This window comes from Streptomyces sp. NPDC030995, assembly GCF_055571215.1.
Genome location: NZ_JBVIFS010000009.1, coordinates 55,434 through 105,485, shown reverse-complemented (window position 1 = coordinate 105,485; position 50,052 = coordinate 55,434). Strand labels below are relative to the sequence as shown.

The following is a 50,052-nucleotide window of genomic DNA, read 5'->3' as shown; positions in this document are numbered from 1 at the left end:
TGGGGTGGGCAGAGGGGGGAGGGAGGGAGGGGAAAAAGAAAGAAAAAAAAAAAAAAAAAAAAAAAAAAAAAAAAAACCCCCCCCCCCCCCCCCCCCCCCCCAACCCCCCCCCCCCCGGGGCCGTTCGGCCGCCAAAGTCAGGGCGAAGGTCCCGCCAGGGCGGGCCTAGAAGACCGACTCGGCCTCGTACATGCGGTTCTCGGGGACCGTCTTCAGCTCGGTGACGGCGTGCGCGAGGGGGGCCATCACGATGTCGGTGCCGCGCAGGGCGGTCATGTTGCCGAATTCGCCGCGGTGGACGGCCTCGACGGCGTGCCAGCCGAAGCGGGTCGCGAGGACGCGGTCGTAGGCGGTGGGGGTGCCGCCGCGCTGGACGTGGCCGAGGATGACGGGGCGGGCCTCCTTGCCGAGGCGGTGCTCCAGCTCCACGGCGAGGCGGTTGCCGATTCCGGCGAAGCGCTCGTGACCGTACTGGTCGATCGCGCCCTTCTCGTACGGCATGGAGCCCTCGGCCGGGTGCGCGCCCTCGGCGACGCAGATGACGGCGAACTTCTTGCCGCGCGCGAATCGCTCCTCCACCATCTTCACCAGGGCGTCCACCTCGAAGGGGCGTTCCGGCAGGCAGATCCCGTGGGCGCCGCCGGCCATGCCGGACTCCAGGGCGATCCAGCCCGCGTGACGGCCCATGACCTCGACGACCATCACGCGCTGGTGCGACTCGGCGGTGGTCTTGAGGCGGTCGATGGCTTCGGTGGCGACCATGACGGCGGTGTCGAAGCCGAAGGTGCGGTCGGTGGAGGAGATGTCGTTGTCGATGGTCTTCGGCACGCCCACGACCGGCATCCCGGCGTCCGACAGCATCCGGGCGGCGGTCAGGGTGCCTTCGCCGCCGATCGGGATGAGTGCGTCGATGCCGTAGCGAGTCGCCAGTTCCTGCGCGTTCTCGGCGGCTTCGTGGAGGCGGGCGCGCTCCATGCGCGCCGAGCCGAGGATCGTGCCGCCACGGGCGAGAATGCCGCTGACGGCATTGATGTCGAGGGGGCGGAAGTGGCCGTCGAGCAGACCCTTGAAGCCGTCTTCAAAACCGATGACCTCGTCCCCGTGCCCCACCAGGGCCCGGTGTACGACCGACCGGATGACAGCGTTGAGGCCTGGGCAGTCGCCTCCTGCGGTGAGAACTCCGATGCGCATCGTGCTGTGTCTCCTGCCGTACATATGAAGGGCGTAATGGTGAAGCCTGTCCGATTGTTCCACGGGCCCGGGGGGCCGCACGTTTTCGGCTGCTCCGCCCTCAGGGCCTTTCGGCCCTCCCGGCCAGGCCTTTTCCCGGGCGGCGCTCTAACCATTGACAGAGGTATTGTCAAGGGGTCAAGCCAGACCAAACAGACATTCACAGCATGGGACGGAGAGCGGGCGTGACGCGCAGCGTGTACGTGACCGGTATCGAGCGGGGGGACGGCCGGCAGGTCGTCGAACTGGGAATCATGGAGCTCCTGACGCGCCAGACGGGCCGGGTCGGCGTCTACCGTCCCTTGCTCCACGACGCGCCCGACCGGCTCTTCGACCTCCTCAAGGCCCGCTACCGGATCGACCAGGACGCCGCGACGGCCTACGGGATGTCGTACCAGGAGGCCTCGGCGATCCTGGCCGAGAAGGGCACCGACGAACTCGTCTCCCGGCTCGTCGACGGCTATCACCGGGTGGCCCGCGACTACGAGGTCATGCTGGTCCTCGGCACCGACTACGCGCACACCAACCTCCCCGACGAGCTGGCGCTCAACGCCCGCCTCGCCAACGAGCTGGGCGCGGTCGTCGTCCCCGTCGTGGGCGCCACCAAGCAGCCGGCCGAGGCCGTGCGCGCCGAGACCAGCAACGCCTACCGGGCCTACGAGAGCCTGGGCTGCCACGTCGTCGCGATGGTCGTGAACCGGGTGGCCGCGGAGGACCGGGAGCACATAGCCGAGCGGCTGGCCGCCCGGCTGCCCGTGCCCTGCTACGTGCTGCCGGACGACAAGTCGCTGTCCGCCCCGACCGTCGCCGAGATCACCCGGGCGCTCGGCGGCGAGGTGCTCCTCGGCGACGAGGCCGGGCTGGCCCGGGACGCCCTGGACTTCGTCTTCGGCGGCGCCATGCTGCCGAACTTCCTGAACGCCCTGACCCCCGGCTGCCTGGTCGTCACCCCCGGGGACCGCTCCGACCTGGTCGTCGGCGCGCTGGCCGCGCACGCCTCGGGCACCCCGCCGATCGCCGGTGTGCTGCTCACCCTGAACGAGCGCCCGACCAAGGACGTCCTGACGCTGGCCTCGAAGCTGGCGCCGGGCACACCCGTGGTGTCGGTCGCCGGGAACAGCTTCCCGACCGCCGCCGAACTCTTCGCGCTGCAGAGCCGGTTGAACTCCGCGACCCCGCGCAAGCTGGAGACCGCGCTCGGCCTGTTCGAGCGGCACGTGGACACCGGCGAGCTGCGCGACCTGCTGTCGGTGGCCCGCTCGGAGCGCGTCACCCCGATGATGTTCGAGCACGAGCTGCTGGAGCGGGCCCGAGCCGAACGCCGCCGGGTCGTCCTGCCCGAGGGCACCGAGGAGCGCGTGCTGCGCGCCGCGGACGTGGTGCTGCGGCGTGGGGTCTGCGACCTGACGCTGCTGGGCGAGGAGCAGGCGATCCTGAAGAAGGCCGGCGACCTCGGCATCGACATCTCGGGCGCGCAGCTCATCGACCCGGCGACCTCCTCCCTGCGGGAAGGTTTCGCCGAGTACTACGCCCAGGTCCGATCCCACAAGGGCATGACCGTGGAGCTGGCCAACGACGTGGTCACCGACGCCAATTACTTCGGCACGCTGATGGTCCAGCAGGGCCTGGCCGACGGCATGGTCTCCGGCTCGGTGCACTCCACCGCGGCGACCATCCGCCCCGCCTTCGAGATCATCAAGACCAAGCCGGAGGCGTCCATCGTCTCCTCGGTCTTCTTCATGTGCCTCGCCGACCAGGTCCTCGTCTACGGCGACTGCGCGGTCAACCCGGACCCGGGCGCCGAGCAGCTCGCCGACATCGCCGTCCAGTCGGCGGCGACCGCGGCCGCCTTCGGCGTCGAGCCGCGGATCGCGATGCTCTCGTACTCGACCGGCACCTCTGGCAGCGGCGCGGACGTGGACAAGGTCCGCAAGGCCACCGAGATCGTCCGCGAGCAGCGCCCGGACCTGGCGGTCGAGGGTCCGATCCAGTACGACGCGGCCGTGGAGCCCTCGGTCGCCGCGACCAAGCTGCCCGGGTCCGAGGTGGCGGGGCGCGCGACGGTGCTGATCTTCCCCGACCTCAACACCGGCAACAACACGTACAAGGCCGTGCAGCGTTCGGCGGGCGCGGTCGCGGTCGGCCCGGTGCTCCAGGGTCTGCGCAAGCCGGTCAACGACCTCTCGCGCGGTGCGCTCGTCCAGGACATCGTCACCACCGTGGCCATCACCGCGATCCAGGCGCAGGGCGCGCCGGCGCCCACCGCCTGACCTCCCCCCCTCCCCCGTCTGCGAAAGGGAAAGACCCCACCGTGACCGCATCGCGCGTACTCGTCCTCAACTCCGGCTCCTCGTCGGTCAAATACCAGCTCCTCGACATGGCGGACCACTCCCGCCTCGCCGTCGGCCTGGTGGAACGCATCGGCGAGGAGACCGGCCGGCTGGTGCACGAGCCGCTGACCGGGCCGGGCGCCGCGGGCGGCAAGCGGGAGACGCGCGGCCCGATCGCGGACCACGAGGCCGCGCTCCAGGCCGTGGCGGCGGAGCTCGCGGCCGACGGGATGGGCCTGGACTCCCCCGAACTGGCCGCGGTGGGGCACCGGGTGGTGCACGGCGGGACGCGGTTCACCCAGCCGACGGTGATCGACGACGAGGTGCTGGCGGAGATCCGGAACCTGATCCCCCTGGCTCCGCTGCACAACCCGGCGAACGTGACGGGCATCGAGGTGGCGCGCTCGCTGCGCGCGGACATCCCGCAGGTCGCCGTCTTCGACACCGCCTTCCACTCGACGATGCCGGAGTACGTGGCGCGGTACGCGATCGACGTCGCGACCGCCGACAAGTACGCCATCCGGCGGTACGGCTTCCACGGCACCTCCCACGCCTACGTCTCCCGGGCGACGGCCGCGCTGCTCGGCAGGCCGGTCCAGGACGTGAACGTGATCGTGCTGCACCTGGGCAACGGCGCCTCCGCCTCGGCCGTCCGGGGCGGCGTGTGCGTGGAGACGTCGATGGGCCTGACCCCGCTGGAGGGGCTGGTCATGGGGACCCGTTCGGGCGATCTCGATCCGGCGGTCGTCTTCCACCTGGCGCGGGTGGGCGGCCTCTCAGTGGATGAGATCGATTCGCTCCTGAACAAGAAGAGCGGTCTGCTGGGCATGTGCGGCGACAACGACATGCGCGAGGTGATGCGGCGGGCGGGCGAGGGCGACGAGGCGGCGAGCCTCGCCTTCGCGGCGTACGTCCACCGGCTGAAGAAGTACATCGGGGCGTACTCGGCGGTGCTCGGGCGGGTGGACGCGGTGGCGTTCACGGCCGGGGTCGGCGAGAACGCCCACCAGGTCCGCGAAGCGGCACTGGCCGGACTGGCCGAGCTGGGCCTGGCGCTGGATCTGGAGGCCAATGCGGTGCGCTCCGCCGAGCCGCGGCTGGTCTCGGCGAAGGATGCCCGGGTGGCGGTGGCGGTGGTCCCGACCGATGAGGAGCTGGAGATCGCCACCCAGACGTACGCGCTGGTTACCGGCTAGTCACTTGGACTTTCCACCAGACGGAATATTCCGCTACGAAACAAACCGGATAGGATCCGCTCCATGCGCCGTTCCAAAATCGTCTGCACGCTGGGCCCCGCCGTCGACTCGTATGAGCAGCTGAAAGCGCTCATCGAGGCAGGTATGAACGTGGCCCGATTCAACTTCAGCCACGGATCCCAGGCAGAACACCAGGAGCGGTACGACCGCGTCCGGAAGGTCTCCGAGGACACCGGGCGCGCCGTCGGCGTCCTCGCCGACCTCCAGGGCCCGAAGATCCGTCTGGAGACCTTCGCCGAGGGTCCCGTCGAGCTGGTGCGCGGTGACGAGTTCACCATCACCACCGAGGACGTCCCGGGTGACAAGTCCATCTGCGGAACCACCTACAAGGGCCTGCCGGGCGATGTCGCCAAGGGTGACCAGGTCCTGATCAACGACGGCAACGTCGAGCTCCGGGTGACCGAGGTCGAGGGCCCCCGGGTCAAGACCATCGTCATCGAGGGCGGTGTCATCTCGGACCACAAGGGCATCAACCTGCCGGGTGCCGCCGTGAACGTCCCCGCCCTGTCGGAGAAGGACGTCGACGACCTCCGCTTCGCCCTGCGGATGGGCTGCGACATGGTCGCCCTGTCCTTCGTCCGCGACGCCAACGACGTCAAGGACGTCCACAAGGTCATGGACGAGGAGGGCCGCCGGGTCCCCGTCATCGCCAAGGTGGAGAAGCCGCAGGCCGTCGAGAACATGGAGGCCGTGGTCGCCGCCTTCGACGCGGTCATGGTGGCCCGTGGTGACCTGGCCGTCGAGTACCCGCTCGAGAAGGTCCCGATGGTCCAGAAGCGGCTCATCGAGATGTGCCGCCGCAACGCCAAGCCGGTGATCGTCGCGACCCAGATGATGGAGTCGATGATCACCAACTCCCGCCCGACGCGCGCGGAGGCCTCCGACGTCGCCAACGCGATCCTCGACGGCGCGGACGCGGTCATGCTGTCGGCCGAGTCCTCGGTCGGCGCGTACCCGATCGAGACCGTGAAGACGATGTCGAAGATCGTCACGGCGGCCGAGGAGGAGCTCCTGTCCAAGGGCCTCCAGCCGCTGGTCCCGGGCAAGAAGCCCCGTACCCAGGGCGGCTCCGTCGCCCGCGCGGCCTGCGAGATCGCGGACTTCCTCGACGGCAAGGCGCTCATCGCCTTCACCCAGTCCGGTGACACGGCCCGCCGCCTGTCGCGCTACCGCGCCACGCAGCAGATCCTGGCCTTCACCACGGACGTCAACACCCGCAACCAGCTCACGCTGAGCTGGGGCGTCGAGTCCTACGTGGTCCCCCACGTGGACAACACCGACGCGATGGTCGACCTGGTGGACGGCGAGCTGCTCAAGCTGGGCCGCTACGACCAGGGCGACACCATGGTCATCACGGCCGGTTCGCCCCCCGGCGTCCCGGGCACCACCAACATGGTCCGGGTCCACCACCTGGGCGGCGACGCCCCCCAGGCCTGACCGACACTCTGCCGCACAGAGACCGAGGGCGGCACCCCGCAGTGATGCGGGGTGCCGCCCTCGGTGTTTCGCGGGTGCGGTGCGCCGTACGGGACTACTCCGGCGGGCCGATGTAGTTCTTCAGGCCCGGGACCGTCAGGGTGCCGCCGAACTGGCCGGCCTGGACGACCTTGACGTCCGTGAAGAACGCGAACGGCACGTTCAGCGGCGGCGGGCTGTTCGGGGTGAACTCGATCGGGATCAGACCGAAGAGGTTGCCCTTGAGGCTCTCGGTGTACATCGTCACCGTGCCGCCGCGGATCTTGGACGTGGAGCCCGGACGGGACTTCAGGTGGGCGACCTGCCCCTGCTTGCCGACCGTCTGGTAGAGGTCCTTGATGTCCAGCGAGTCCGCGGTGAACTTCAGGACCTTCTTGATCTTGCCGCTGCCCGTCTTCACCTCGACGATGCCGTGGTAGTCCAGGCCGTAGAGGGTCAGCCTGGAGCTGTCGAGGTACCAGGGCTCGTCCGGGAGCAGCGGGACGCCCTGCTCCAGTTCGGCGTCGGCGAGCGCCTGGGCGTCGTAGGTCGGACAGGGGAAGGGTTCCTTCCCGTCCGGGTCCTTCTTCGCCTCGTCCTCGTCCTCGTCCGCCTTGCCCGTCTCGTCCTTCGGGGTCTTCTCGGTGTCCTTGACCTCGTCGGTCAGGTCCGAGACGTCGACACCCGCCTTCTTCGCCGCGTCACGGATCGCGTCCGCGGTCGGGTCGGGGGTCGGCGTGGCGGTCTTGGAGGGAGTGGGCGTCGGTGTGGGCGTGGGCGTCGCGGTGGGCTTCGCGTCCTTGATGGGCCGGCCGAGATCGTCGACCAGGTCCTTGAGCGCGTCACCGAGGCCCAGCGGGTCCAGCGGGTTGGTGGTCTTGGTCGGCGACGGCGTGGCGGCCGGGGCCGTCTGGTTCGCCGTCGCGGGCTTGGTCGCCGACGGGGAAGCGCTCGGCTGCGGCTTCGCGGACGCGGACGGCGAGGGTGTCGCGCTGGGCGACGCACTCGGCGAGGCCGTCGTCGAAGGCGTCGGGGACGGCGACTTCGACTCGGTCTCCGCGGGTTCGTCGGACCGCGTCACACACGGCCCGGGCGCGAAGGGTATCTCCGTCTCGTCGGCCACCGCCAGCTTCGGCGCGATGCCCATCCCGACGAACACCGCGGTCGGCATCGCCGCCAGCGCCATCGTCTTGCCGACGGGTATCTGGAACTTGGTCAGCAGCGACTTCCTGGGCGCCGCGTGCCGCGGCCCCTTGATCTCACGGGACTCTGCGCCTGGGGCCACGCCCCGCTGCGTCTCGTCACCCCGCACTGTTCCTCCCGCCATCGGCGTGGGCAGTCGTCTCGCTCGTGTGTGCAGGCGTTTCCGTCTCGCGCTGTCCCGGGATGCCCTGGGGGCCCGCCATCCCCGCCATCGCCTCGGTCTTGCCCAGGCTGACCGCGGCCTGCTGCTGGCCCGTCGGCTCCTCCTCCGCCGGCGGCGCCGGGACCCACGACAGTGCGAGGGCACCGCCGATCAGGGCGGGCACGAAGCCGAGGCCGAAGCCACCGAGGTTGGACACCGGCAGGGACACCAGGGCCAGCAGGATCGAGGCGACTCCGGCGAAGACGCGGATGCTCTGCTGGAACCAGAGGGCCAGGCCCAGCGTGATCAGCAGGACCCCGATGATCAGGGCTCCGGCGCCGCCGGTGGTGGCCATGGCAAGACTGAGGTTGCCCAGGCGGAGGTCCGCGTACGGGAAGTACGCGATCGGGAAGCCGCTGACGAACGTGAACAGCCCGGCCCAGAAGGGGCGGCGTCCGCGCCAGGCATGGAAGTGGTAGTACACCACGGTGAGCCAGGCGTCGTCTTCTGCGCGAACGTAAACCGGGGCCTGGGGGTTCATGGACAACAGCTCCCTGGAAACGGTGGTACTTGAGAACTCTGTGGAGCCCGGACGGGCGGGCGGCGACGACTGTCGGCGTCGCCCGCCCGGCCGGTCACGCATCAGGACGGACGGATCAGTCCTTGATGTCCTGGTAGCACGGCTGGTCGCCGCCGAGCAGGCGCAGCTTCAGGTCGGGAAGCTTGAACGTGCCCGCCGTGGTCGCCCACGCCTTCTGGCGCACGTTCGTCAGGATCGCCTTGTCGGCGCGCTGCGAGAACGCGTACGGGCTGGCGACCGTGCCGGCCTGCGGCTTGGTCTTGTGGCTCGGGTCGCCGACCGCGACACCGATGTCCAGGTTCTTGAACTCGGCGTCGGTGTCGAGCTCCGCAACATCCAGGTAGATGTTGTCGGCGACGGCCGGCTTGCCCTTGTGACCGGTGCGCAGCTGCAGCGTGATGTTGCCGAGCGGCGTCGGGGTCACCAGGGACTGGCACATGTTGGTGATTTCCGCGTGGCTGAACCCGGAGATGGTGACCGGGTGCTTCTGCGGGTTGCCCTTGAGGTCGTGACCCTCGGCGATACCGCCGTACTGAATGAGGTTGTCACCGTCGAGCTTGTCGGCCGAGACCTTGAAGTCCTGGCCGGAGACGCTGAAGGACGCCGCGAGGGCACCCTGCGCCAGACCCACACCGACCGCGGCCGTGGCCGCGATGCTCGGGACCATGACGAGCGCGAAGCGCTTCCATCTGGTCCCACCACGAACCTGAGAACTCATTTCGTTCCTCCTTCTCGGACGTACATCTCCGGTCCGGGCCGTACCCGTCCTGGGATGGGAGAAGTGCTACGTCCTCGGGAAGGAGCGCAGGCGGCCGAGCCGCGGCTGTGCCACGTCCGATACACCGGCGATCACCCCCGAGCGACAACCACTGGGCCACGCGTTCGCGCAACCTGAAGGACAGGCCCTGCCGGTGTGGCAGAGACCCCCCTGTCCCACGGCCGGTGGCACTGCCACAGGCCGGCTCGGTGGGGACCCTCCACCGCGGCTCCGAGTGAGCGGCTCTGCGGGAAGGACCGAGCGTGGCCGATCGTGGTCCATTCCCGGCCAGGGCACAAGGGGGTTCGTTACTGGCGGGTAACGGCCAGATAACCGGGGAACGACCCACTGCCGTCGGGCAGCAACACAGGGTGTCACCAAGGGCCACGACAGACCGGTGGAAGAGTGAACACACCGGACAGTTCACGGGGTTCGATTTACTGCGAGTAACAGCGGCCGCGATTGCCAAGTTTTGGCAAAGTGCGGCCGCTGTTTATCTCTGTGTCAACACATCGACGGCCTCCCGGAACCTTCCCCGGGCCGATTCCAGAGGGTCTAGAAGAGCACCCGCGCCAGCGCCGTACGCGCCGCGGACACCCTCGGGTCGTCCGCGCCGATCACCTCGAACATCTCCAGCAGCCGCAGCCGTACTGCGTCCCGGTCGTCACCGAACGTCACGCGCACGGTGTCCACCAGACGCCCGAAGGCGTCCTCCACGTGACCGCCGACCAGATCGAGGTCGGCCGCGGCGATCTGAGCCGCCGGGTCGCGCGGGTTCTCGGCGGCCGCGGCACGCACCGCCTGCGGGTTCATGTGCTGGACGCGGGCGAGGAGCTCGGCCTGGGCCAGGCCCAGCGCGGCCTCGCTGTTGCCCGGGTCGTCCGCCAGTACGTTCTTGTACGCCTGCACGGCGCCGCCCAGGTCACCGGCGTCCAGCGCGACGACGGCCGCCTCCAGCAGCGCGTCGTACGGGCCGGCCGGGATCTCGGCCTCGGCCTCGGCGGAAGCCGGAGCGGCTCCCTCGGCGTTCGGGTCCACCTCGATGCCGATGATCCCGAAGCGCTCCTCGGCGACCTGGACCAGCTGGGCGAGGGTCTCGCGGATCTGCTGCTCGGGGGCCACGCCCTGGAACAGCGGCAGCACCTGGCCGGCGACCACGGCGAAGACGGCCGGGATGCCCTGGATGCCGAACTGCTGCATCAGCATCTGGTTGGCGTCGACGTCGATCTTGGCCAGCACGAGGCGGCCGTTCGCCTCGACGGTCAGGCGCTCCAGCAGCGGGCCCAGCTGCTTGCACGGCTGGCACCACTCGGCCCAGAAGTCCAGGACGACCGGGACCTCGGCGGAGAGCTGGAGCACATCGCGTTCAAAGCCGGCCTCGTCTACGTCGATGACGAGGGCGGAAGGCGGCACGGCGCCGGCGGACGGACCCGCCCCGCCACCCTGGCCGGCCTGGCGTGTCGCTTCGGCGCGGGCCTGCTCGGCCTTGGCCTTGGCCTCGCCGGCCGCCTTCACGGCGGCGAGGTCGACGACGCCGCTCATGGACATGTTTCTGGGCTGCATGCGTACATCCTCCCCCGTGTGCGCGCGCCGACGAAAAAGATCGCGTGAATTGGCCGTACTGTCGCGTTGGCCTGATCGCGATGTTGGACTGCGGCGCCGGGTCCCCACCTGACGCCTGTAGCTCTTCGCGTGGTTGTCGCTCTTACGCTACGACCCGTAGCGTAACTCTCCACGGCCTTCCGCGCTCCCCTCCTCGTCCATACGCGCCGCGTGATCTGAACCACAGCCGCTCGCCGGGCTACCGGCGGGTATGGTCTCGGCCATGCACAACCCCAGCCCCGGCCGCACCGGTCGCCCCCGCAGCGCCGCCGCGGACGCCGCCATCCTCGCCGCGACCCGGGACGCGCTGGTCGAGCTGGGCTGGTCGAAGCTGACGATGGGTGATGTCTCGGCCCGCGCGGGTGTCGCCAAAACCACCCTGTACCGGCGCTGGGCGGGCAAGAACGAGCTGGTCGTGGACGCGGTGGCGGAGCTCTTCGACGCGCTCGAACTGCCGGACCGGGGCTCGCTCGAAGCCGATGTCGAGTACGTGGTCCTGCAGTTCGCGGAACTGCTGCGGCGCCCGGAGGCCCGTACCGCCCTGATGGCGGTCGTCGCCGAGTCCACCCGGGACGAGGCCCTGCGTGACCGGATCCGGTCGGCGATCGTGGACCGGCAGAAACGTCTCGTCGTACTGGGCCGCGCGCGGGCCCAGGCCCGCGGCGAACTCCCGTACGAGGCGGACGAGTCCCTCGCGGGCCGCACCACGGACCTGATCTTCGACGTGATCGCGGGCACGGTGGTGCACCGCGCCCTGGTGAGCTCCGAGCCGGTGGACGAGCTCTGGGTGGCCACCTTCACCGCCCTGCTGATGCACGGACTGCGCGGCCCGGCCCCGGCCTGAGCCCCCCTCGTGAAGCCCGAGAAGCGGAAGGCCGGTCACGGCGCCGCCTCGGGGCGCCGTGACCGGCCGTTGAGTCCGTGGTCGAACAGGGACTAGAAGCCCGGGGGCTCCGTGTACGTGCCCCACTCGTCGCGCAGGACGTTGCAGATCTCGCCCAGCGTGGCCTCGGCCCGCACCGCGTCCAGCATGGCCGGGATCATGTTCGATCCGTCCCGGGCGGCGTCGAGCATGGCCTGCAGGGACTCCGTCACCTTGGCGTCGTCGCGGCGGCCCTTGCGCTCGGCCAGCTCCCGCACCTGGACGGTCTCCACCTCGTGGCTGACCCGGAGGATCTCCAGGTCACCGGTGACCGAGCCGTGGTGGACGTTGACGCCGACGACCCGCTTGTCGCCCTTCTCCAGCGACCGCTGGTACTGGAAGGCCGACTCGGCGATCTCGCCGGTGAACCAGCCGTCCTCGATGCCGCGCAGGATGCCCGAGGTGATCGGCCCGATGGGGTGCTGCCCGTCCGGGTGGGCGCGCAGCCCGCGCTCCTTGATCTGGTCGAAGATCTTCTCGGCGTCGGCCTCGATGCGGTCGGTGAGCTGCTCGACGAACCAGGAACCGCCCAGCGGGTCCGCCACATTGGCGACGCCGGTCTCCTCCATCAGCACCTGCTGGGTGCGCAGGGCGATCTCGGCCGCCTGCTCGCTCGGCAGCGCGAGGGTCTCGTCGAGGGCGTTGGTGTGAAGGGAGTTCGTGCCGCCGAGGACGGCCGCGAGCGCCTCCACGGCGGTCCGTACGACGTTGTTGTACGGCTGCTGCGCGGTCAGGGAGACCCCGGCGGTCTGGGTGTGGAAGCGCAGCCACATGGACTTGTCGCTCTTCGCCCCGTAGACCTCCTTCATCCAGCGCGCCCAGATCCGGCGGGCGGCGCGGAACTTGGCGATCTCCTCGAAGAAGTCGAGGTGCGCGTCGAAGAAGAAGGAGAGCCCGGGTGCGAAGTCGTCCACGTCCATGCCGCGCGAGAGCCCGAGCTCCACGTAGCCGAAGCCGTCGGCCAGGGTGTAGGCGAGCTCCTGCGCGGCCGTCGCCCCGGCCTCGCGGATGTGGTAACCGGAGACGGACAGCGGCTTGTAGGCCGGGATGCCCTTCGTGCAGTACTCCATGAGGTCGCCGATGAGGCGAAGGTGCGGCTCGGGCTCGAAGAGCCACTCCTTCTGGGCGATGTACTCCTTGAAGATGTCGGTCTGGAGCGTGCCGTTGAGCACGGCCGGGTCCACGCCCTGCCGCTCGGCGGCGACCAGGTACATGCAGAAGGCGGGGACCGCGGGGCCCGAGATCGTCATGGAGGTCGTGACGTCGCCGAGCGGGATGTCCTTGAACAGGACCTCCATGTCGGCGGCGGAGTCTATGGCGACCCCGCAGTGGCCGACCTCGCCCAGGGAGCGGGGGTCGTCCGAGTCGCGCCCCATGAGGGTCGGCATGTCGAAGGCGACGGAGAGCCCGCCGCCGCCGGCCGCCAGGATCATCTTGTAGCGCTCGTTGGTCTGCTCGGCGTTCCCGAACCCGGCGAACTGCCGGATGGTCCAGGTCCGCCCGCGGTACCCGGTGGCGTGCAGCCCGCGGGTGTACGGGTACTCGCCGGGCCACCCGATGCGCTCGAATCCCTCGTACGTGTCGCCGGGCCGGGGTCCGTAGATGGGATCGACGTCATCCCCGGAGAGCGTGGTGAAGTCTGCCTCGCGCTTGCGGGACTTGTCATAACGGGCCTGCCAGCGACGGCGGCCCTCCTCGATGGCGTCAGCGTCCATACCGATGAATTTACTAGGACGTCCTAGTAAATGTCGATGGGCAACCCCCGGGGAGTCGCCCCGGGGGTGGGTGACGCGCGCCTCGTTCTAGACGTCGGCGGTGGCGAAAGAGCGCCTGACCAGCGGTTCGACCTCGGCGCGGACCTTGCGCTCGACGAAGAAAGCGGCCAGCGGGATCGTGCCCGACACGAGGACCCAGAGGAGCTTGCCGAAGGACCACTTGGCCTTGGAGCCCAGGTCGAAGGCGAAGACCAGGTAGATCATGAAGAGGACGCCGTGGGCCTGCGAGACCGCGAAGGTCAGGTCGGCGCCGGTGTCGAAGCCGTACTTCGCCACCATGCAGGCACAGAGGATCAGGAGCATGACCGCGGTCACGTAGGCCATGACGCGGTAGCGGGTCAGCACGCTTGGTTTCATGCGGACGAGCCTAACCGTCCGTTTTGCGAGATCTTGACGCGGCCCCGGGCTGGACGCGGACCGCGGCGACGCCTACGACTCCTCGAAATCGGCGGCGGCCACGCGCAGCGGGCGCAGCAGCGCGAAGATCTCCGCGCACTCCTCCGCGTCGTACGCGCCGAGGCCGAAGTCGATCTCCATCAGGTCCTTCGTGGCGGCCTCGACGACCTCGCGGCCCTTGTCCGTGATGGAGGCGAGGGTGCCGCGGCCGTCGTTCGGGTTGGGCCGCTTGTCGACCAGCCCGGACCTCACCAGCCGGTCCACGGTGTTGGTCACCGAGGTCGGGTGGACCATCAGCCGCTCGCCGATCTTCGACATCGGCAGTTCGCCGGCCTTGGAGAAGGTGAGCAGCACCAGCGCCTCGTACCGCGCGAAGGTCAGTCCGTACGGCTTGACCACCGCGTCGACCTCGCCGAGCAGGATCTGGTGCGCGCGCATGATCGAGGTGATCGCGGCCATCGAGGGCACCGGTCCCCAGCGCTGCTGCCAGAGCTCGTCGGCGCGGGCGATGGGGTCGAAGGGAAGACTGAGCGGCTTGGACACGCACCCGACCCTACCGGGAGGTCACTTCACGGCGAGGCCCGTCTCATTCCTCAGTCCTCCCTCCTCTCGGGCGGCTGCGCGGAGTTCGGCCAGGAGCAGCAGGACGACGGCCGTGCCGAGGAACCCCGAGCCGGTGACGACCGCGTGCACCGGGAGGAACTCGGCGGCGAGGCCGGCCAGGGCCATGCCGACGCCCTGGAGGGTCATCAGACCGGTGCTGAGCAGGGTCATCGCACTGCCGCGCAGCTCTTCGGGGACGGCGTCGACGTACCACTGGTCCAGCCCGAGGGTGTAGGCGTGGGCCAGGCCGGCGAGCAGGAGCGCGGCGAGGACGAGCGGCGCGCCCGGGCGGACGGCGTAGAGCAGGAGCGGCAGCAGACCGGTGGCGGCGAGCGGGGCCACGATCCGCGATCGCGTTCGGGCTGTGAGTGCGGAGCCGGCCCAGAGTTCACCCGCGATGGTGCCGACGGGCATCGCGCACATCAGCAGTCCGAGGGTGACGGTGCCGGCGCCGAGGCCGGCGGTGTACGGGGCGAGCAGCGCCTCGGGTACGACGAGGAACACGGGCGGCAGCCAGAACAGGAGGATGAGTGCGCGCAGCCGGCGCCGGCCGAGGACGGCGCGCGCTCCGGCGAGCGGCGAGGTACGGACGCTCGTACGGGCGGGGCGGCGGCGCGTGCCCAGGCGGAGCAGGAGCGCGGAGCCGAGGAATCCGGCGGCGGTGAGCGCGATGGCCCCGCGCGGCGCGAGGACGGTGAGCAGCAGCCCGCCGAGGCCGAATCCGACGAGCTGGGCGCTCTGGGCCACCATGCGCAGCAGCGAGCGGCCCAGGACGAAGGCGTCGCCGGTGCCGACGATGTCGGCGAGGGAGGCGTTGCGCGTGCCCTGGAAGAGCGGTGCCACGAAGGCCAGCGCGCAGCGCAGGACGAGGAGCAGGGCCACGGACATGCCCGGCAGGACCATGGCGGCCGCGCAGGCCGCGCAGATGAGGTCGCAGGTGACGAGCACCCGCCGGGCGGGGTGCCGGTCGGCGATCCCGGCGAGCAGGGTGCCGCCGAGGGCGTACGGGAGGAAGCCGAGGGCGAAGGTGAGCGCGCTCATCAGCGGCGAGCCGGTGGCGCGGTAGACGAGGACGGTGAGGGAGATCTCGGCGACGACGAGGCCGAGTACGGACATCAGGTGCGCGGCGAAGACGGGCCGGAACTCCCGGATCCCGAACACCGAGCGATAGCCGCCGGGGGCGGGGGTGACGGTTGCCATGCCGGGAGCTTCGCGGGCCTAGGCTGGCGGGCGTAGAGATTCGGCCTGCGCCGAATGTTCCGGCGAGCGAGGCGGCGCGGCATGGGGTTGCACCATCGTTTCGGGCACGGGGATCTGCTGCGGTGCCGGTTCGCGCTGTCGCCCGCGTGGGAGACGCAGGAGGCGATCCGCACCCTGAGCCGCCCGGACCGGCAGGGCTATCACCTGCCCTGGCTGCAGCGGATCCGCGCTGCCGCCGCCGGGCTGGACCTGCGGCCGCTGTGGCTGCTGATGCCGCGGCGGGGGCACAGTACGGACTTCATCAGCCCGCCGCCGAGCGGACCCGGTGTCTCCTTCGAGGAAGAGCTCGCACTGATCCGCGCGTCGGATCCGGCCGTGGCGCGCGAGGACATGCGCAGGTCACTGGCCTGTACGCCGGGCGCGCTCGACAGCGACCTGGGCCGGGCCCTGCTCGCCGATCCGGCGCGGGCGGTGCGCGAGCTGGCCGATCTGATGGAGCAGGCCTGGAGCGTACTGATCGAGCCGCACTGGCCTCGGCTGCGGACCCTGCTGGAGGCGGACGTCCTCTTCCACTCGCGCCGCCTCGCCGACGGCGGGCTGGAGTCGCTCTTCGACGGTCTGCACCCGGACCTCTCCTGGGACTCCGCCTCCCTCACCCTGACGATCGAACGGCCCAGTCACCACGAACGCGTCCTGAGCGGCCAGGGCTTGCTCCTCATGCCGAGCGCCTTCATCTGGCCGCAGCTCGCGGGAGGATTCGACCCGCCCTGGCAGCCGACCGTCGTCTACCCGGCCCGCGGCATCGGCGCGCTGTGGACCCCGGCCCGGGAGGACACCCCGGCCGCGCTGGCCCGTCTGATGGGCCGGGGCCGGGCCGATGTGCTGTGCGCGCTGGAGGAACCGGCCACCACCACGGCGCTGGCCCACCGGCTGGGGCTGGCCCCCTCCACGGTCTCGGCCCATCTGGGGGTCCTGCACGCGGCGGGCCTGCTGATCTCCGCCCGCCACGGCCACCAGGTCCGCTACGAGCGCACGCCTCTGGCCATCGCCCTCACGACAGGTGAGCCTCAGGTGTCGTAAGGGGCCGCCACCTGACCGTTATGTCACGATATCCCGGTTGGCTGCCCGACCCTTCGTCATGAGTCCCGAGTCCCGAGTCCCGAGTCCCGAGGAAGCCGGATGCCCCCCGCCGTTCCACGACGCCGCCTCCAGGCCTGCCTCGGCCTCCTCCTGCTCCTGGCGGCCGCCCCCGCGTGCACGGACGCGTCCGCGCCGGAGCCGGGAACCCCCGCCGCCTCGCCCCGGCCCCCCTCCCCCGTCGCCGCCGGCCCTGCCGAGTCCCCGTACTGGGTGGACCCGCAGAGCGACGCCGCCCGCCAGGTCACCGCCTGGGAGGCCGCGGGCCGCAACAGCGACGCCCAGGTGCTGCGCAGGATCGCCGACCGGCCGATGATGTTGTGGGGCCCGGGCGGCGACCCCGGCCCCGAGATCCGCCGGGCCCGCGCGGGCGCCCGGGCCACCGGGCGGACCCTGCTGCTCGCCGCGTACAACATCCCGTACCGCGACTGCGGTCAGCACTCGGCCGGCGGCGCCCGGGACGCCCGGGCCTACCGCAGCTGGATCGGCGCCTTCGCCGACAACATCGAGAACACCAAGGCCGTCGTCATCCTGGAGCCGGACGCGATCCCGCACATCATCGACGGCTGCACCCGGGCCGAACACCACGCCGAGCGCTACCAGCTGCTCTCCGAGGCCGTCGACCGGCTCAAGAAGAACAAGAACACGAAGGTCTATCTGGACGCGGGCAATCCGGCCTGGATCCCCAACCCGATGGACCTGGTGGTGCCCCTCTACAAGGCGGGCCTGGAGCGCGCGGACGGCTTCGCCCTCAACGTCTCCAACTTCCAGCCCGACGCGGCCGCCCGGGCGTACGGCGCCAAGATCTCCAAGGGGACCAAGAACAAGCACTTCGTCATCGACACCAGCCGCAACGGCGAGGGTCCGCTGCCCGGCGACCGGGCACAGGCCTGGTGCAATCCCCCGGGGCGCGCCCTCGGGACGCCGCCGACCGACCGGACGGGCGACCCGCTCGTCGACGCGTACCTGTGGATCAAGCGGCCCGGCGAGTCCGACGGGACCTGCCGCGGCGGGCCCGCGGCCGGCACCTGGTGGCCGGACTACGCCCTGGGCCTGGCCCGCCGCGCCAGGGAGTGACTCCGCGCCGGGACCGACACGGCCGGCCGCCTACGGCGTCAACCACCCGTCCGATTCGGGCACCGCCTGCGGGGCGGGCGGCTCCGGTGCGCGCACCCGGAGCCACTTGGCCACCGAGGGCGTCCCGTCCGCGTCCGTCACGAACAGCATGTACCAGCCCGGCGGCACCAGCGTCGGGTCCCGGGGCACCTCGACCGTCACCGAGTCGGCCGCCTTGGTCAGCCCCAGCTCGATCGAGCGCTGTTCCACGTCCGTGGTGTGCGTGACCGCGCTGGGCCGCATCAGCCGGGCCCGCTCGATCCGCTCGGGGTGCGCCGCCGCGAAGGTGGCCCGCCCGCTGCGGTCGGGCTCCTGCGGACCCGCGCCCAGTACGGGCCGCCGTGCGGGGTCCCGGTACAGGTACGGCGGCGTGTACACCTCCAGCCGGTGTTCGAACTTGCCGAGCCGGGTGTTGTCCTTGTCGGCGAAGAGCGGGTCCGAGCCGAAGGTCGCCACCCGCCCGTCGGGCAGCAGCAGCGCCTCGGAGTGGTAGTTGCGGCCCACCGTCGGATCGGCGGCGGCCACGAAGGCGTCGGTGCGCGGGTAGTAGAACTGCGCCTTGTGGATGTCGCTGGCGCCCCGGCCCCGGTAGTCCCCTGAGCCTCCGGTGGTGAAGACGGAGTCGTCCGGCAGCAGCACGCTGCTCAGGTACCGGGTTCCCCGCGGCAGCCGCGCCGCGGACCGGAAGACCGGCTTCTCCTCCTTCAGGTCCACGATCGCGGTCCGGCTCGACGACAGCCTGGACTCGCCGACCCCGCCCCCGCCGAGGACCATCACCTTCTGGTCCTGGGCCGGCGCCAGCAGCACCGAGGAGGAGGTCTCCAGCCGGTCCGCCTCCGCCAGCCCGCCCACCTTCGTGAACCCGTTGGTCCTCAGGTCCCACAGGCCCGGCTCGCGCCCCTTGTTCTTCGGCCCGTAGCCCGCGTTCGATCCGGTGTAGAGGAGCCTGCCGCCCTGCGTGAGGAAGAGCGCCGGATAGGTCGGGAAGTAGTGGAAGGGAGCCTTCGACCACCTCTTCGTCCGCGGGTCGTAGAACTCGTTGTCGCCGGGTACGACGTCCCCCACGTCGTTGAGCCCGGAGACCGCGAGCGCCCGGCCGTCCTCCAGGGTCACCAGCGTCGGGTACCAGCGGGCGTCCCGCATCGGGTCGACGGGCACGTACCTCTCGGCCTTCGGGTCGAACTCGTACGCCGACTTGATGCCCTGGAAGTCCTGCTTGTCGGCGCTCAGGCGCTCCGCGAGCCCGTAGACGTTGGCGGCGTCCTTGCCCTTCAGCCCGAGGACCTCGTACTGCGCGGCCTCCGTCGTCAGCCCTTCGGCGCCGGTCTTCACGGCCTCCACGAAGACCCGCGCCTCGGCGGCCACCACCGTGGTCTTCCACGGCAGCACCTGCCCGTCGCGCCCGTAGGTGATCTCGAACTTCTTCCTGGCCTTCGGCACGGTCACGTCGAACTTGGCCTCGTACTCCACCCCGGACGGGGACCGGAAGCGGGTGCCCTTGCGCAGCTTGACGGCCTTGTCGGGGTTCTCGTTCTTGACCCGCATCCGGCCGCCCGCGCGGGTGACCTTCCCGCGGAGCACCTCGTACCGGGCGGTCCCGCCGGCCACCAGCAGCCGTCCGTCGGGCAACTGGCTGTGCCCGGAGCAGAAGAAGTCCTCCGGCGTCGGGATCTTCTTGAAGCTGTCGTCCTTCGGGTCCCACAGGATGGTGTCGAAGCTGCCCTTGTCGAAGTTCTTCTGGTTGTTGCCGCTGCCCGCGATCAGCAGCACCTTGCCCGTGTGCAGCAGGGCCGCGTGCATGGCGTTGACCCGGTACTCCTCGGGGAGTGCGACCAGCCCCCACGACCCGTACTGGATCCGGTAGCTGGGCTGCCCGATCTTGTACGCGTGGTACTTGTCCTCGGCGAAGGAGATCGCGGCGGGCGCGTTGAGCGCGGCGAGCACCACCAGGGCGCCGATGCCCAGGGCGGTCTTCCTGGACTTCTTCGAGGGCCGGCGGACCATGCTCAGTTCCCCACTGCCCTCGGCCGGACCCGCGTCACGACCCACACGGTGAGCGGCGCGAGCGCGATGGCCAGCGCGAGCACCGCCCAGACCCGCATGGCCACGTGCGTGTGGTCGTAGCGGACGGACGCCAGCAGCGAGGCGATCAGGACGGCCGCCCAGAAGAGGTGGATGCGGAAGGTCATCAGCCGGTCGGGGCTGGCGTCCCCGCCCTTGGGCGTGACGACGAAGCGGCCCTCGGTGCGCAGCACCGCCGAGCCGAGCGACCTGAGGTAGATCGGCGCGCAGACCGCGGACATGGCCATGCCGGCCACTCCGCCGGAGCCGGCCGGTTCGTGGGGCGAGACGTTGTGGCGGCGGTTCCACAGGTAGAGGCCCACCTGGAGGGCGGCCGCGTCGGTGTAGAGCATCAGCCAGACCTTGGCGGAGACCTGGGTGCCGGAGGCGCCGAACCACAGGAAGAGCGCGCAACTGAGGATGCCGAGCAGCCAGTTCACGGCGGTCATCGGGTAGTAGACCAGCATCAGCGTGTAGTTGAGCCAGCGCCCCGGGGGCATCCGGAAGAAGCTCTTCCAATACTGCTTGAACAAGGTCTCGTACGTCCCGCGCGACCAGCGCAGCTGCTGGGTGAAGAGGTCGGTCCAGGAGGCGGGGCCCTCGCCGACGGCGAGCACGTCGGGGGTGTAGACGGAACGCCAGAACCGCCCGGTGGCGGGGTTGCGCCGGCGGTGGAGCTCGAAGCCGGTGGCCATGTCCTCGGTGATGGAGTCGTAGAGCCCGCCGACCTGCCGGAGGGCGCTGATGCGCACGGCGTTGTTGGTGCCGACGAACATGGGGGCGCCGTAGCGGTTGCCCGCGCGCTGGATCAGGGCGTGGAAGAGGTACTGCTGGGACTCGGCGGCCTTGGTGACGGGCTCGGCGTAGTTGCCGTAGACCTGCGGGCCGACGACGAAGGCGACGTCGGGGTCGCGGAAGAAGCCGAGCATCCGCTCCAGGTAGTTCGCCATCGGTACGTGGTCGGTGTCGACGGCGGCGAAGAACTCGTAGTCGTCGCCGTGCCGGGCCAGCCAGGAGTTGTAGTTGCCGTGCTTGGTGCGGGCCCGGTGGGCGCCCCTGCGCGTGTTCCAGCCGGGTACCCCCTTGCGGGTGAAGTGCCGTACGCCGAGCTGCGCGCACAGCACCTTGGCCTCGGGATCGTCGCCCTCGTCCAGCAGCCACACGTCCAGCGGCCCGTCGTGGCGGATGCGCGTCGCGCCGTGGAGGGTGGCCCGCACCATGGCGAGCGGCTCCTTGCCGGGGACGTAGCTCGTCAGGAACGCGACGCGGGTGCCCGGTTCGGCCGGTACGGGGACCGGGTCGCGGGCGACCATCGTGGCGTGGGCGATCGACACCACGTTGACCAGCGTGAACAGCATGATCAGCGCGAGGGAGCCGAGCATCACCGCGTCGCACACGACCAGCCAGCGGTCGGCGCCCTCCCGGACGGTCCAGTGCGCGGGCCACACGAGGTAGAGCAGCAGCCCGGCGGCGGCGCACGGGGCGAGCGTCATGAGGGCGATCGCCCGTATTCGGGTACGGAGCTGCTCGCGGGAGAGCAGGGAGCGGTAGGCGACCTGGTAGACGCCCGCGGGACCGGGGACCGGATCCGCGAAGGGACCCGCGAGACGGCTGTGGGACTCGTAGTCGAAGCCTTCCGGCCGCACGATCCCTCCCAGCACTCGATCCCGAGGTTGATATCCCTACGAAAGGGGACAACCCCGGGCGGGGCGAACTGGACTCGGCCGAGCGGGCGATTCTTCCCCGGCTTCCGGTACGCAGGCCCGTACGGGTGACGCGCACTGCCGGGCGGTGCGTCAGCCGCGGGCGCCGCGCCGCAGGCCGTGCCGGACCGCGCGCCGGCTCAGCGGCCCCAGCCCCTCCAGCACGGTGGCGAGCCCCGCGATCTGCTCCAGGGCGTCGAGCGCGCTGTCGGCGCCCTGCGGGTCCACCCCCTCGTACAGCTCGATGCCGACGAAGGAGGCGGCGGTGGCCCGGGCCAGCCCCGCCGCACCACACCAGCCCCGCCGGCGTTTGAGGCGCGGGGTCTGGGGCGGAGCCCCAGGAAGCCCGGGCGCAGCCCAGCCCCACCCCCACGGCCCGCGCACGCGAAAGCGCCCCCGGCCACAAGGCCAGGGGCGCTTCGAAAACACGGCGGCGGGGCGCTCTAGCCCCCCGCGAGGTGCCGCTCCACCGTCTCCACCTTCGAGGTGATCCCGTCGACGACCCCGGGACGGATGTCGGCCTTGAGGATGAAGGACACCCGCGGCGCCCGCTCCTCCACCGCGGCCACCGCACGCCGAACCACGTCCATGACCTCGTCCCACTCACCCTCGACGGTGGTGAACATGGCGTCGGTCCGGTTCGGCAGCCCGGACTCCCGGACGACCCGCACCGCGTCGGCGACGTACTCGCCGACCTCGTCACCGACCCCCAGCGGGGTCACCGAGAACGCGACGATCACGCCTCGGCCGCCTCACGCGCGCGGGCCGCTATCACGCTGTCGGCCTCTTCCCGCTTGAGCAGCTTGTCGCCGTACAGCCCGCCGAAGGGCACCAGCGCGAGCCCGAAGAACACCAGGACCTTCTTGAACGGCCACTTCGCCTTGTTCCAGACGTCCAGCAGGAGGATCGCGTAGATGACGAAGAGGATTCCGTGGACGATGCCGAGCGGCATCATCAGGTAGTCGATGTCCGAGACCCGGCTCAGCAGCGAGCCGAAGATCAGCAGGGCCGGGAAGGACAACGCCTCCGGGACGGAGATGAGGCGCAGCCGGTGCAGGGCGGAGGCGGTCTTGATGTCCACGTGGAACCTTCGGGTGTCTGGCGGCCTGGGTCCGTCCCAGTGTCTCAGCCGCTTTGCGGGATCTTGACCGGCCCCCTCTCCCGTCCCCTCTCCCGTCCCCTCTCCCGTCCGCCCACCCCGGTCACCCCGTCCGCCGCGGGCCCGGATCACGCCGGCCCGGCGTCCCCATATCGACCGCGTGTGGCATATATCGGCCACCGGGCCCTGTTCGGGCTCGCCCGCTGCCGATAACGTCATCCCGTGGCTCAGTTCCGACTCCAAGGCAGCAAGGTGCTGGCCGTCGACCTGACCGGGGACGCCGTGAAAGCGAAGAACGGCTCCATGGTCGCGTACGACGGGCAGATGGCCTTCAAGAAGATGACCGGCGGCGGCGAAGGCCTCCGCGGCATGGTGACCCGCCGGTTGACCGGCGAACAGATGACGGTGATGGAAGTGCAGGGGCACGGCACCTGCTTCTTCGCCGACCGCGCAAGTGAGATCAATCTGGTCGATCTGCGCGGCGAGAAGCTCTACGTCGAGTCCAGCAACCTGCTGTGCACCGACGCCGGTCTGCGGACCGGCACCACCTTCACCGGTCTGCGTGGTGCGACGACGGGCAACGGCCTGTTCACCACGACCGTCGAGGGCTCGGGGCAGGCGGCGATCATGTCCGACGGCCCGGCGGTGGTGCTGCGCGTGAGCGCCCAGTACCCGCTCTCCGTCGACCCGGGGGCGTACATCGCGCACACGGGCAACCTCCAGCAGTCCTTCCAGTCGGGCGTGAACTTCCGCACGCTGATCGGCGAGGGCTCGGGCGAGTCGTTCCAGATCCGCTTCGAGGGCGAGGGCCTGGTGTACGTGCAGCCCAGCGAGCGCAACACCATCGGGGGCGACATCTGATGCCGTTCCGCGAGATCAACTCGAAGATGGTCGAGGCCCAGGTGATCCCGGGTCAGAAGATGTACAGCCAGCGCGGCGCGATGCTCGCGTACCGCGGCGAGGTCTCCTTCACCCCGAGCCTGACCGGCGGTCAGGGCGGGGTGATGGGCATGATCGGCCGCCGCGTGGCGAACGAGCAGACCCCGCTGATGACGGTCGAGGGCAGCGGCACGGTGATGTTCGGCCACGGCGGCCACCACATCCAGGTGATCAACCTGACCGGCGAGACCCTCTACGTCGAGGCCGACCGACTGCTCGCCTTCGACGGCACCCTCCAGCAGGGCACGATGTTCATGGGCTCCCAGGGCGGGGTCATGGGCATGGTCCGCGGCCAGGTGACGGGCCAGGGCCTGTTCACCACCACGCTCAAGGGTCACGGCTCGGTCGCCGTGATGGCCCACGGCGGAGTCATCGAGCTCCCCATCACCCCCCAGCGGCCGGTCCACGTGGACCCGCAGGCGTACGTGGCCCACCACGGCGACGTCCGCAACAAGCTCTCGACCGCGCTCGGCTGGCGGGACATGGTGGGGCGCGGCTCCGGCGAGGCGTTCCAGCTGGAGCTGTCCGGCCAGGGCGCGGTGTACGTACAGGCCTCGGAGGAGAAGCTGTGAACTTTGGCCCTGTGACCGGCGGACCCGGCGGCCCGACGGTCTTCGACCCGTACACGCTGCCCTCCGACGACAACGTGAACGCCTACACCTTCTGCGTGGAGCTCAAGGGGAGCCAGTGGTTCCTGCAGAAGGGCAAGATGATCTCGTACTACGGGCACATCGAGTTCAACGGCATCGGCAACGGGCGCTTCGACCGCCTGCTGCGCACCAGCTTCCACTCGCCGCTGCACGCCAGCGACTGGGTGGTGGCCGAGGGCCAGGGCAAGATGCTGCTGGCCGACCGGGCCTTCGACGTGAACTCGTACGACCTGGACAACGGGAACCTGACGATCCGGTCAGGCAACCTACTCGCGTACCAGCCCTCCCTGGCCCTGAAGCAGTCGATCGTCCCGGGGTTCCTGACGCTGATCGGAACCGGGAAGTTCGTGGCGGCGTCCAACGGTCCGGTGGTGTTCATGGAGCCGCCGCTGCGCGTGGACCCCCAGGCGCTGGTGGGCTGGGCGGACTGCCCTTCGCCGTGCCACCACTACGACCACGGCTACATGTCGGGCGTGATGGGCGGACTGCGCTCGCTGACGGGCATCGGCGGCGCCTCGGGCGAGGAGCACCAGTTCGAGTTCGTCGGCGCGGGCACGGTGCTGCTGCAGTCCTCGGAGATGCTGATGGCGGAGCAGAACGTCGGAGCCGTCGGAGCCGGCGCGGCCACGGGGAACGCCCAGGGCGTTCCGGGGGCCGGCCAGGGTCCCCTGGGGCAGCTGGGCGTACCGCGGATGCCGGGGCAGCTGGGTGATCTCCAGCGACGCTTCGGACTGTAATCCTCAGACCATCCGATTTTTGTACGTAATTCAACTTCTTAGGTAGAGTTCATTCATGGAGACCATGGAGACCGAGACGGCCACGCGCTGGCTGACCGACGCCGAGCAGTGCGCCTGGCGCACCCACCTGGACGTCAGCAGACTGCTGATGCACCAGCTGGAAAAGGATCTCCAGCCCTTCGGACTCACCAACAACGACTACGAGATCCTCGTGAACCTCTCGGAGTCGCCGGACCACCGGATGCGGATGAGCGATCTCGCGACCGCCACCCTGCAGTCCAAGAGCCGGCTGTCGCACCAGATCACGCGCATGGAGACGGCGGGCCTGGTCCGCCGGGTGAACTGCGAGTCCGACCGCCGCGGCCTGTACGCGGTGCTCACGGACGAAGGCATGGAGACGATGCGCAAGGTCGCCCCGCACCACGTGGCGTCCGTGCGTCAGCACTTCATCGACCTGCTGCCGCCGGAGGCCCTGGCGGCGCTGCGCTCCTCCCTGACCCCGGTGGCCGAGCACCTGCGCGGCAACCGCGGCAAGGGCTGAGCTCCGGGCGCTCGACGCGCCCCGCACGGCGGTCGGCCGGACAATGGGCAGTATCCGCCCGCTGCCGGCCGCCGCCGCGCAACCGTAAGCGCCATGGCCGGCCTGAGGAGGTCCAAGCCATGAAGCGCAACGTGTACATCTCCGCGGCCGCGGCCGTCGTCCTGATGGCGGGAGGCCCGGTGGCAGCCGCCTCGGCGGCAACCGCCGACACGGCCAGAACCGTCTCCGCGGCCACCGCCGTCCCCGCCGGCGTGACGGCCGAAGCCGCCGCCGAGGCCGCCCTGAAGCAGTACCCGGGTGTGGTCGAGGGACTCGACAAGGACGGCGACATCTGGCACGTGGACGTGATCAGCAAGGACGGCAAGGGGCACGCCGAGCTGGAGGTCGCCGCGAGCGGCGCGGTCACCGAGCGGAACCGGGAGAGCGAGGACAGCACCGAGTACGAGGAGCTGCTCGAAGCCAAGGTCACCGCCCAACAGGCGATCAAGGCGGCCGTGGTCACCCACCCCGGTGAGGTCCAGTCGGTCAGCTGGGACGACGACGGCGGCGCCAAGTACTGGAACGTCGAGGTCAAGGCAGCCGACGGAAAGACCTGGAACGGCCACGTGGACCCCGCCACGGCCAAGGTCACCGCGCCGACCGACTCGGACGAGAACTACTGATTCCCCGCCCCACAACCAGCCTCGCCGGCGTTTGAGGCGCTCTTTCAGCCTCGCCGGCGTTTGAGGCGCGGGGGTCCGGGGGCAGCGCCCCCGGCAACGGCGCCGCACCCGCCCCCGCGCCCCCCGCCTCAGCCCTCCGTCAGCGTCAAGAGCAACGCGTCGGCCGCCGCGTACGGATCCAGCTCGCCCACGGCAACCCTGGCGGCCAGCGCATCAAGATGCGCGTCCCCGTGCAGATCGGCCATCCGCGCCCGCAGCGCCGTCACGGCGATGGTCTCCACTTCCCGCGCCGCCCGCGCCGCCCGCCGCTCGGCCCGCACGCCCCGCTCGTCCATCCAGGCCCGGTGCTTCTCCAGCGCCTCGACCAGCTCGTCGATGCCCTGGCCCCGCGCCGCGACCGTCTTCACGATCGGCGGCCGCCAGTCCTCCCGGCCCCGCGCCTCCCCCAGCCCGAGCATGTGGTTCAGCTCCCGGGCGGTCGCGTCCGCGCCGTCCCGGTCCGCCTTGTTGACCACGTACACGTCGCCGATCTCCAGGATCCCCGCCTTCGCGGCCTGGATCCCGTCGCCCATCCCGGGGGCCAGCAGCACCACGGAGGTGTCGGCCTGCGAGGCGATCTCCACCTCGGACTGCCCGACCCCGACCGTCTCGACCAGGATCACGTCGCAGCCGGCCGCGTCCAGCACGCGGATCGCCTGCGGGGCGGCCCACGCCAGCCCGCCCAGGTGCCCCCGGGTGGCCATGGACCGGATGTAGACGCCCGGGTCCGAGGCGTGGTCCGACATCCGCACCCGGTCGCCGAGCAGCGCCCCGCCCGAGAAGGGCGAGGACGGGTCGACGGCGAGGACGCCGACCCGCTTCCCGGCCTTGCGGTAGGCGGACACGAGCGCCGAGGTCGACGTCGACTTGCCGACGCCCGGCGACCCCGTCAGCCCCACCACGTACGCGTTGCCCGTGAGCGGGGCCAGCGCCGCCATCACCTCGCGCAACTGCGGGGACGCCCCCTCCACCAGCGAGATCAGCCGGGCCACCGCTCTCGGCCGGCCCTCACGTGCCTGCTCCACCAGCTGGGGGACGTCCACCGCCGTCATACGTGCTGCGCTCCTCGGGTTCTCGTACGGTACGGAGGTGCTGTCAGGCCTTGGCGCCGGGCACGCGCACGATCAGCGCGTCGCCCTGGCCACCGCCGCCGCACAGCGCGGCCGCGCCGACCCCGCCGCCGCGGCGCGCCAGCTCCAGCGCCAGGTGCAGCACCACGCGGGCGCCGGACATGCCGATCGGGTGCCCCAGGGCAATGGCGCCGCCGTTGACGTTCACCTTTTCCGGGGTCACGCCGAGGTCCTTCATTGACTGCACGGCGACCGCCGCGAAGGCCTCGTTGATCTCGATGAGGTCCAGGTCGGAGACCTCCAGGCCCTCCTTCTTCAGGGCGTGCAGGATCGCGTTGGACGGCTGCGACTGGAGGGAGTTGTCGGGGCCGGCCACGTTGCCGTGGGCGCCGATCTCGGCGATCCACTCCAGGCCGAGCTCCTCGGCCTTCGCCTTGCTCATCACGACCACGGCGGCCGCGCCGTCGCTGATCTGGGAGGAGGTGCCGGCGGTGATCGTGCCGTCCTTGGCGAAGGCGGGGCGCAGCTTGCCCAGGGACTCCGCCGTGGTCTCCGGGCGGATGCCCTCGTCCTGCGAGAAGACGACCGGCTCGCCCTTGCGCTGCGGGATCTCGACCGGGGTGATCTCGGCCTCGAAGACGCCGTTCTTCTGGGCGGCCGCGGCCCGCTGGTGCGAGGTGGCGGCGAACTCGTCCTGCGGGGCGCGCTCGATGCCGAGGCGGGTGTTGTGCTTCTCGGTGGACTCGCCCATCGCGATGTTCTCGAAGGCGTCCGTGAGGCCGTCGTAGGCCATCGCGTCGAGCATCTCGATGGCGCCGTACTTGAAGCCCTCACGGGACTTCGGCAGCAGGTGCGGGGCGTTGGTCATGGACTCCTGACCGCCCGCGACCACGATGTCGAACTCACCGGCGCGGATCAGCTGGTCGGCCAGCGCGATGGCGTCCAAGCCCGAGAGGCACACCTTGTTGATGGTGAGGGCGGGGACGTTCATCGGGATGCCGCCCTTGACCGCCGCCTGGCGGGCGGGGATCTGACCCGCGCCGGCCTGGAGCACCTGGCCCATGATCACGTACTGCACCTGGTCGCCGGAGATCCCGGCCCGGTCCAGCGCGGACTTGATGGCGAAGCCGCCGAGGTCGGCACCCGAGAAGGACTTGAGCGAGCCGAGCAGCCGCCCCATGGGCGTGCGGGCCCCGGCGACGATCACGGAAGTGGTGTTGTTCGATCCGGACATGAGGCACAGCCCCTTGGATGAGGAGTGAACGAGGGTTTACATGAATGTACTGAGCGGTACCCGCGCCGTCACCGGGCTGCCGGTGTGATCGCTGGCACGTTGCGTAACCACCCTCTTCGGCAGTGCACTGGTCCCATGCTGACAAGGATCGACCACATCGGGATCGCCTGCTTCGACCTGGACAAGACCGTCGAGTTCTACCGTGCCACGTACGGGTTCGAGGTCTTCCACACCGAGGTCAACGAGGAGCAGGGCGTCCGCGAGGCCATGTTGAAGATCAACGAGACGTCCGACGGCGGCGCCTCCTACCTCCAGCTCCTGGAGCCCACCCGGGAGGACTCCGCGGTGGGCAAGTGGCTGGCCAAGAACGGCGAGGGAGTCCACCACATCGCCTTCGGCACCGAGGACGTCCAGGGAGACTCGGAGGCCATCCGCGGCAAGGGCGTCCGCGTCCTCTACGACCAGCCCCGCACCGGCTCGATGGGCTCCTCGATCACCTTCCTGCACCCCAAGGACTGCCACGGAGTCCTCACCGAGCTCGTCACCTCCAACCCCGACCACTGATGTCGCCATTCCCCGGCCGGTAGAGTGGCCATGGCTCGGCCGGGGTTCGGTGCGGAGACGGGGTCGGGGCCTGTGACCCCTGCCCCGGTATCTGACACCATTCCCCCGGGGGCGTCGTTCAGCGGGCGAGCGATGCTCATTTGGGAATGAGCTTGCGACCAGGGGACGGATGGGACCGCGCTGTGCGGGGCTACGAAAGCCAGGAGAGCCATCAGGCCGAGGCCGACCATCTCTCGCGCTTCGAGGCCGAGATGGAGCGGCTGAAGAAGGAGCGCGGGAAGGCCGTCCAGCACGCTGAAGACCTGGGGTACCAGGTCGAGGTGCTGCGCGCCAAGCTCCACGAGGTACGCCGCAGTCTGGCGTCCCGGCCCGCCTACGACGGCGCGGACATGGGGTACCAGGCGGAGCAGCTGCTTCGCAATGCCCAGATCCAGGCCGACCAGATGCGCTCCGACGCCGAGCGCGAGCTGCGCGACGCCCGGGCGCAGACCCAGCGCATCCTCCAGGAGCACGCCGAGCACCAGTCGCGCCTCCAGGCCGAGCTGCACGCCGAGGCCGTCAACCGCCGCCAGCGCCTGGACCAGGAGCTCAACGAGCGCCGCCAGACCGTCGAGGCGCACGTCAACGAGAACGTGGCCTGGGCCGAGCAGTTGCGCGCCCGTACGGAGTCCCAGGCGCGCCGGCTCATGGAGGAGTCCCGCGCCGAGGCCGAGCAGTCCCTGAACGCCGCCCGCGCCGAGGCCGCCCGGGTCGCCGAGGAGACCCGGCGCCGGATGGCCGCCGACGCCGAGGCCGCCCGCGCGGAGACCGAGGCCACCCTGCTGCGCGCCCGCAAGGAGGCCGAGCGGCTGCTGACCGCCGCCTCCGCGCAGGCCCAGGAGGCCAGCGAGCACGCGGCGCGGCTGCGCTCCACCACCTCCGCCGAGGCCGAGCAGACCCGCCAGCAGACCATGGATCTCGGCCGGGTGGCCGAGTCCCGCGTGCAGGAGGCCGAGTCCGCGCTGCGCGAGGCCCGGGCCGAGGCCGAGAAGGTGCTCGCCGAGGCCAAGGAGAGCGCGGCCCGCCAGCTCGCGTCGGCGGAGTCCGTCAACGAGCAGCGCACCCGTACCGCCAAGGAGCAGGTCGCCCGCCTGGTCGGCGAGGCCACCAAGGAGGTCGACGCCCTCAAGGCCGAGGCCGAGCAGGCCCTGGCCGACGCCCGGGCGGAGGCCGAGCGGCTGCGCACCGAGGCCGGCGAGCACGCCCGTACGGCCGCGGCCGAGGACATGGCGGCCCAGCTGGCGAAGGCGGCCCGCACCGCCGAGGACGTGCTGAACAAGGCCTCGGAGGACGCCCGGGCCACCACCCGGGCCGCGTCCGAGGAGGCCGAGCGGATCCGCCGCGAGGCCGAGACCGAGGCCGACCGGCTGCGCCTCCAGGCGGCGGCCACGGCGGACGAGCTCAAGGGCGCCGCGAAGGACGACACCGAGGAGTACCGGGCCCGCACGGTCGAGCTCCAGGAGGAGGCCCGGCGGCTGCGCGGCGAGGCCGAGCAGCTGCGCGCGGAGGCCGTCGCCGAGGGCGAGCGGATCCGCGGCGAGGCCCGCCGCGAGGCGGTCCAGCAGATCGAGGAGGCGGCCCGGACCGCCGAGGAACTGCTCGGCAAGGCCAAGGCGGACGCGGACGAGCTGCGCGGCGGGGCGACCGCCGAGAGCGAGCGGGTCCGCGCCGAGGCCGTCGAGCGGGCCGGCACGCTGCGCAAGCAGGCCGAGGAGACCCTGGAGCGCACCCGCGCCGAGGCCGAGCGGCTGCGCGCCGAGGCCGAGGAGCAGGCCGAGGCCGTACGGGCCGAGGCGGACGCGGCGGCCCTCGCGCGGCGCGCGGAGACCGAGCAGGCCCTGGCCGCCAAGCGCGCCGAGGCCGACGAGGAGCTCGTACGACTCCACACGGACGCCGAGAGCCGGCTGACCACGGCCGAGCAGACCCTGCGCGACGCCCGCGCGGCGTCGGAGAACATCCGCCGGGAGACCACGGAGGAGACCGACCGGCTGCGCGCCGAGTCGGCGGAGCGGATCCGCACCCTGCAGTCGCAGTCGGAGGCGGAGGCCGACCAGCTGCGCACCGAAGCGGCTCAGGACGCCGGCCGGGTGCGCGCGGAGGCCGAGCAGGTCTCCGTACGGCTGCGCGGCGAGGCCGAGGCCGAGGCGGAGCGGGTGCGCTCCGAGGCGCAGGAGACCGCGGACCGGTTGCGCGCCGAGGCGAAGGCCGCGGCCGAGCGGGTCGCCGAGGAAGCCGCGGAGGCGCTGGCCGCCGCCCAGGAGGAGGCGGCCCGGCGTCGCCGGGAGTCCGAGGAGACCCTGGCGTCGGCCCGTACGGACGCCGAGCAGGAGCGGGCGCAGGCCCGCGAGCAGAGCGAGGAGCTGCTGGCCGCGGCCCGCCGCCGCTCGGAGGAGGCGCAGGCCGAGGCGGCCCGCCTGACCGAGGAGGCCGAACGGCGCGCGTCGGAGCTGGTGTCGGCGGCGGAGACCACCGCCCAGCAGGTACGGGACTCCGTGGCCGGGCTGCACGAGCAGGCCGAGGAGGAGATCGCCGGACTGCGCAGCGCCGCCGAGCACGCGGCGGAGCGTACGAAGACGGAGGCCGAGGAAGAGGCCGGACGGGTCCGCTCCGACGCCTACGCGGAGCGGGAGCGGGCCACCGAGGACGCCAACCGGATCCGCAGCGAGGCGCGCGCGGAGACGGACGCGGCGAAGGCACTGGCGGAGCGGACGGTCGGCGACGCGATCGCCGAGGCGGAGCAGCTGCGCAGCGACACCGCCGAGTACGCGCAGCGGGTGCGTACGGAGGCCACGGACGCGCTGGCTTCGGCCGAGCGGGACGCGGCCCGTACCCGGGCCGATGCCCGTGACGACGCGAACCGCATCCGCGGCGAGGCGGCGGAGTCCCTGGAGGCGTCCCGCGCCGAGGGCGCCCGGATCGCCGCCGAGGCGACGGCGGAGGCCGAACGGCTGGCCGCCGAGGCGGAGGAGGCCGCGGAGGCCACCCGCGCCGAGGCCGCCGGCACGCTGGACGAGGCGCGCGCCGAGGGCAACCGGCTGCGCACCGAGGCCGCCGAGCAGGCCGACCGGCTCGTCAGCGAGGCCGCGGCGGAGGCCGAGCGCCTCACCGAGGAGACCCTGGCCGCGAACGCCGCCACGGTCGGCGAGGCCGAGGCGGCCGCGGAGGCGCTGCGCGCGAAGGCGGAGCGGCTCACGGCGCAGGCGGCCGAGACGCTGGTCGCGGCCGAGCGGGACGCGGCGCGCGTCCTGGTCGACGCCCGCACCGAGGGCGACCGGCTGGTCGACGAGACCCGCGCGGCCAACGAGGCCACGGTCGGCGAGGCCGCGGCGGAGGCCGAGCGGCTGCGTACGGAGGCCGCGCAGGTACTGGAGGACGCCCGGGCGGAGGGCGGCCGGATCATCGGCGAGGCCACCGCGGAGGCGGAGCGTGTCACGGCCGCGGCGAACGAGACCCTGGCGAGCGCCGAGCAGGAGTCCGCGAGGACGCTGGACGAGGCCCGCGAGGAGGCCAACAAGCGCCGCAGCGAGGCCGCGGAGCAGGTCGACCGGCTCATCACCGAGGCCTCGGCAGAGGCCGAGAAGCTCACCGCCGAGGCCGCCGCGGAAGCGGACCGGCTCACGATCGAGACCCGCAAGGCGAACGAGCGCACGGTCGGCGAGGCCGCGGGCGAGGCCGAGCGGCTGCGCGCGGAGGCGTCGGAGGCGCTGTCCTCGGCGCAGGAGCACGCCACCCGCACCCGGTCGGAGGCCGAGCGGGTCAAGGCGGAGGCGGCGACCGCGGCGGAGCGCATCCGCGGCGAGGCCCGCACGGAGTCCGAGCGGCTGCTGGACGAGGCCCGCGAGGAGGCCAACAAGCGCCGCAGCGAGGCCGCGGAGCAGGTCGACCGGCTCATCACCGAGGCCTCGGCGGAAGCCGAGAAGCTCACCGCCGATGCGCAGAAGCAGGCCCTGGCCTCCACCACGGCGGCCGAGGAGCAGGCCGACGCGATGGTCGACGCGGCCCGCAAGGAGGCGGCGCGGATCACCTCGGAGGCGACCATCGAGGGCAACTCCCTGGTGGAGAAGGCCCGTACGGACGCGGACGAGCTGCTGGTCGGCGCGCGCTCGGACGCGGCGGCCATAAGGGAGCGGGCGGAGGAGCTGCGCGGCCGCGTCGAGGGCGAGGTCGAGGAGCTGCACGAGCGGGCCCGCCGGGAGTCGGCCGAGCAGATGAAGTCGGCCGGCGAACGCGTGGACAAGCTGGTGCGGGCGGCGACCGAGCAGAGCGTCGAGGCCGAGGCGAAGGCCAAGGAGCTGGTGTCGGACGCGAGCAGCGAGGCGAGCAAGGTCCGCATCGCCGCGGTGCGCAAGGCGGAGGCGCTCCTGAAGGAGGCCGAGCAGAAGAAGGCGGAGCTGGCCCGGGAGGCCGAGAAGGCCCTCGCGGAGGCCAAGGCGGAGGCGGAACGCCTCGTCGAGGAGGGCCGCCGCGAGCTGGAGGTCCTGGTCCGCAGGCGGCAGGACATTCAGGGGGAGATCTCCCGTGTCCAGGACGTTCTTGAGGCGTTGGAATCATTCGAGGCACCTTCGGGCGGCGGAAAGCCCACGGTCGGCGGCCAGGGCGCGGGGGGTGCAAAGGCGGGCGCGGCAGCGGGTTCCACTCGTTCGGGTGGCAAGGCGTCGGAGGGCTAGTCGGCGCACCGGGATGTGTGCTCCTGATGGAGGTTCAGGCGAACGAGTGACAAGCATTCTGTCGCCTTGCCACTCAAAAGGGGTGTCATTGTCCAGATCAATCGCGGATTGACTCGAAGACACGCCGCCCGGGCGCCTAGGATTCCCCTAACACCTCACGCAGTACCTCATCGGTCTCATTCGACAGGAACCCCATGAGCGACCCTTCCTCCCCCTTCGGCTTCGAGCTCGTGCGGCGCGGTTACGACCGCGGTCAGGTGGACGACCGCATTACCAAGCTGGTCTCCGACCGCGACAGCGCCCTTGGACGTATCAACTCTCTGGAAAAGCGGATCGAGGAGCTGCACCTCGAAACGCAGAACGCCCAGGCCCAGGTGAACGACGCCGAGCCGTCGTACGCCGGCCTCGGCGCCCGGGTCGAGAAGATCCTGCGGCTGGCCGAGGAGGAGGCGAAGGACCTGCGCGAGGAGGCCCGTCGCGCGGCCGAGCAGCACCGTGAGCTCGCCGAGTCGGCCGCCCAGCAGGTGCGCAACGACGCCGAGTCGTTCGCCGCCGACCGCAAGTCGAAGGCCGAGGACGAGGGCGTCCGCATCGTCGAGAAGGCCAAGGGCGACGCCTCCACCCTGCGCGCCGAGGCCCAGAAGGACGCGGCCTCCAAGCGCGAGGAGGCCGACGCGCTGTTCGAGGAGACCCGCGCCAAGGCCGCCCAGGCCGCCGCGGACTTCGAGACCAACCTGGCCAAGCGCCGCGAGCAGTCGGAGCGCGACCTGGCCTCGCGTCAGGCCAAGGCCGAGAAGCGCCTCGCGGAGATCGAGCACCGCGCCGAGCAGCTGCGCCTGGAGGCCGAGAAGCTGCGTACGGACGCGGAGCGCCGGGCCCGCCAGACGGTGGAGACCGCGCAGCGCCAGGCCGAGGACATCGTGGCCGACGCCAACGCCAAGGCGGACCGTATCCGCAGCGAGTCCGAGCGCGAGCTGGCGGCGCTCACCAACCGCCGCGACTCGATCAACGCGCAGCTGACCAACGTCCGCGAGATGCTGGCCACGCTCACCGGCGCGGCCGTCGCGGCGGCCAACCCGATCGTCGACGACGAGCCGGTCACCCGCGGCGTACCGGCGCAGCAGAGCCGCTAGTACGAGCCGCTTGCCCGCTTGGCGCGCAAGCTCCCGCTTTGCCTGATCGAGGGCCCTATGTCACTTTTTGAGGTGGCGTAGGGCCCTCGGGCGTTCTAGCGTTGCCGCATGATCGAGCTTGAGGCCCTCACCAAGCGATTCGGCGCCACGACCGCCGTGGACCACCTCAGCTTCCAGGTCAGGCCGGGGGTGGTGACCGGGTTCCTCGGCCCCAACGGGGCGGGGAAGTCCACGACCATGCGGATGATGCTCGATCTCGACAACCCGACCAGCGGTACGGTCCGGATCGACGGGAAGCACTACCGGGACCTGCCGGAGCCGCTGAAGTACATCGGGGCGCTGCTGGACGCGAAGGCCATGCACGGTGGCCGAAGTGCATACAACAACCTTCTCTGCCTGGCCCGGTCGAACCGGATCCCGGAGCGCCGCGTCTCCGAGGTGTTGGACCTGGTCGGACTGACCGCGGTGGCGAAGAAGAAGTCCAAAGGATTTTCGCTGGGCATGGGACAACGGCTGGGAATCGCCTCCGCACTGCTGGGCGATCCGGAAATCCTGATGTTCGACGAACCCGTCAATGGTCTGGATCCGGAGGGAATTCTCTGGATCCGCAATCTCATGAAGAGGTTGGCCGTGGAGGGAAGGACGATCTTCGTCTCCTCCCACCTGATGAGCGAAATGGCGCTGACCGCAGACCATTTGGTGGTCATCGGACAGGGCAGGCTGCTGGCGGACCTGTCGATGGCCGATTTCATCCACCAGAACTCCCGCAGTTACGTCCGGATGCGCTCGCCGCAGCAGGAACGGCTCAAGGACGTCCTGCACGATGCCGGGATCGACGCCGTCAGCGTCCCCGCCACCGGAACGCTGGAGATCGACGGCGTGAGCGCGCAGCAGCTCGGCGAGCTGGCCGCCCGGTACCGGATCGTGCTGCACGAACTCAGTCCGCAGCGGGCCTCGCTGGAGGAGGCGTTCATGCGCATGACGGCGGACTCCGTCGAGTACCACGCCCACGCGCCGGGCGAGTCCGTGCCCGCGGGCAAGGCCGCGGAGGTCCCGGTCTGGGGCGCCGGCTACGAGGCGACGCGCAAGGGCGGTGCGTGAGCATGGCCTTCTCCGCCGTCCTCCGGTCCGAGTGGACCAAGATCCGCACGGTCGCCTCCACCAGCTGGACCCTGGCCTCCGCCCTGGTGGTCACCGTCGGGATCAGTGCCGCGCTGTGCGTGGTCATCAACAACAGCTTCGAGGGGATGAGGCCCGAGGAGCGGGCCACCTTCGACCCGACCCTGGTGAGCTTCGCCGGCATGACCCTCGGCCAGCTCGCCGTGATCGTCTTCGGTGTCCTGGTGGTCGGCACCGAGTACAGCTCGGGCATGATCCGCACCTCGCTGGCCGCCGTGCCCCGGCGCGCGGAGCTGCTCTTCGGCAAGCTCACAGTGGCCACCGCCCTCGCGCTCGTCGTGGGCCTGGCCACCAGCTTCCTGTCCTTCTTCCTCGGACAGGCCATCCTGGGCGAGCGCAGCATCAGCATCGACGAGCCGAACGTACTGCGGGCGGTGATCGGCGCCGGCCTCTACATGGCACTGATCGCCCTGCTCTCCATGGGTGTGGCCACGATGCTGCGCAGCTCGATCCTCTCGCTCGGCATCCTGATGCCGTTCTTCTTCCTGATCTCGAACATCCTCGGGGCGGTACCGGCGACCCGGAAGGTCGCGCGGTACTTCCCGGACCAGGCCGGCGGCAAGATCATGCAGGTCGTCCCGAACGCGATGGGCAGCGAACCGTCGCCCTACGGCCCCTGGGGCGGCCTGGGGATCATGACCCTGTGGGCGCTGGCCGCCGTCCTCGGGGGCTACCTCGTCCTCAAGAAGAGGGACGCGTGACGGCGGCGCCCTCCTGAAGGACTACGGGGGATGCCCGGGTCGGTCTCAGGGGCGGCTCAGGGATCCGGCAGGGGACGGAACCGTACGAGACTCGATATCCTCTTAACCCTTACGCGGGCGAAAGTCGTCCCGGCCTGGTAAGGGGCAGCAAGATGATCGAGGCAGTCGGCCTGACCAAGCGCTTCGGCGCCAAGACCGCCGTCGACCAGTTGTCCTTCCAGGTCAAGCCGGGTCACGTCACCGGTTTCCTGGGGCCCAACGGCTCCGGCAAGTCCACCACCATGCGCATGATCCTGGGCCTCGACCGGCCCACGTCCGGCCGGGTCACGATCAACGGCCTCCCCTTCCGGGAGCTGCCGAACGCCCAGCGGAACGTCGGGGCCCTGCTCGACGCCAAGGCCGTGCACGGCGGCCGCCGGGCCCGCACCCACCTGCTGTCCGTGGCCCAGCTCTCCGGGATCCCGGAGAAGCGGGTGGACGAGGTGCTGGCCGTGGTCGGCCTCCAGGACGTCGCCCGGCAGCGCACGAAGGGCTTCTCGCTCGGCATGGGCCAGCGGCTCGGCATCGCCACCGCCCTGCTCGGCGATCCGCAGGTGCTCCTGTTCGACGAGCCGGTCAACGGCCTCGACCCCGAGGGCATCCTCTGGGTCCGCAACCTCATGCGCCGGCTCGCCTCCGAGGGCCGCACGGTCTTCGTCTCCTCGCACCTGATGAGCGAGATGGCGCTGACCGCCGACCACCTGATCGTCATCGGCCGGGGACGGCTGCTGGCCGACATGGGCACCCAGGAGTTCATCGCGCACAACTCGGCCGGATTCGCTCGGGTGCGCGCGGCCGACACTGATCCGGATGGCTGGGACACGCTGGGTGCGATCCTCACGGAGGCGGGCGGCCGGGTCCTCCAGGAGCCCGACGGAGCACTGCGCGTGACCGGTCTGGAGCTTGCCCGCATCTCGGATCTCGCCCACGGGGCCGGCGTACGGCTGTGGGAGCTGTCACCGCACCGGGCCTCGCTGGAGGAGGCGTACATGCGGATGACCCAGTCCGCCCTCGAGTACACCTCCACCGACGACCCGCGGGCCGAGCTGTGGGAGCCGGAGCCCCTCACCGTCCCGGCGTGGGAGGACGGTCCGACGGCCCCGGAGGTCCCGCAGACGGGCTTCTTCGCGCCGCCGCCCCCCGCAGCGGGCGGCCGGCCCTTCCTGATGCCCAGCAAGCCGGGCGAGCTCGCCCGCTCCGCCGAGAACGACCCCGAGGACGCCAGATGACCAGCCCCTCCGGCGCGCGGACCGCCGCGACGTACAGCTCGCCGCTGCCCGCGCTGCGGCCGCACCTGGGGCACGCCCTGGCCTCCGAGTGGACCAAGATGGTCTCGGTCCGTTCCACGCTGTGGACCCTCGGCTCGCTCGTGCTGACGGTCGTCGGCTTCGGCCTGCTCTTCGTCGTGCAGACCATGGACCGGGACTACACGGGGATCTCCTTCATCACGCCGGCGCTCTTCGGCCTGCTGATCGGGCAGATCGCGGTGATGGTCCTCGGCGTCCTGACGATCAGCTCGGAACACGCGACCGGCCTGGCGCGGACCACCTTCACCGCTGCCCCCGACCGCTATCGGGTGCTCACCGCCAAGTACCTCGTCTTCAGCATCACGGCCTTCCTCACGACCGCCGCGGCCGTCTTCGTGGTCGGGGTGTCCGCGCGGATCACGCACGGCGGGGCCGCCGCCGGACGGCACGGGGCGAGCGAGTGGCTCGGCGCGCTGGCGGGCAGTTTCTACGTCACCCTGCTCGGCGTGCTCGCCCTCGCCGTCGGCGCGCTGGTGCGGCACTCGGCCGGGGCGATCGCCGTGATGCTCGGCCTCGTCACGCTGCCGCCGGTGATAGGGGCGATGCTCAGCATCTGGGAGGCCGTGGCACCCGTCGGGCGGGCGATCCTCCAGAACAACGCGCCGGTGGCCCTGATGCAGCTGTTCGGCATGCCTACGGGCAACGACCTGGGCGTGATGCCCAGCGACTTCTCCCACCTGGCGCTGATCCTGCTGGTCACGGGCGCCGCGGTGACCGCCTCGTACGTGTCGGTCGGCCGCCGGGACGTCTAGACCCTGTCCGGGCCTACGCCTTTCGGATCTTGCCGCGCGGGCTAGTACCGGGGCGCGTTACGGGACCGCTGCACCTTGGAGGTGCGGCGGTCCTTCGCGTTCCAGCAGGCCTTGTGCCAGTGCCGCCGGTCGTCGACGCCGCCGTACTCCGGCCACGCCACCAAGTGCGGGGTGCCGGAGGGGATCTCCTGGTCGCAGCCCGGGCAGCGGTAGCGCTTGCCCGCCGCGCTCGCGCCCGCGACGTGCCGGACCTTCCAGTCCTCGCCCTGGTACTCCTCGGTGCGCTCCAGCCCGTAGCGGTCGAGGCCGGTGCTGGGGCGTTCGTCCGGAGTCTCGCCGCCCTTGGGGCGGTTGTTGCGCGGTGACACGTATACCTCACGGATGGGCGGACGGCAGTGACTTTCTCCCAGACTACGCGCAGCGAGACCGGGTACCCGCAGGGTGGCTGGTAGCGGCTGCCGTACGAAGAGGAATGGCCCGACAATCCCAATAACTTTCGTGTCAGCCCGTGCCTTTGGCACGTGTCAGACGTTGTTGCCATAGGAAGAACCGGTCCACCTGGGGGAGGCCGCGTCAGCCGCGAGGAGGCTAAAGGCGATGCGCGTAGGAGCGTTTGTACTGGCGGCCCAGTTCCCGGGTCAGGGACAGGGAGAAGCACTGCACCGGGCGGTGCGGACCGCCGAAGTGGCCGAGGAGGCCGGGCTCGACTCGGTCTGGCTCGCCGAGCACCACTTCGTCCCGTACGGGGTCTGCCCCTCGGCGGTGACCCTGGCCGCCCTGCTGCTGGGCCGCACACGGCGGCTGCGGGTGGGCACGGCGGTGAGCGTGCTGCCGAGCACCCACCCGGTGGCCCTCGGGGAGCAGGCGGCCCTGCTGCACGTGACCTCCGGCGGCCGGTTCACCCTCGGGGTGGGCCGCGGCGGGCCGTGGGTCGACCTGGAGGTGTTCGGGGGCGGCCTGGACTCGTACGAGAACGGCTTCCCCGAAGCCCTGGACCTGCTGCGGCGCTGGTTGACCGAGGCCCGGGTGGGAGCCGCCGGCGAGCGGTACGACTTCCGCGAGGTGGCCGTGGTACCGCGGCCGTCGGAGGCCCTGGACGGGGACGGGACGGGCCCGGAGGTCATCGTGGCCTGCACCTCGCCGACGTCGGTACGGCTGGCCGCGCGGCGGGGGCTGCCGATGCTGCTCGGCATGCACTGCGGGGACGAGGCCAAGGCCGAGATGGTCGCGCTGTGGCGCGCCGAGGCACTGGCGGCGGGCCACCCGCCGGAGCACGTGGCCCGCGCGGGACACGTCTCCGCCGGGGTGTGCCAGCTGGCGGACAGCACGGCGGACGCCCGCGAGACCCTGCTGAAGGCGATGCCCGGCTGGTTCAAGCAGGGCCTGGACGCGCACGTGACGGTGGACGGCCGGGAGCGCGCGATGCGGGATCCCGTCGCGTACACGGAACTGCTGTGCGACCTGCACCCGGTGGGCACCCCGGAGGTGGCGGCGGACCGGCTGGCGGCCACGTCGCAGCGGACGGGCATCACGCGCTTCGCACTCCTGACGGAGGGCTCCGGCGATCTCGCCGCGACGGAGGAGAACGTACGACGACTCGGCGTCGAAGTCCTGCCCCGTCTCGGCTGAGATCCGCCGGCGGTACCCAGGGTCCGTCCTAGCAGTCGCGCAGTTCCGGCGACTGGTTGAGCAGCTGACCGCGGATCGAAGTGAACTTGGCCAGCCGGTCGTCCACCGAGGGATCCAGCGGGAACACCGCTACCCGGTGACAGTTCTGGAATGCCAGGCGCACTCCGAAGTGCCGCTGCAGCGCACCACGTATCGCGTCACTCGCGAGAGCGCGCAGCAGCTGCCCACGCGCCTGCTCGTCGGGCGGCGGCGTCTGGTTGTCGGCGAACTGTCCGCCGTCCACCTTCAGCTGGGCCACCAGCGAGCTGATCATCTCCCATGCGTAGGGCAGGGAGGTCCGGACGCAGTCGACGAAAGCGGCTTCGTCGACCTCGCCTCGCTCGGCCTGTTCGAGTAGGGCCGGTGAGACGTCGAGCGACATGGGTTCTCCTCTCGCGACCCCGGCTGATTGGGTTGCCGGAGTCTTACGGGCAGGGAAGGAGGTCGCGACGCAGAGTGCACGGTTCGCAACCTCCCGCTCACCACGGTAGGCGCCCCGTGGGTGGCGCACCAGGAGAATGCGCATACAACGCGCCATCGGCGAAGGGGGCTTTCAGGGGCGAATCGCGTGGAGGGCCGTCGGTCGAGTAGCGTTGCCGACCATGCGTCTCGTCATTGCCCGCTGCTCCGTCGACTACGCGGGCCGGCTCACCGCCCATCTGCCCTCGGCACCCCGTCTGATCCTCGTGAAGGCCGACGGCAGTGTCTCGATCCACGCGGACGACCGGGCGTACAAACCGCTCAACTGGATGTCGCCCCCGTGCACCCTCAAAGAGGGGAGCGGTGACGACGCCGGTGTGTGGACGGTCATCAACAAGGCGGGCGAGAAGCTCATCATCACCATGGAGGAAGTCCTCCACGACTCCTCCCACGAGCTCGGCATCGACCCGGGGCTCATCAAGGACGGCGTCGAGGCGCACCTCCAGGAGCTCCTCGCGGACCGCATCGAAACGCTGGGCGAGGGCTACACCCTGATCCGGCGCGAGTACATGACGGCGATCGGCCCGGTGGACATCCTGTGCCGGGACGCCTCCGGCGCGACGGTGGCGGTGGAGATCAAGCGCCGCGGCGAGATCGACGGCGTCGAGCAGCTGACCCGCTACCTGGAGCTGCTCAACCGCGACCCCCACCTGGCCCCGGTCCGCGGGGTCTTCGCGGCCCAGGAGATCAAGCCGCAGGCCAAGGTGCTGGCGACCGACCGCGGGATGGACTGCGTGGTCCTGGACTACGACGCGCTGCGCGGCATCGAGGACGACAAGCTCCGCCTGTTCTAGCCCCTGGCCTTCTCGTGTCGACGGCTCCGTCCCGAGGGACGGAGCCGTCGGCGTGCTACGGGCTGGTGGGCGTGACCGGCCCCGTGGCGGTGGCCGTTCCCGGACCCGTGGCGGTGGCCGTCGGTGTCGGCACGGAGCTCTCCGTCGGCGACGTGGACGGCCCCGCGCTCGTCGGCGGGGGCGAAACGGACGACGGCGGCGGGGAGTTCGGCGGCGTCGTGGAGGGGCGGCGGGACGGGGTCCGGCCCGGCGTGCGGCCCGGGCTGGGGGCGACGCTCTCCCCCGGTGCCGTGGACTCCGACGGCGGGGCCGACACGGGCGGCTCCGGTGCAGGATCGTTCCCGCTGGTCCCCGGCACCAGCGACGGCGGCGTCGCTCCCGGGGTCGAGGACACCGCGGGCGCATGCGCCGGCGGCGAGGTGTCGGAGGAGCCCAGCGCGAGGCTCACGACCGTGCCGAGCGCCACCACCGTCAGCGCTCCCGCCCCGGCCAGCAGCACCAGCCGGCGACGGCGGGGATCGCGGGCCGGTTCGGCGGCGGGCGCGGGGGCGACGGCCGGCGACGGCTTGGGCGACAGCGGGAAGGCGTCCTCGAACACCTCGGACAGCGTCGCGGGCGGCTCGGTACGCCGGTTCACCGGAACCACCGGCGTCATCCGCGTCACCGCCTCGGCGGAGACGCGGACGGGGACGGGGACGACCGGGGTCATCCGTGCCGTCGGGGCGGTCTGAGCCGCCGGAGCCACCGAGGCCGCCGGAGCCGCGGGGAGCGCCGCCCTGGAGGCCGGGGCGGCCGGGGCGGCCGGGGTCGCCACCGTCACCGCTTCCGGAGCCGCCGCCGGGAGCGCCGGCGGTTCCAGCCGCAGCGGCGGCGACGCCGCCACCCCAGCGGCCTCCCGGTCCACGACCAGCGCCAGCGCCCGCCGTCCCGCCACCGTGCCCCGCTTGTCCGCGAGCGCGCCCCGCAGTCCGATCGAGGTCTCCAGCTCGGCCCGCGCCCGGTCGAGGCGTCCCTCGCACAGGGCCAGTACGCCGAGCTCGTGGTGGAAGTACGCCTGCTCTGCGACCTCGCCCGCCTTGCGCGCGGCCTCCGCGCCCGAGCGCAGCACCCGCTCCCACGCCTCCCAGTGCAGGGAGGCCGCGAACGCGGGGGCCGCCGTCCGCGCCAGCAGCACCGCCGCCACCACGTCGGCGCCGGCCAGGGCGGCGAGAACCGCGTCCGCCTCCGCCGCGACCCGCTCCGGGGTCACCGAGGCGTGCCCGGTCCACCAGGCGTAGTGCCGGGCGGCCGTGCGGGCCTCCTCGGCCGCGGTGTCCCCGTACCCGGCCTCCTCCAGCTGACGCGCGACCCCTGCGGCCAGCCGGTACCGCGTTCCGACGGGCGTCAGCAGCCCGCAGGCCAGCAGTTCCGCCACGGCCGTGTCGGCGTGGGTGTCCCCCACCAGCGCCGGCAGGTGCGCGTGGTGCGGCAGCTCCCCGCCCAGCGCGCACGCGATCCGCAGGGCCGCGCGCGCCGACTCGCTGACCCGGGAGGCCAGCAGTTCCGCCGGGGCCGCGCCCTCGGCGAGCGTGGGCAGCGGGACCTCGGCGGCCTCGCGCGGGCGCTCCTCGAAGACGCCGGGCTCTTCCTCCTCGTCGTCCTCGGCTCCGTGGTTGAGCTCGTCGCGCTGCCGCAGCAGCGCGGCGGCCTGTACGAAGCGCAGCGGCAGCCCCTCGGAGGCGAACCGCAGGTCTTCCGCCCAGGCGGTCTCGGCGTCCGTCAGCGGCCGTCCGAGGGCCGTCTCCAGCAGTTCCAGGCAGTCGGGCTTGCCCAGCCCGCCGAGGAAGACCTCCTCGATGTGCGAGTCGTCGGAGGGGGCCCGGGTCTCGGGGGTCGCGGCGAGCAGATAGGCGCACTCGGGGGTGGCGTGGAGCAGCTCGTCGAGGGCGGTGCCGCCCATCTCCAGGTCGTCGAGGAGGACGATCGCCCCGATGTCGCGCACGCGGGCGAGGAGCTCGCCCCGCTCGGGCCGCTCGCGCGAGGCCTCGTACACGGTCGCGTAGAGCGCCTGGAGCAGCTCCGCGGGCTGCTGGTGCCCGTATCCGGAGAGCCGTACGACGCCGTCGGGCGCGAGGCCCGCGCACTGGGCGGCGACCGCGTCGAGCAGCGCGCTGCGACCGGATCCTGAAGGTCCGGTCAGGCGTACGGACCGGCCCCGGCCGAGCAGCCGGACCAGCCGCTCCCGCTCCTCCTCGCGTGCCGGCCGGTGCCGGACGGATATGGAGGGGCCCGGCAGCACGGGCGGCCGCGCGGCGGCGTCCGCGGCCCTGCGGGCGGCCGCGTCGCGCTTGGCGGGGCGGCCGGTCTGCGTACCGGGACGCAGCGGTTCGATCTCGCTGCCGTCGACCGGGTTGACGGTGAGGGTGAAGTCGCCCGCGACCAGGCTGACGACCCGGGCGGGCCCGGCCGCCGCGCCCGCCGTGAGCGCCGCGCCCGCCGCTCCCGGCGTGGGCGGCGACGGTATGGGCGGCACGGGCGGCACGGAGCTGCCCGCGGACTGCTCGTCCTGCCCGGTATGCCCCTGTGTACGGTCCATGACCAAGTCCCCCATCGCGGGCCGCGCGCCTCGCCGTCGTACCGCCCGGCCGTCGCGCACCCGCGGGCGCTCCTGGTCCGGTTTCCGCCCGAACCCTAGACCGTGGCCGGTCGTGCGGGAAACCGCAGGGGTGCGATCACCACCGGACCGTTACGTTTCCGCAGGAAATGCAAAGGTCAGCGGCTTGCGGGATCAGACCCGGGGCAGGGACTCGGCTTCCAGGCCGCCCTCGATCGCGAGGATCCGGTGCAGCCGGGTCGCCACGAGCAGCCGCTGCATCTGGGGCGGCACCCCGCGCAGGACGAGGCGTCGTCCGGTCCGGCCGGCCCTCCGGTGCGCGCCCATGATCACGCCGAGGCCGGTCGCGTCCCAGGAGTCGAGCCCGGTGAGGTCGAGCACGAGGTCGCCGTGGCCGTCGTCGAGGGCGGTGTGGAGGACCGTACGGGCGTCCGCCGCGCTGCGCACGTCGAGGCGGCCCCCGACAGCGAGTTCGGCGTGGTCGCCCCTGATGTGCATGTGTACTCCCGGCGGTACTGCGTACGTATGGTCCGACTGGTCCGTGGTCGGCAACTCTCACTGCAACTGACTGCCGCACGGGCAGGGAAGTTGCCGACCGTGAGCGAACCGATACCTAAATCACCCTGAGGGGTGACGGCATTCGAACGATGGTGCTCAGTGGCTGGCCCGGCCTCAGTGCTTGTAGAAGCCCTGCCCGCTCTTGCGGCCGATGTCGCCCGCGTCCACCATGCGGCGCATGAGCTCCGGCGGCGCGAACTTCTCGTCCTGGGACTCGGTGTAGATGTTGCTGGTGGCGTGCAGCAGGATGTCGACACCCGTGAGGTCGGCGGTGGCCAGCGGCCCCATCGCGTGTCCGAAGCCCAGCTTGCACGCGATGTCGATGTCCTCGGCGGAGGCCACGCCCGACTCGTACAACTTGGCGGCCTCCACGACCAGCGCGGAGATCAGACGGGTCGTCACGAAGCCGGCGACGTCGCGGTTGACGACGATGCAGGTCTTGCCGACGGACTCGGCGAACGCCCGGGTGGTGGCGAGGGTTTCGTCGCTCGTCTTGTAGCCGCGCACGAGCTCGCACAGCTGCATCATCGGGACGGGCGAGAAGAAGTGCGCGCCGACGACCCGCTCCGGACGCTCCGTCGCGGCCGCGATCTTGGTGATCGGGATGGCGGAGGTGTTGGAGGCGAGGATCGCGTCCTCGCGGACGATCTTGTCGAGGGCGCGGAAGATCTCGTGCTTGATCTCGATCTTCTCGAAGACGGCTTCCACGACGATGTCGACGTCGGCGACGGCGTCGAGGTCGGTGGTCGTCGTGATGCGCGCGAGCGCCGCCTCGGCGTCCTCGGCCGTCATCTTGCCCTTGGAGACGAACTTGTCGTACGAGGCCTTGATCCCGTCCGTTCCGCGGGTCAGCGCGGCGTCGGTGACATCGCGCAGGACGACGTCCCAACCCGCCTGAGCGGAGACCTGAGCGATCCCGGAACCCATCAGTCCGGCACCGATGACGGCGAGCTTCCCAGCCACTGCACACCCCACGTATTTGATATGGCCCAGCCTTGATACGGCCCAGCATGCCTCGAAACGGCCCAGTCTCCTGGCCCCTCCGGCGGAGACTAGCGTCCGGGCGGTGCCGAGTGACCCCGAAGTAACACGCGTCACGTCTCAGATGACGGACATCACACCGGGACGGGTCAGCCGCCCCCCGGTTCCCTCAACCGCTCCTCGATCGCCCGCAGTCGCCCGACCTCGCGCGCCGCCGCGTCGCCCGCCAAGACGTCGACCCGCTTGGCCAGTTCGGCCCGCTGCCAGATTCCGAACATGTCGGTCAAACCGCTATCTCTTCACCCTCCGGGCCCCTTTCGGGCCCGGCTGCGGACGGTACCGGGCACGCGAGCGGCTCCGCGTGCGATTTTCCACCGGGCCTCACTACTCTGGCGGCATGGTGAACCTCACGCGCATCTACACCCGTACCGGCGACAAGGGCACGACCGCGCTCGGCGACATGAGCCGCACGGCCAAGACCGACCTGCGGATCGCCGCCTACGCCGACGCCAACGAGGCCAACGCGGCCCTGGGGACGGCCATCGCGCTCGGCGGGCTGTCGGCGGAGGTCGTGAAGGTCCTGGTCCGGGTGCAGAACGATCTCTTCGACGTCGGCGCGGACCTGTGCACCCCCGTCGTCGAGAATCCGGAGTACCCGCCGCTGCGGGTGGAGCAGTTCTACATCGACAAGCTGGAGGCGGACTGCGACCACTTCCTGGAGCAGGTGGAGAAGCTGCGCAGCTTCATCCTCCCCGGCGGCACCCCCGGCGCGGCCCTGCTGCACCAGGCCTGCACGGTGGTCCGGCGCGCCGAGCGTTCCACGTGGGCGGCGCTGGAGGTGCACGGCGAGGTGATGAACCCGATGACGGCCACCTACTTGAACCGCCTCTCCGACCTCCTGTTCATCCTGGCCCGCGTGGCCAACAAGGAGGTCGGGGACGTGCTCTGGGTGCCGGGCGGCGAGCGGTAGCCCGCGGGGGCCTTCTTCGGCCAGATCGTGTAGGTGACGGCGATCAGGCCGTGGATGGCGACGGCCCGCAGGGCGCCGAACTGCCACGCCTTGAGCGAGCTGACGTCGCCCGCGTCGCCGACGTACCAGATCGCCGCCTGGAGCAGGCCGAGGGCCACGGCGGCCGCGAGGACGGTACGGGCCCACAGCTTCCACTCGTGGACGGTACGGGCCCTCCCGTACCCGGCGCCCGCCGGCTTGGGCCCGCCGGCCAGCCGGTGGGCGGCGTGGCCGTCGAGCCACTTGATCGTGTAGTGGCCGTAGGCGACGGTGTAGCCGATGTAGAGCGCGGCCAGGCCGTGCTTCCAGTCCGGCGGGGCGCCGTTCTTGAGGTCGAGCGTGGTGACCACCAGCAGGACCAGCTCCATCAGCGGCTCGCACAGCAGGACCGCCGCCCCCAGCCGGGGCATCCTCGCGAGGTAGCGCAGGGCCAGGCCGGCCGCCAGCAGGACCCAGAAGCCGACCTCACAGGCGATGATCAGCGCGACGATCACAGGACTCTCCGTCCGCTCGGGGGTGGGACTCCCCCTCAGACTCCCGTCCGGCCGGGCCCGAAGCGTCGTCGCCAGTGACGACGTGCGCCTGCATCCTTCGATGTACCCGCGCCTCCGCCTCTCCGCCGAGGTGGCCGGCCCGCACACCCTGTTGGATGGGACCGTGACCACGAAGATCCCCCGCCCCCACCGCGACGACGTCCTCCTGGCCGTGGTCAGCGTGCTGGCGGGCCTCGCCATGTGGTCACTCGGGGTGCACCAGAACGGCAGCCGGCACTTCTTCCCCGACTGGGCCGCCCTGATCCCCCTCGTGGTCCTCGGCGCGATGGAGCTGCTGCGCCGCACCCGCCCGTCGGTGACCCTGCCCGTCGGCACCGTCGGCATCATCGCCGACCAGTTCACGGTCGGCAGCCTCGCCACCGTCCTGATCTTCACCGACCTGATGTACGCCGCCGTCGTGTACGGGAAACCTGCCATGGCCCGGCGGCTCCCGGTGAGCACCGGCCTGATCACCATCGCCGTCACCATCGCCTCGGTGGCGTGGCTGCGCACCCCGCAGGCCCTGCTGATCGGCGTGGTCACCGGCATCGTGAGCTTCGGCCCGGCCCTGACCGGCGCCACCCTGCGCAACCACCGCGAGGCCGCCGTGGCCGCCCGGCTGCGCGCCGAGCAGACCGCGCTGCTGTCCGAGATGGACCGCAGCCAGGCCGTGGCCGCCGAGCGGGCCCGGATGGCCCGGGAGCTGCACGACATGGTGGCCAACCACCTCTCCGCCATCGCCATCCACTCCACCGCGGCGCTCTCCATCGACAAGGCCGACACCAGCCGCGAGGCGCTCGGGGTGATCCGGGAGAACAGCGTGCAGGGCCTGGCCGAGATGCGCCGCCTGATCGGGCTGCTGCGCGACGCGGGGGCCGAGCAGGAGGCGGTCGCCGTGCCCTCGTTGGACGGCCTGGACGCCCTGCTCGGCCAGGCCCGGACCAACGGCTCGGCGAGCGGGCTGGAATTCGTACTCCACGACGAGCGGCCGTCCGGGGAGCCGGCGGCGGCCCCGGTGGAGCTGGCGGCGTACCGGATCGTCCAGGAGTCGCTGACCAATGCCCTCAAGCACGCCGCCCCGGGCACGGTCACGGTCCGCGTGGCGCACGCGGACGGGCTGCTGACGGTGGGGGTGGACTCGCCCTACGGGGACCGGCCGGGCCCGCGCGCCCCCGGCTCGGGTGCCGGGCTGATCGGCATGCGGGAGCGGACGGAGCTGCTGGGCGGGTCGTTCGCGGCGGGCCGGGCCGGTCCCATATGGCAGGTGCGGGCGATCCTGCCCGCCGACGAGAAGGCGGTGGAGGCATGACCATCCGGGTGGTGGTGGCGGAGGACCAGGGCGCGGTACGGGCCGGGCTGGTGCTCATCCTGCGCAGCGCGGGCGACATCGAGGTGGTGGGCGAGGCGGGCGACGGGGAGGAGGCGGTGCGCCTGGCCCGGGAGCTGCGGCCGGACCTCGTCCTCATGGATGTGCAGATGCCCAGGCTCGACGGGGTGTCCGCGACGCGCGAGGTGGTCGCCGAGGGCCTGGCGGACGTGCTGGTGCTGACCACCTTCGACCTCGACGAGTACGTGTTCGGGGCGCTGCGGGCCGGGGCCGCGGGCTTCCTGCTGAAGAACGCGGAGGCGGCGGAGCTGATCGCGGCGGTACGGACCGTCGCGGGCGGGGAGGGCCTGATCGCCCCGGCGGTGACCAGGCGGCTGATCGCGGAGTTCGCGGCTCCGGCAGCGCCGGCCAGGCCCGCCGCCCCGCCGGCCCTGGAGACGCTGACCCGCCGCGAGCGCGAGGTGCTGTCCTGCCTGGGCCAGGGTCTGTCGAACGCGGAGGTCGCGGTCCGGCTGGACATGGCGGAGGCGACGGTGAAGACGCACGTCAGCCGCCTGCTGGGCAAACTCGACCTCCGCAGCCGCGTCCAAGCCGCCGTCCTGGCGCAGGAGTTGGGCATCTAGGGGTGTTTTGGCGCACCGGTCTGGACCTCTTGACGGTTGGTCCAGACCTTTCTAGTCTCACCGCACAACACTGTGGTGAGCGTGCCATGACAAAGCGTGCTCACGGGCGGCGCAGGTCCCACCCCCATGTCGAAGTCGGCCCCACGACCGCGACGGACCTACGGAGGATCACCCTTGAGCACAGCATCCCCACCGCGCACCGGGCGCACCCGGTTCTTCACCAGAGTCGCGGCGATCGTGGCCGCGCTCGCCCTGCCCGTCACCGGGCTCGTCGCACTGGCCGGCCCGGCCCAGGCCGCCGCCTCCGCGACCGCGACGTACACCAAGGTCTCCGACTGGGGCAGCGGCTTCGAGGGCAAGTGGGTGGTGAAGAACACCGGCACCACCACCCTCAGCAGCTGGACCGTGGAGTGGGACTACCCGGCCGGCACCTCGGTCACCTCGGCCTGGGACGCCACCGTCACCAGCTCCGGCACCCACTGGACGGCAAAGAACGTCGGCTGGAACGGCACCCTCGCCCCCGGCGCCACCGCCAGCTTCGGCTTCAACGGCGCGGGCTCCGGCGCCCCGAGCGGCTGCAAGATCAACGGCGCCTCCTGCGACGGCACCCAGCCCGGCGACACTCCCCCCACGGCTCCCGGCACCCCCACCGCGAGCAACGTCGCC

At 71.5% G+C, this 50,052-nt stretch carries 46 protein-coding genes and 1 pseudogene (1 of these 47 cut by a window edge); 24 read left to right on the top strand and 23 right to left on the bottom strand.

Annotation, left to right across the window (positions count from 1 at the left end; genetic code table 11):
• Positions 1-165: 165 nt before the first annotated feature.
• The gene (locus ACZ45T_RS16540; protein ID WP_468441738.1) at positions 166-1,191 is read right to left on the bottom strand and encodes an ATP-dependent 6-phosphofructokinase; all 1,026 of its coding nucleotides are present in this window, start codon (positions 1,189-1,191) and stop codon (positions 166-168) included.
• 224 nt (positions 1,192-1,415) lie between these two features.
• Here ACZ45T_RS16540 and pta point away from each other — a divergent pair, with 224 nt between their 5' ends.
• The 3 genes from pta (at position 1,416) to pyk (ending at position 6,253) form a co-directional block, all read left to right on the top strand.
• Positions 1,416-3,500: a phosphate acetyltransferase gene (gene pta / locus ACZ45T_RS16535; protein WP_468441736.1), complete on the top strand. Its 2,085-nt coding sequence runs from the start codon at positions 1,416-1,418 to the stop codon at positions 3,498-3,500.
• A gap of 41 nt (positions 3,501-3,541) precedes the next feature.
• Positions 3,542-4,756 carry an acetate kinase gene (locus ACZ45T_RS16530; RefSeq protein ID WP_468441734.1) on the top strand — a complete coding sequence of 405 codons (1,215 nt, stop codon included), beginning with the start codon at positions 3,542-3,544 and terminating at the stop codon, positions 4,754-4,756.
• A 63-nt stretch (positions 4,757-4,819) separates the two neighbouring features.
• The gene (gene pyk, locus ACZ45T_RS16525) at positions 4,820-6,253 is read left to right on the top strand and encodes a pyruvate kinase (protein WP_468441732.1); all 1,434 of its coding nucleotides are present in this window, start codon (positions 4,820-4,822) and stop codon (positions 6,251-6,253) included.
• 94 nt (positions 6,254-6,347) lie between these two features.
• On the opposite strand, the gene ACZ45T_RS16520 is transcribed toward pyk, so the two are convergent.
• The 4 genes from ACZ45T_RS16520 to ACZ45T_RS16505 all read right to left on the bottom strand — a co-directional run bounded on the left by ACZ45T_RS16520 (position 6,348) and on the right by ACZ45T_RS16505 (position 10,516).
• Entirely contained in the window at positions 6,348-7,583 is a 1,236-nt protein-coding gene (locus tag ACZ45T_RS16520) for a hypothetical protein (protein ID WP_468441730.1), read from the bottom strand.
• The gene (locus ACZ45T_RS16515; protein ID WP_468441728.1) at positions 7,573-8,157 is read right to left on the bottom strand and encodes a DUF6114 domain-containing protein; all 585 of its coding nucleotides are present in this window, start codon (positions 8,155-8,157) and stop codon (positions 7,573-7,575) included. Before ACZ45T_RS16515 ends, ACZ45T_RS16520 begins: the two co-directional genes overlap by 11 nt.
• Positions 8,158-8,272: 115 nt before the next feature.
• Positions 8,273-8,914: a DUF6230 family protein gene (locus ACZ45T_RS16510; RefSeq protein WP_360888579.1), complete on the bottom strand. Its 642-nt coding sequence runs from the start codon at positions 8,912-8,914 to the stop codon at positions 8,273-8,275.
• A gap of 594 nt (positions 8,915-9,508) precedes the next feature.
• On the bottom strand, positions 9,509-10,516 hold the full coding sequence (locus ACZ45T_RS16505; protein ID WP_468441725.1) for a tetratricopeptide repeat protein: 1,008 nt from the start codon (positions 10,514-10,516) through the stop codon (positions 9,509-9,511).
• Between the two features lie 262 nt (positions 10,517-10,778).
• On the opposite strand from ACZ45T_RS16505, the gene ACZ45T_RS16500 reads away from it, so the two are divergent.
• Positions 10,779-11,399, top strand: coding sequence for a TetR/AcrR family transcriptional regulator (locus ACZ45T_RS16500; RefSeq protein ID WP_468441723.1), 621 nt, complete (start codon positions 10,779-10,781; stop codon positions 11,397-11,399).
• A 92-nt stretch (positions 11,400-11,491) separates the two neighbouring features.
• Here ACZ45T_RS16500 and ACZ45T_RS16495 read toward each other — a convergent pair whose 3' ends face one another.
• From ACZ45T_RS16495 to ACZ45T_RS16480, 4 genes are all read right to left on the bottom strand, one after another.
• The gene (locus ACZ45T_RS16495) at positions 11,492-13,192 is read right to left on the bottom strand and encodes an acyl-CoA mutase large subunit family protein (RefSeq protein ID WP_468441721.1); all 1,701 of its coding nucleotides are present in this window, start codon (positions 13,190-13,192) and stop codon (positions 11,492-11,494) included.
• A gap of 87 nt (positions 13,193-13,279) precedes the next feature.
• Positions 13,280-13,609 (bottom strand): DUF3817 domain-containing protein, encoded by a 330-nt coding sequence (locus ACZ45T_RS16490; protein ID WP_468441720.1) that lies wholly within the window; start codon positions 13,607-13,609, stop codon positions 13,280-13,282.
• Between the two features lie 72 nt (positions 13,610-13,681).
• Positions 13,682-14,191: a MarR family winged helix-turn-helix transcriptional regulator gene (locus ACZ45T_RS16485; RefSeq protein ID WP_468441718.1), complete on the bottom strand. Its 510-nt coding sequence runs from the start codon at positions 14,189-14,191 to the stop codon at positions 13,682-13,684.
• 21 nt (positions 14,192-14,212) lie between these two features.
• Positions 14,213-15,451 carry an MFS transporter gene (locus ACZ45T_RS16480; protein ID WP_468441716.1) on the bottom strand — a complete coding sequence of 413 codons (1,239 nt, stop codon included), beginning with the start codon at positions 15,449-15,451 and terminating at the stop codon, positions 14,213-14,215.
• An 81-nt stretch (positions 15,452-15,532) separates the two neighbouring features.
• On the opposite strand from ACZ45T_RS16480, the gene ACZ45T_RS16475 reads away from it, so the two are divergent.
• Entirely contained in the window at positions 15,533-16,531 is a 999-nt protein-coding gene (locus ACZ45T_RS16475; RefSeq protein WP_468441714.1) for an ArsR/SmtB family transcription factor, read from the top strand.
• Positions 16,532-16,630: 99 nt separating this feature from the next.
• On the top strand, positions 16,631-17,665 hold the full coding sequence (locus ACZ45T_RS16470; protein WP_468441712.1) for a glycoside hydrolase family 6 protein: 1,035 nt from the start codon (positions 16,631-16,633) through the stop codon (positions 17,663-17,665).
• 30 nt (positions 17,666-17,695) lie between these two features.
• Here the strand turns inward: ACZ45T_RS16470 and glxA are convergent, their stop codons facing one another.
• From glxA to ACZ45T_RS16445, 5 genes and pseudogenes are all read right to left on the bottom strand, one after another.
• Complete coding sequence (glxA, locus tag ACZ45T_RS16465) at positions 17,696-19,708, bottom strand: radical copper oxidase GlxA (RefSeq protein ID WP_468441710.1); 2,013 nt, start codon at positions 19,706-19,708, stop codon at positions 17,696-17,698.
• A 2-nt stretch (positions 19,709-19,710) separates the two neighbouring features.
• Complete coding sequence (locus tag ACZ45T_RS16460) at positions 19,711-21,411, bottom strand: glycosyltransferase family 2 protein (protein ID WP_468441708.1); 1,701 nt, start codon at positions 21,409-21,411, stop codon at positions 19,711-19,713.
• 150 nt (positions 21,412-21,561) lie between these two features.
• Positions 21,562-21,753: pseudogene (locus tag ACZ45T_RS16455) on the bottom strand (TetR/AcrR family transcriptional regulator); the annotation flags it as partial.
• Positions 21,754-21,911: 158 nt separating this feature from the next.
• A complete protein-coding gene (locus ACZ45T_RS16450; RefSeq protein ID WP_468441706.1) occupies positions 21,912-22,208 on the bottom strand; it encodes an MTH1187 family thiamine-binding protein in 297 nt (98 codons plus the stop codon).
• Positions 22,205-22,549 (bottom strand): DUF3817 domain-containing protein, encoded by a 345-nt coding sequence (locus tag ACZ45T_RS16445; protein WP_468441704.1) that lies wholly within the window; start codon positions 22,547-22,549, stop codon positions 22,205-22,207. The genes ACZ45T_RS16450 and ACZ45T_RS16445 overlap by 4 nt, the downstream gene beginning before the upstream one ends.
• 240 nt (positions 22,550-22,789) lie before the next feature.
• Here ACZ45T_RS16445 and ACZ45T_RS16440 point away from each other — a divergent pair, with 240 nt between their 5' ends.
• The 5 genes from ACZ45T_RS16440 to ACZ45T_RS16420 all read left to right on the top strand — a co-directional run bounded on the left by ACZ45T_RS16440 (position 22,790) and on the right by ACZ45T_RS16420 (position 26,096).
• Positions 22,790-23,428, top strand: a complete 639-nt coding sequence (locus ACZ45T_RS16440) for an AIM24 family protein (protein ID WP_328927704.1) — start codon at positions 22,790-22,792, stop codon at positions 23,426-23,428.
• Entirely contained in the window at positions 23,428-24,078 is a 651-nt protein-coding gene (locus ACZ45T_RS16435) for an AIM24 family protein (protein ID WP_360888546.1), read from the top strand. The genes ACZ45T_RS16440 and ACZ45T_RS16435 overlap by 1 nt, the downstream gene beginning before the upstream one ends.
• 11 nt (positions 24,079-24,089) lie before the next feature.
• Positions 24,090-24,893, top strand: coding sequence for an AIM24 family protein (locus tag ACZ45T_RS16430; RefSeq protein WP_468441983.1), 804 nt, complete (start codon positions 24,090-24,092; stop codon positions 24,891-24,893).
• A gap of 64 nt (positions 24,894-24,957) precedes the next feature.
• The gene (locus ACZ45T_RS16425; RefSeq protein WP_468441981.1) at positions 24,958-25,434 is read left to right on the top strand and encodes a MarR family winged helix-turn-helix transcriptional regulator; all 477 of its coding nucleotides are present in this window, start codon (positions 24,958-24,960) and stop codon (positions 25,432-25,434) included.
• A 119-nt stretch (positions 25,435-25,553) separates the two neighbouring features.
• Complete coding sequence (locus tag ACZ45T_RS16420; RefSeq protein WP_468441701.1) at positions 25,554-26,096, top strand: PepSY domain-containing protein; 543 nt, start codon at positions 25,554-25,556, stop codon at positions 26,094-26,096.
• Positions 26,097-26,224: 128 nt separating this feature from the next.
• On the opposite strand, the gene meaB is transcribed toward ACZ45T_RS16420, so the two are convergent.
• On the bottom strand, positions 26,225-27,187 hold the full coding sequence (gene meaB / locus ACZ45T_RS16415) for a methylmalonyl Co-A mutase-associated GTPase MeaB (protein WP_468441699.1): 963 nt from the start codon (positions 27,185-27,187) through the stop codon (positions 26,225-26,227).
• 43 nt (positions 27,188-27,230) lie between these two features.
• Complete coding sequence (locus ACZ45T_RS16410; RefSeq protein ID WP_468441697.1) at positions 27,231-28,439, bottom strand: acetyl-CoA C-acetyltransferase; 1,209 nt, start codon at positions 28,437-28,439, stop codon at positions 27,231-27,233.
• A gap of 135 nt (positions 28,440-28,574) precedes the next feature.
• Between ACZ45T_RS16410 and mce the strand changes: the two genes are divergently transcribed.
• The 7 genes from mce to ACZ45T_RS16375 all read left to right on the top strand — a co-directional run bounded on the left by mce (position 28,575) and on the right by ACZ45T_RS16375 (position 38,820).
• Positions 28,575-29,003, top strand: coding sequence for a methylmalonyl-CoA epimerase (gene mce, locus ACZ45T_RS16405; RefSeq protein WP_229336428.1), 429 nt, complete (start codon positions 28,575-28,577; stop codon positions 29,001-29,003).
• Positions 29,004-29,185: 182 nt separating this feature from the next.
• Positions 29,186-33,709, top strand: a complete 4,524-nt coding sequence (gene scy / locus ACZ45T_RS16400) for a polarized growth protein Scy (protein ID WP_468441695.1) — start codon at positions 29,186-29,188, stop codon at positions 33,707-33,709.
• 194 nt (positions 33,710-33,903) lie between these two features.
• On the top strand, positions 33,904-34,842 hold the full coding sequence (locus tag ACZ45T_RS16395) for a coiled-coil domain-containing protein (RefSeq protein WP_360888535.1): 939 nt from the start codon (positions 33,904-33,906) through the stop codon (positions 34,840-34,842).
• 108 nt (positions 34,843-34,950) lie between these two features.
• A complete protein-coding gene (locus ACZ45T_RS16390) occupies positions 34,951-35,943 on the top strand; it encodes an ABC transporter ATP-binding protein (protein WP_468441693.1) in 993 nt (330 codons plus the stop codon).
• A gap of 2 nt (positions 35,944-35,945) precedes the next feature.
• Entirely contained in the window at positions 35,946-36,722 is a 777-nt protein-coding gene (locus tag ACZ45T_RS16385; RefSeq protein WP_468441979.1) for an ABC transporter permease, read from the top strand.
• Between the two features lie 152 nt (positions 36,723-36,874).
• Complete coding sequence (locus tag ACZ45T_RS16380; protein ID WP_468441690.1) at positions 36,875-37,990, top strand: ABC transporter ATP-binding protein; 1,116 nt, start codon at positions 36,875-36,877, stop codon at positions 37,988-37,990.
• Positions 37,987-38,820, top strand: a complete 834-nt coding sequence (locus ACZ45T_RS16375) for an ABC transporter permease (protein ID WP_468441688.1) — start codon at positions 37,987-37,989, stop codon at positions 38,818-38,820. Before ACZ45T_RS16380 ends, ACZ45T_RS16375 begins: the two co-directional genes overlap by 4 nt.
• Positions 38,821-38,861: 41 nt before the next feature.
• On the opposite strand, the gene ACZ45T_RS16370 is transcribed toward ACZ45T_RS16375, so the two are convergent.
• Complete coding sequence (locus ACZ45T_RS16370; RefSeq protein WP_360888526.1) at positions 38,862-39,188, bottom strand: ATP/GTP-binding protein; 327 nt, start codon at positions 39,186-39,188, stop codon at positions 38,862-38,864.
• A 229-nt stretch (positions 39,189-39,417) separates the two neighbouring features.
• Between ACZ45T_RS16370 and ACZ45T_RS16365 the strand changes: the two genes are divergently transcribed.
• Positions 39,418-40,449, top strand: a complete 1,032-nt coding sequence (locus tag ACZ45T_RS16365) for an LLM class flavin-dependent oxidoreductase (RefSeq protein ID WP_468441686.1) — start codon at positions 39,418-39,420, stop codon at positions 40,447-40,449.
• A gap of 28 nt (positions 40,450-40,477) precedes the next feature.
• Here the strand turns inward: ACZ45T_RS16365 and ACZ45T_RS16360 are convergent, their stop codons facing one another.
• Positions 40,478-40,870 carry an SCO5389 family protein gene (locus ACZ45T_RS16360; protein ID WP_030660337.1) on the bottom strand — a complete coding sequence of 131 codons (393 nt, stop codon included), beginning with the start codon at positions 40,868-40,870 and terminating at the stop codon, positions 40,478-40,480.
• Between the two features lie 220 nt (positions 40,871-41,090).
• On the opposite strand from ACZ45T_RS16360, the gene nucS reads away from it, so the two are divergent.
• Positions 41,091-41,762 carry an endonuclease NucS gene (gene nucS / locus ACZ45T_RS16355; protein WP_468441683.1) on the top strand — a complete coding sequence of 224 codons (672 nt, stop codon included), beginning with the start codon at positions 41,091-41,093 and terminating at the stop codon, positions 41,760-41,762.
• A 55-nt stretch (positions 41,763-41,817) separates the two neighbouring features.
• Here nucS and ACZ45T_RS16350 read toward each other — a convergent pair whose 3' ends face one another.
• The 4 genes from ACZ45T_RS16350 to ACZ45T_RS16335 form a co-directional block, all read right to left on the bottom strand.
• Entirely contained in the window at positions 41,818-44,337 is a 2,520-nt protein-coding gene (locus tag ACZ45T_RS16350) for an ATP-binding protein (protein ID WP_468441681.1), read from the bottom strand.
• A 192-nt stretch (positions 44,338-44,529) separates the two neighbouring features.
• The gene (locus ACZ45T_RS16345) at positions 44,530-44,853 is read right to left on the bottom strand and encodes an STAS domain-containing protein (protein WP_355410659.1); all 324 of its coding nucleotides are present in this window, start codon (positions 44,851-44,853) and stop codon (positions 44,530-44,532) included.
• A gap of 174 nt (positions 44,854-45,027) precedes the next feature.
• Positions 45,028-45,876, bottom strand: a complete 849-nt coding sequence (locus tag ACZ45T_RS16340; protein ID WP_327416478.1) for a 3-hydroxyacyl-CoA dehydrogenase family protein — start codon at positions 45,874-45,876, stop codon at positions 45,028-45,030.
• 167 nt (positions 45,877-46,043) lie between these two features.
• Positions 46,044-46,181: a hypothetical protein gene (locus ACZ45T_RS16335; protein ID WP_468441679.1), complete on the bottom strand. Its 138-nt coding sequence runs from the start codon at positions 46,179-46,181 to the stop codon at positions 46,044-46,046.
• A gap of 110 nt (positions 46,182-46,291) precedes the next feature.
• Between ACZ45T_RS16335 and ACZ45T_RS16330 the strand changes: the two genes are divergently transcribed.
• Entirely contained in the window at positions 46,292-46,864 is a 573-nt protein-coding gene (locus tag ACZ45T_RS16330; RefSeq protein ID WP_468441677.1) for a cob(I)yrinic acid a,c-diamide adenosyltransferase, read from the top strand.
• Here the strand turns inward: ACZ45T_RS16330 and ACZ45T_RS16325 are convergent.
• Positions 46,768-47,397, bottom strand: a complete 630-nt coding sequence (locus ACZ45T_RS16325; protein ID WP_468441675.1) for a hypothetical protein — start codon at positions 47,395-47,397, stop codon at positions 46,768-46,770. The two genes, ACZ45T_RS16330 and ACZ45T_RS16325, sit on opposite strands and share 97 nt — an antisense overlap.
• A 100-nt stretch (positions 47,398-47,497) precedes the next feature.
• Between ACZ45T_RS16325 and ACZ45T_RS16320 the strand changes: the two genes are divergently transcribed.
• From ACZ45T_RS16320 to ACZ45T_RS16310, 3 genes are all read left to right on the top strand, one after another.
• Positions 47,498-48,745: a sensor histidine kinase gene (locus tag ACZ45T_RS16320; protein ID WP_468441673.1), complete on the top strand. Its 1,248-nt coding sequence runs from the start codon at positions 47,498-47,500 to the stop codon at positions 48,743-48,745.
• Positions 48,742-49,386: a response regulator gene (locus ACZ45T_RS16315; RefSeq protein WP_468441671.1), complete on the top strand. Its 645-nt coding sequence runs from the start codon at positions 48,742-48,744 to the stop codon at positions 49,384-49,386. The genes ACZ45T_RS16320 and ACZ45T_RS16315 overlap by 4 nt, the downstream gene beginning before the upstream one ends.
• A gap of 126 nt (positions 49,387-49,512) precedes the next feature.
• A protein-coding gene (locus ACZ45T_RS16310) for a glycosyl hydrolase family 18 protein (protein ID WP_468441669.1) crosses the window boundary here: on the top strand, positions 49,513-50,052 show its start. It continues 1,359 nt past the right edge of the window; only the first 540 of its 1,899 coding nucleotides appear in the window; it begins with the start codon at positions 49,513-49,515; its stop codon lies beyond the right edge, outside the window.

Excerpts from the sequence above, each read along its gene's own strand:
- ACZ45T_RS16410 (WP_468441697.1), bottom strand. The coding sequence starts at position 28,439 with ATGTCCGGATCGAACAACACCACTTCCGTGATCGTCGCCGGGGCCCGC.
- ACZ45T_RS16495 (WP_468441721.1), bottom strand. The coding sequence starts at position 13,192 with ATGGACGCTGACGCCATCGAGGAGGGCCGCCGTCGCTGGCAGGCCCGT.
- ACZ45T_RS16500 (WP_468441723.1), top strand. The coding sequence starts at position 10,779 with ATGCACAACCCCAGCCCCGGCCGCACCGGTCGCCCCCGCAGCGCCGCC.
- ACZ45T_RS16540 (WP_468441738.1), bottom strand. The coding sequence starts at position 1,191 with ATGCGCATCGGAGTTCTCACCGCAGGAGGCGACTGCCCAGGCCTCAAC.
- ACZ45T_RS16315 (WP_468441671.1), top strand. The coding sequence starts at position 48,742 with ATGACCATCCGGGTGGTGGTGGCGGAGGACCAGGGCGCGGTACGGGCC.
- mce (WP_229336428.1), top strand. The coding sequence starts at position 28,575 with ATGCTGACAAGGATCGACCACATCGGGATCGCCTGCTTCGACCTGGAC.
- nucS (WP_468441683.1), top strand. The coding sequence starts at position 41,091 with ATGCGTCTCGTCATTGCCCGCTGCTCCGTCGACTACGCGGGCCGGCTC.
- ACZ45T_RS16505 (WP_468441725.1), bottom strand. The coding sequence starts at position 10,516 with ATGCAGCCCAGAAACATGTCCATGAGCGGCGTCGTCGACCTCGCCGCC.
- ACZ45T_RS16350 (WP_468441681.1), bottom strand. The coding sequence starts at position 44,337 with ATGGACCGTACACAGGGGCATACCGGGCAGGACGAGCAGTCCGCGGGC.
- ACZ45T_RS16360 (WP_030660337.1), bottom strand. The coding sequence starts at position 40,870 with ATGTCGCTCGACGTCTCACCGGCCCTACTCGAACAGGCCGAGCGAGGC.
- glxA (WP_468441710.1), bottom strand. The coding sequence starts at position 19,708 with ATGGTCCGCCGGCCCTCGAAGAAGTCCAGGAAGACCGCCCTGGGCATC.
- ACZ45T_RS16395 (WP_360888535.1), top strand. The coding sequence starts at position 33,904 with ATGAGCGACCCTTCCTCCCCCTTCGGCTTCGAGCTCGTGCGGCGCGGT.
- ACZ45T_RS16480 (WP_468441716.1), bottom strand. The coding sequence starts at position 15,451 with ATGGCAACCGTCACCCCCGCCCCCGGCGGCTATCGCTCGGTGTTCGGG.
- ACZ45T_RS16420 (WP_468441701.1), top strand. The coding sequence starts at position 25,554 with ATGAAGCGCAACGTGTACATCTCCGCGGCCGCGGCCGTCGTCCTGATG.
- ACZ45T_RS16320 (WP_468441673.1), top strand. The coding sequence starts at position 47,498 with ATGTACCCGCGCCTCCGCCTCTCCGCCGAGGTGGCCGGCCCGCACACC.
- ACZ45T_RS16365 (WP_468441686.1), top strand. The coding sequence starts at position 39,418 with ATGCGCGTAGGAGCGTTTGTACTGGCGGCCCAGTTCCCGGGTCAGGGA.
- ACZ45T_RS16390 (WP_468441693.1), top strand. The coding sequence starts at position 34,951 with ATGATCGAGCTTGAGGCCCTCACCAAGCGATTCGGCGCCACGACCGCC.
- pyk (WP_468441732.1), top strand. The coding sequence starts at position 4,820 with ATGCGCCGTTCCAAAATCGTCTGCACGCTGGGCCCCGCCGTCGACTCG.
- ACZ45T_RS16425 (WP_468441981.1), top strand. The coding sequence starts at position 24,958 with ATGGAGACCGAGACGGCCACGCGCTGGCTGACCGACGCCGAGCAGTGC.
- ACZ45T_RS16375 (WP_468441688.1), top strand. The coding sequence starts at position 37,987 with ATGACCAGCCCCTCCGGCGCGCGGACCGCCGCGACGTACAGCTCGCCG.
- ACZ45T_RS16385 (WP_468441979.1), top strand. The coding sequence starts at position 35,946 with ATGGCCTTCTCCGCCGTCCTCCGGTCCGAGTGGACCAAGATCCGCACG.
- ACZ45T_RS16475 (WP_468441714.1), top strand. The coding sequence starts at position 15,533 with ATGGGGTTGCACCATCGTTTCGGGCACGGGGATCTGCTGCGGTGCCGG.
- ACZ45T_RS16470 (WP_468441712.1), top strand. The coding sequence starts at position 16,631 with ATGCCCCCCGCCGTTCCACGACGCCGCCTCCAGGCCTGCCTCGGCCTC.
- ACZ45T_RS16515 (WP_468441728.1), bottom strand. The coding sequence starts at position 8,157 with ATGAACCCCCAGGCCCCGGTTTACGTTCGCGCAGAAGACGACGCCTGG.
- ACZ45T_RS16490 (WP_468441720.1), bottom strand. The coding sequence starts at position 13,609 with ATGAAACCAAGCGTGCTGACCCGCTACCGCGTCATGGCCTACGTGACC.
- ACZ45T_RS16330 (WP_468441677.1), top strand. The coding sequence starts at position 46,292 with ATGGTGAACCTCACGCGCATCTACACCCGTACCGGCGACAAGGGCACG.
- ACZ45T_RS16510 (WP_360888579.1), bottom strand. The coding sequence starts at position 8,914 with ATGAGTTCTCAGGTTCGTGGTGGGACCAGATGGAAGCGCTTCGCGCTC.
- ACZ45T_RS16380 (WP_468441690.1), top strand. The coding sequence starts at position 36,875 with ATGATCGAGGCAGTCGGCCTGACCAAGCGCTTCGGCGCCAAGACCGCC.
- ACZ45T_RS16435 (WP_360888546.1), top strand. The coding sequence starts at position 23,428 with ATGCCGTTCCGCGAGATCAACTCGAAGATGGTCGAGGCCCAGGTGATC.
- ACZ45T_RS16345 (WP_355410659.1), bottom strand. The coding sequence starts at position 44,853 with ATGCACATCAGGGGCGACCACGCCGAACTCGCTGTCGGGGGCCGCCTC.
- meaB (WP_468441699.1), bottom strand. The coding sequence starts at position 27,187 with ATGACGGCGGTGGACGTCCCCCAGCTGGTGGAGCAGGCACGTGAGGGC.